This window comes from Citrobacter sp. Cb080 (assembly GCF_030334745.1).
GTDB lineage: Bacteria > Pseudomonadota > Gammaproteobacteria > Enterobacterales > Enterobacteriaceae > Citrobacter > Citrobacter braakii.
In genome coordinates this window covers 1-57089 of the sequence record NZ_JAOWDG010000082.1, presented here as the reverse complement: position 1 = coordinate 57089, position 57089 = coordinate 1, and the positions used below count along the sequence as shown (strand labels likewise).

Annotated in this window: 56 protein-coding genes, 1 tRNA gene and 5 pseudogenes (1 of these 62 running past the window's edge); 32 read left to right on the top strand and 30 right to left on the bottom strand. The window is 50.4% G+C overall.

Features of this window, described 5'->3' with window-relative positions; genetic code table 11:
* The 7 genes in view from hybA to hybG are tightly spaced (at most 30 nt apart) and all read left to right on the top strand, a layout consistent with a single transcriptional unit that may run on beyond the window.
* Positions 1 to 440, top strand: partial view of a hydrogenase 2 operon protein HybA gene (hybA, locus tag OGV38_RS21290; RefSeq protein WP_003828357.1) — the 3' end only. 547 nt of this gene lie to the left of the window's left edge; the window shows 440 of its 987 coding nt (coding positions 548-987); the start codon falls outside the window, past its left edge; it ends in the stop codon at positions 438 to 440.
* Positions 430 to 1608: a Ni/Fe-hydrogenase cytochrome b subunit gene (gene hybB / locus OGV38_RS21285; RefSeq protein ID WP_016154492.1), complete on the top strand. Its 1179-nt coding sequence runs from the start codon at positions 430 to 432 to the stop codon at positions 1606 to 1608. Before hybA ends, hybB begins: the two co-directional genes overlap by 11 nt.
* Positions 1605 to 3308, top strand: coding sequence for a hydrogenase 2 large subunit (gene hybC / locus OGV38_RS21280; RefSeq protein ID WP_003024476.1), 1704 nt, complete (start codon positions 1605 to 1607; stop codon positions 3306 to 3308). Before hybB ends, hybC begins: the two co-directional genes overlap by 4 nt.
* Complete coding sequence (locus tag OGV38_RS21275; RefSeq protein WP_016154491.1) at positions 3308 to 3802, top strand: HyaD/HybD family hydrogenase maturation endopeptidase; 495 nt, start codon at positions 3308 to 3310, stop codon at positions 3800 to 3802. Before hybC ends, OGV38_RS21275 begins: the two co-directional genes overlap by 1 nt.
* Positions 3795 to 4283 (top strand): hydrogenase-2 assembly chaperone, encoded by a 489-nt coding sequence (hybE, locus tag OGV38_RS21270; RefSeq protein ID WP_016154490.1) that lies wholly within the window; start codon positions 3795 to 3797, stop codon positions 4281 to 4283. Before OGV38_RS21275 ends, hybE begins: the two co-directional genes overlap by 8 nt.
* The gene (gene hypA / locus OGV38_RS21265) at positions 4276 to 4617 is read left to right on the top strand and encodes a hydrogenase maturation nickel metallochaperone HypA (RefSeq protein ID WP_016157467.1); all 342 of its coding nucleotides are present in this window, start codon (positions 4276 to 4278) and stop codon (positions 4615 to 4617) included. The genes hybE and hypA overlap by 8 nt, the downstream gene beginning before the upstream one ends.
* 30 nt (positions 4618 to 4647) lie before the next feature.
* On the top strand, positions 4648 to 4896 hold the full coding sequence (hybG, locus tag OGV38_RS21260; RefSeq protein WP_003024459.1) for a hydrogenase maturation factor HybG: 249 nt from the start codon (positions 4648 to 4650) through the stop codon (positions 4894 to 4896).
* Positions 4897 to 4946: 50 nt separating this feature from the next.
* Here the strand turns inward: hybG and yghU are convergent, their stop codons facing one another.
* Complete coding sequence (gene yghU / locus OGV38_RS21255; protein WP_016154488.1) at positions 4947 to 5813, bottom strand: glutathione-dependent disulfide-bond oxidoreductase; 867 nt, start codon at positions 5811 to 5813, stop codon at positions 4947 to 4949.
* Between the two features lie 218 nt (positions 5814 to 6031).
* Between yghU and OGV38_RS21250 the strand changes: the two are divergent.
* The 11 genes and pseudogenes from OGV38_RS21250 to OGV38_RS21195 all read left to right on the top strand — a co-directional run bounded on the left by OGV38_RS21250 (position 6032) and on the right by OGV38_RS21195 (position 20487).
* Positions 6032 to 8320: pseudogene (locus OGV38_RS21250) on the top strand (FdhF/YdeP family oxidoreductase).
* A gap of 153 nt (positions 8321 to 8473) precedes the next feature.
* On the top strand, positions 8474 to 10336 hold the full coding sequence (gene gss, locus OGV38_RS21245) for a bifunctional glutathionylspermidine amidase/synthase (protein ID WP_016154486.1): 1863 nt from the start codon (positions 8474 to 8476) through the stop codon (positions 10334 to 10336).
* A gap of 471 nt (positions 10337 to 10807) precedes the next feature.
* On the top strand, positions 10808 to 11305 hold the full coding sequence (gene tssB, locus OGV38_RS21240; protein ID WP_047414030.1) for a type VI secretion system contractile sheath small subunit: 498 nt from the start codon (positions 10808 to 10810) through the stop codon (positions 11303 to 11305).
* Positions 11306 to 11370: 65 nt separating this feature from the next.
* The gene (gene tssC, locus OGV38_RS21235) at positions 11371 to 12900 is read left to right on the top strand and encodes a type VI secretion system contractile sheath large subunit (RefSeq protein WP_216425299.1); all 1530 of its coding nucleotides are present in this window, start codon (positions 11371 to 11373) and stop codon (positions 12898 to 12900) included.
* Between the two features lie 23 nt (positions 12901 to 12923).
* Positions 12924 to 14261, top strand: a complete 1338-nt coding sequence (gene tssK, locus OGV38_RS21230) for a type VI secretion system baseplate subunit TssK (protein ID WP_286474841.1) — start codon at positions 12924 to 12926, stop codon at positions 14259 to 14261.
* Between the two features lie 156 nt (positions 14262 to 14417).
* Positions 14418 to 15356 (top strand): annotated as a pseudogene (locus OGV38_RS21220) (type VI secretion system domain-containing protein); the annotation flags it as partial.
* Between the two features lie 22 nt (positions 15357 to 15378).
* Positions 15379 to 17145, top strand: coding sequence for a type VI secretion system baseplate subunit TssF (tssF, locus tag OGV38_RS21215; RefSeq protein WP_047414985.1), 1767 nt, complete (start codon positions 15379 to 15381; stop codon positions 17143 to 17145).
* Positions 17106 to 18194, top strand: coding sequence for a type VI secretion system baseplate subunit TssG (gene tssG / locus OGV38_RS21210; protein WP_269518128.1), 1089 nt, complete (start codon positions 17106 to 17108; stop codon positions 18192 to 18194). The genes tssF and tssG overlap by 40 nt, the downstream gene beginning before the upstream one ends.
* The gene (gene tssJ, locus OGV38_RS21205) at positions 18169 to 18702 is read left to right on the top strand and encodes a type VI secretion system lipoprotein TssJ (RefSeq protein ID WP_159137213.1); all 534 of its coding nucleotides are present in this window, start codon (positions 18169 to 18171) and stop codon (positions 18700 to 18702) included. Before tssG ends, tssJ begins: the two co-directional genes overlap by 26 nt.
* On the top strand, positions 18702 to 19145 hold the full coding sequence (gene tssE, locus OGV38_RS21200) for a type VI secretion system baseplate subunit TssE (RefSeq protein ID WP_047414982.1): 444 nt from the start codon (positions 18702 to 18704) through the stop codon (positions 19143 to 19145). Before tssJ ends, tssE begins: the two co-directional genes overlap by 1 nt.
* 1 nt (position 19146) lies before the next feature.
* A complete protein-coding gene (locus tag OGV38_RS21195) occupies positions 19147 to 20487 on the top strand; it encodes a VasL domain-containing protein (RefSeq protein WP_269518121.1) in 1341 nt (446 codons plus the stop codon).
* A gap of 159 nt (positions 20488 to 20646) precedes the next feature.
* On the opposite strand, the gene OGV38_RS21190 is transcribed toward OGV38_RS21195, so the two are convergent.
* From OGV38_RS21190 to OGV38_RS21180, 3 genes are read right to left on the bottom strand one after another with little or no spacing between them, the layout of a single operon-like run.
* Positions 20647 to 21183: a redoxin domain-containing protein gene (locus OGV38_RS21190; RefSeq protein ID WP_049268885.1), complete on the bottom strand. Its 537-nt coding sequence runs from the start codon at positions 21181 to 21183 to the stop codon at positions 20647 to 20649.
* Positions 21184 to 21224: 41 nt separating this feature from the next.
* Positions 21225 to 21965 (bottom strand): hypothetical protein, encoded by a 741-nt coding sequence (locus OGV38_RS21185; protein ID WP_046276181.1) that lies wholly within the window; start codon positions 21963 to 21965, stop codon positions 21225 to 21227.
* A gap of 8 nt (positions 21966 to 21973) precedes the next feature.
* Positions 21974 to 22213, bottom strand: coding sequence for a thioredoxin domain-containing protein (locus tag OGV38_RS21180; RefSeq protein ID WP_016154483.1), 240 nt, complete (start codon positions 22211 to 22213; stop codon positions 21974 to 21976).
* Between the two features lie 181 nt (positions 22214 to 22394).
* Here OGV38_RS21180 and OGV38_RS21175 point away from each other — a divergent pair, with 181 nt between their 5' ends.
* From OGV38_RS21175 to OGV38_RS21165, 3 genes and pseudogenes are all read left to right on the top strand, one after another.
* Complete coding sequence (locus OGV38_RS21175; RefSeq protein WP_137367189.1) at positions 22395 to 22982, top strand: MarR family winged helix-turn-helix transcriptional regulator; 588 nt, start codon at positions 22395 to 22397, stop codon at positions 22980 to 22982.
* A 111-nt stretch (positions 22983 to 23093) separates the two neighbouring features.
* Positions 23094 to 23267, top strand: a pseudogene (locus OGV38_RS21170) (IS3 family transposase); the annotation flags it as partial.
* Positions 23268 to 23429: 162 nt separating this feature from the next.
* Positions 23430 to 23597, top strand: a complete 168-nt coding sequence (locus OGV38_RS21165; RefSeq protein ID WP_019077655.1) for a VasL domain-containing protein — start codon at positions 23430 to 23432, stop codon at positions 23595 to 23597.
* A 55-nt stretch (positions 23598 to 23652) separates the two neighbouring features.
* On the opposite strand, the gene OGV38_RS21160 is transcribed toward OGV38_RS21165, so the two are convergent.
* From OGV38_RS21160 to OGV38_RS21145, 4 genes are all read right to left on the bottom strand, one after another.
* The gene (locus tag OGV38_RS21160; protein ID WP_019077656.1) at positions 23653 to 24249 is read right to left on the bottom strand and encodes a dienelactone hydrolase family protein; all 597 of its coding nucleotides are present in this window, start codon (positions 24247 to 24249) and stop codon (positions 23653 to 23655) included.
* Positions 24250 to 24297: 48 nt separating this feature from the next.
* Complete coding sequence (locus OGV38_RS21155) at positions 24298 to 25374, bottom strand: methyl-accepting chemotaxis protein (protein WP_049270274.1); 1077 nt, start codon at positions 25372 to 25374, stop codon at positions 24298 to 24300.
* Positions 25375 to 25999: 625 nt separating this feature from the next.
* Positions 26000 to 26075, bottom strand: a tRNA-Phe gene (locus OGV38_RS21150).
* A 105-nt stretch (positions 26076 to 26180) separates the two neighbouring features.
* Positions 26181 to 26888, bottom strand: coding sequence for a DUF554 domain-containing protein (locus OGV38_RS21145; RefSeq protein ID WP_016157451.1), 708 nt, complete (start codon positions 26886 to 26888; stop codon positions 26181 to 26183).
* Positions 26889 to 27356: 468 nt separating this feature from the next.
* On the opposite strand from OGV38_RS21145, the gene OGV38_RS21140 reads away from it, so the two are divergent.
* Entirely contained in the window at positions 27357 to 29492 is a 2136-nt protein-coding gene (locus tag OGV38_RS21140) for an ornithine decarboxylase (protein ID WP_286474829.1), read from the top strand.
* A 55-nt stretch (positions 29493 to 29547) separates the two neighbouring features.
* Here OGV38_RS21140 and OGV38_RS21135 read toward each other — a convergent pair whose 3' ends face one another.
* From OGV38_RS21135 to mutY, 4 genes are all read right to left on the bottom strand, one after another.
* Positions 29548 to 30804 (bottom strand): nucleoside permease, encoded by a 1257-nt coding sequence (locus tag OGV38_RS21135; protein ID WP_016157449.1) that lies wholly within the window; start codon positions 30802 to 30804, stop codon positions 29548 to 29550.
* A 210-nt stretch (positions 30805 to 31014) separates the two neighbouring features.
* Positions 31015 to 32100 carry a membrane-bound lytic murein transglycosylase MltC gene (mltC, locus tag OGV38_RS21130; protein ID WP_016154410.1) on the bottom strand — a complete coding sequence of 362 codons (1086 nt, stop codon included), beginning with the start codon at positions 32098 to 32100 and terminating at the stop codon, positions 31015 to 31017.
* A 94-nt stretch (positions 32101 to 32194) separates the two neighbouring features.
* Complete coding sequence (locus OGV38_RS21125; protein WP_016154409.1) at positions 32195 to 32470, bottom strand: oxidative damage protection protein; 276 nt, start codon at positions 32468 to 32470, stop codon at positions 32195 to 32197.
* A gap of 27 nt (positions 32471 to 32497) precedes the next feature.
* Positions 32498 to 33550, bottom strand: a complete 1053-nt coding sequence (gene mutY / locus OGV38_RS21120) for an A/G-specific adenine glycosylase (RefSeq protein ID WP_137367012.1) — start codon at positions 33548 to 33550, stop codon at positions 32498 to 32500.
* 160 nt (positions 33551 to 33710) lie between these two features.
* Between mutY and trmB the strand changes: the two genes are divergently transcribed.
* From trmB to ansB, 4 genes are all read left to right on the top strand, one after another.
* The gene (trmB, locus tag OGV38_RS21115) at positions 33711 to 34430 is read left to right on the top strand and encodes a tRNA (guanosine(46)-N7)-methyltransferase TrmB (RefSeq protein ID WP_016154407.1); all 720 of its coding nucleotides are present in this window, start codon (positions 33711 to 33713) and stop codon (positions 34428 to 34430) included.
* Complete coding sequence (locus tag OGV38_RS21110; protein WP_137367014.1) at positions 34430 to 34756, top strand: YggL family protein; 327 nt, start codon at positions 34430 to 34432, stop codon at positions 34754 to 34756. The genes trmB and OGV38_RS21110 overlap by 1 nt, the downstream gene beginning before the upstream one ends.
* A 49-nt stretch (positions 34757 to 34805) precedes the next feature.
* Positions 34806 to 35525, top strand: coding sequence for a YggN family protein (locus tag OGV38_RS21105; RefSeq protein ID WP_016154405.1), 720 nt, complete (start codon positions 34806 to 34808; stop codon positions 35523 to 35525).
* A 188-nt stretch (positions 35526 to 35713) separates the two neighbouring features.
* Positions 35714 to 36760: an L-asparaginase 2 gene (ansB, locus tag OGV38_RS21100; RefSeq protein ID WP_016154404.1), complete on the top strand. Its 1047-nt coding sequence runs from the start codon at positions 35714 to 35716 to the stop codon at positions 36758 to 36760.
* 63 nt (positions 36761 to 36823) lie between these two features.
* On the opposite strand, the gene OGV38_RS21095 is transcribed toward ansB, so the two are convergent.
* The 8 genes from OGV38_RS21095 to OGV38_RS21060 all read right to left on the bottom strand — a co-directional run bounded on the left by OGV38_RS21095 (position 36824) and on the right by OGV38_RS21060 (position 43279).
* Positions 36824 to 38125 (bottom strand): TRAP transporter large permease, encoded by a 1302-nt coding sequence (locus tag OGV38_RS21095; protein ID WP_286474823.1) that lies wholly within the window; start codon positions 38123 to 38125, stop codon positions 36824 to 36826.
* Positions 38125 to 38628, bottom strand: coding sequence for a TRAP transporter small permease (locus OGV38_RS21090; protein WP_016157445.1), 504 nt, complete (start codon positions 38626 to 38628; stop codon positions 38125 to 38127). Before OGV38_RS21090 ends, OGV38_RS21095 begins: the two co-directional genes overlap by 1 nt.
* 44 nt (positions 38629 to 38672) lie before the next feature.
* Positions 38673 to 39659: a TRAP transporter substrate-binding protein gene (locus tag OGV38_RS21085; protein WP_286474821.1), complete on the bottom strand. Its 987-nt coding sequence runs from the start codon at positions 39657 to 39659 to the stop codon at positions 38673 to 38675.
* A 313-nt stretch (positions 39660 to 39972) separates the two neighbouring features.
* Positions 39973 to 41109: a radical SAM family heme chaperone HemW gene (hemW, locus tag OGV38_RS21080; RefSeq protein WP_046274952.1), complete on the bottom strand. Its 1137-nt coding sequence runs from the start codon at positions 41107 to 41109 to the stop codon at positions 39973 to 39975.
* The gene (locus OGV38_RS21075) at positions 41102 to 41695 is read right to left on the bottom strand and encodes an XTP/dITP diphosphatase (RefSeq protein ID WP_053389412.1); all 594 of its coding nucleotides are present in this window, start codon (positions 41693 to 41695) and stop codon (positions 41102 to 41104) included. Before OGV38_RS21075 ends, hemW begins: the two co-directional genes overlap by 8 nt.
* Positions 41696 to 41702: 7 nt before the next feature.
* On the bottom strand, positions 41703 to 41993 hold the full coding sequence (yggU, locus tag OGV38_RS21070) for a DUF167 family protein YggU (RefSeq protein WP_005123286.1): 291 nt from the start codon (positions 41991 to 41993) through the stop codon (positions 41703 to 41705).
* Positions 41990 to 42556, bottom strand: a complete 567-nt coding sequence (locus OGV38_RS21065) for a YggT family protein (protein ID WP_016154401.1) — start codon at positions 42554 to 42556, stop codon at positions 41990 to 41992. The genes yggU and OGV38_RS21065 overlap by 4 nt, the downstream gene beginning before the upstream one ends.
* A gap of 18 nt (positions 42557 to 42574) precedes the next feature.
* Positions 42575 to 43279 (bottom strand): YggS family pyridoxal phosphate-dependent enzyme, encoded by a 705-nt coding sequence (locus OGV38_RS21060; protein ID WP_269518097.1) that lies wholly within the window; start codon positions 43277 to 43279, stop codon positions 42575 to 42577.
* Positions 43280 to 43296: 17 nt separating this feature from the next.
* Here OGV38_RS21060 and OGV38_RS21055 point away from each other — a divergent pair.
* Both OGV38_RS21055 and OGV38_RS21050 read left to right on the top strand, forming a co-directional pair.
* Positions 43297 to 43422: pseudogene (locus OGV38_RS21055) on the top strand (type IV pili twitching motility protein PilT); the annotation flags it as partial.
* Between the two features lie 515 nt (positions 43423 to 43937).
* Positions 43938 to 44357, top strand: coding sequence for a DUF3828 domain-containing protein (locus OGV38_RS21050; protein WP_286474814.1), 420 nt, complete (start codon positions 43938 to 43940; stop codon positions 44355 to 44357).
* Positions 44358 to 44362: 5 nt separating this feature from the next.
* Here the strand turns inward: OGV38_RS21050 and OGV38_RS21045 are convergent.
* Positions 44363 to 44533: pseudogene (locus OGV38_RS21045) on the bottom strand (YggS family pyridoxal phosphate enzyme); the annotation flags it as partial.
* A 17-nt stretch (positions 44534 to 44550) separates the two neighbouring features.
* Here OGV38_RS21045 and OGV38_RS21040 point away from each other — a divergent pair.
* Positions 44551 to 45531 carry a type IV pilus twitching motility protein PilT gene (locus OGV38_RS21040; RefSeq protein WP_016154397.1) on the top strand — a complete coding sequence of 327 codons (981 nt, stop codon included), beginning with the start codon at positions 44551 to 44553 and terminating at the stop codon, positions 45529 to 45531.
* Here the strand turns inward: OGV38_RS21040 and ruvX are convergent.
* From ruvX to metK, 8 genes are all read right to left on the bottom strand, one after another.
* Positions 45528 to 45944: a Holliday junction resolvase RuvX gene (gene ruvX / locus OGV38_RS21035; protein WP_003825428.1), complete on the bottom strand. Its 417-nt coding sequence runs from the start codon at positions 45942 to 45944 to the stop codon at positions 45528 to 45530. The two genes, OGV38_RS21040 and ruvX, sit on opposite strands and share 4 nt — an antisense overlap.
* On the bottom strand, positions 45944 to 46507 hold the full coding sequence (locus OGV38_RS21030; protein ID WP_016154395.1) for a YqgE/AlgH family protein: 564 nt from the start codon (positions 46505 to 46507) through the stop codon (positions 45944 to 45946). The genes ruvX and OGV38_RS21030 overlap by 1 nt, the downstream gene beginning before the upstream one ends.
* A gap of 176 nt (positions 46508 to 46683) precedes the next feature.
* A complete protein-coding gene (gene gshB, locus OGV38_RS21025) occupies positions 46684 to 47631 on the bottom strand; it encodes a glutathione synthase (RefSeq protein WP_016154394.1) in 948 nt (315 codons plus the stop codon).
* A 12-nt stretch (positions 47632 to 47643) separates the two neighbouring features.
* The gene (rsmE, locus tag OGV38_RS21020; protein ID WP_016154393.1) at positions 47644 to 48375 is read right to left on the bottom strand and encodes a 16S rRNA (uracil(1498)-N(3))-methyltransferase; all 732 of its coding nucleotides are present in this window, start codon (positions 48373 to 48375) and stop codon (positions 47644 to 47646) included.
* Between the two features lie 75 nt (positions 48376 to 48450).
* Positions 48451 to 49158, bottom strand: a complete 708-nt coding sequence (endA, locus tag OGV38_RS21015; protein ID WP_269518093.1) for a deoxyribonuclease I — start codon at positions 49156 to 49158, stop codon at positions 48451 to 48453.
* A 94-nt stretch (positions 49159 to 49252) separates the two neighbouring features.
* The gene (locus OGV38_RS21010; RefSeq protein WP_286474810.1) at positions 49253 to 49750 is read right to left on the bottom strand and encodes a SprT family zinc-dependent metalloprotease; all 498 of its coding nucleotides are present in this window, start codon (positions 49748 to 49750) and stop codon (positions 49253 to 49255) included.
* A 77-nt stretch (positions 49751 to 49827) separates the two neighbouring features.
* A complete protein-coding gene (gene galP / locus OGV38_RS21005; RefSeq protein WP_286474807.1) occupies positions 49828 to 51222 on the bottom strand; it encodes a galactose/proton symporter in 1395 nt (464 codons plus the stop codon).
* 397 nt (positions 51223 to 51619) lie between these two features.
* A complete protein-coding gene (metK, locus tag OGV38_RS21000; RefSeq protein WP_003027071.1) occupies positions 51620 to 52774 on the bottom strand; it encodes a methionine adenosyltransferase in 1155 nt (384 codons plus the stop codon).
* A 539-nt stretch (positions 52775 to 53313) separates the two neighbouring features.
* On the opposite strand from metK, the gene yqgG reads away from it, so the two are divergent.
* The 3 genes from yqgG (at position 53314) to speA (ending at position 55659) form a co-directional block, all read left to right on the top strand.
* Positions 53314 to 53451 (top strand): small protein YqgG, encoded by a 138-nt coding sequence (gene yqgG, locus OGV38_RS20995; RefSeq protein WP_269149342.1) that lies wholly within the window; start codon positions 53314 to 53316, stop codon positions 53449 to 53451.
* A 91-nt stretch (positions 53452 to 53542) separates the two neighbouring features.
* Positions 53543 to 53674 carry an acid stress response protein YqgB gene (gene yqgB / locus OGV38_RS20990; RefSeq protein WP_049041971.1) on the top strand — a complete coding sequence of 44 codons (132 nt, stop codon included), beginning with the start codon at positions 53543 to 53545 and terminating at the stop codon, positions 53672 to 53674.
* Positions 53675 to 53682: 8 nt separating this feature from the next.
* Positions 53683 to 55659, top strand: coding sequence for a biosynthetic arginine decarboxylase (speA, locus tag OGV38_RS20985; RefSeq protein ID WP_016154389.1), 1977 nt, complete (start codon positions 53683 to 53685; stop codon positions 55657 to 55659).
* A 131-nt stretch (positions 55660 to 55790) separates the two neighbouring features.
* Here the strand turns inward: speA and OGV38_RS20980 are convergent.
* Positions 55791 to 56998 (bottom strand): IS3 family transposase gene (locus OGV38_RS20980; protein ID WP_117086587.1). Its coding sequence is split into 2 segments (ribosomal slippage): positions 55791 to 56677 and positions 56677 to 56998, totalling 1209 coding nucleotides; the frame shifts between segments, so codons are not numbered across the junction.
* Between the last annotated feature and the right edge of the window lie 91 nt (positions 56999 to 57089).

The window sequence follows — 57089 nt, the reverse complement described above, 5'->3', positions numbered from 1 at the left end:
AGCGTCTGGATAAAGGCGGTTTACCGGGTTGTGTTGAAGTGTGCCCTGCCGGTGCGGTGATTTTTGGTACGCGTGAAGAGCTGATGGCTGAGGCGAAAAAACGTCTCGCGCTGAAGCCTGGCAGCGAATACCACTATCCGCGTCAGACGGTGAAAGCAGGCGATACCTATCTGCATACGGTACCGAAGTATTACCCCCATCTGTACGGCGAGAAAGAGGGTGGTGGTACACAGGTTATGGTACTGACGGGCGTTCCTTACGAGGATTTGGATCTGCCGAAACTGGATGATCTTTCAACCGGTGCGCGTTCCGAACATGTTCAACATTCCTTGTACAAGGGCATGATATTACCCCTGGCTGCGCTGGCGGGCTTAACCGTGCTGGTTCGTCGTAACACGAAAAACGACCATCACGATGGAGGAGACGATCATGAGTCATGATCCTAAACCGCTGGGCGGAAAAATAATCAGCAAACCGGTCATTATTTTTGGGCCGCTTATCGTCCTGTGTATGCTCCTGATCGTGAAACGTCTGGTCTTCGGATTGGGCTCAGTCTCCGATCTGAACGGCGGTTTCCCATGGGGTGTATGGATCGCGTTTGACCTGCTGATTGGTACCGGCTTCGCGTGCGGTGGCTGGGCTCTGGCGTGGGCGGTGTATGTTTTCAACAGAGGACAATACCATCCACTGGTACGTCCGGCGCTGTTGGCGAGCCTGTTTGGCTACTCGCTGGGTGGTCTGTCGATCACCATTGACGTCGGTCGTTACTGGAACCTGCCGTATTTCTACATTCCGGGCCACTTCAACGTGAACTCGGTACTGTTCGAAACGGCGGTCTGTATGACCATCTATATCGGCATCATGGCGCTGGAATTTGCTCCGGCTCTGTTTGAACGTCTGGGGTGGAAAGTCTCTCTCAAACGTTTGAATAAAGTGATGTTCTTTATCATTGCCCTTGGCGCGCTGCTGCCAACTATGCACCAGTCTTCAATGGGTTCATTGATGATTTCTGCGGGCTATAAGGTGCATCCGCTATGGCAAGCTTATGAAATGTTGCCGCTTTTCTCCGTATTAACCGCTTTTATTATGGGCTTCTCGATCGTCATCTTCGAAGGCTCGTTGGTACAAGCCGGGCTGAAAGGTAATGGTCCGGACGAGAAAAGTTTGTTCATCAAGCTGACGAATACCATCAGTGTGCTGTTGGCGATTTTCGTGGTCCTGCGCTTTGGCGAACTGATCTATCGCGACAAGCTGTCCTATGCGTTCTCAGGCGATCTTTACTCCCTGATGTTCTGGATTGAAGTCGTGCTGATGGTCTTCCCGCTGGTGGTGCTGCGCGTCACTAAGCTGCGTAACGACTCGCGTATGCTGTATCTGTCTGCGCTGAGCGCATTGTTGGGTTGTGCGACATGGCGTCTGTCCTATTCGCTGGTGGCGTTCAATCCAGGTGGTGGCTACCACTACTTCCCGACCTGGGAAGAACTGTTGATTTCTATTGGTTTTGTGGCTATTGAGATTTGTGCATACATCGTACTCATTCGTCTACTGCCGATACTTCCTCCTTTAAAACAAAACGATCAAAATCGTCATGAGGCGAGCAAAGCATGAGCCAGAGAATTACTATTGATCCGGTAACCCGTATTGAGGGTCATTTACGCATCGACTGCGAAATCGAAAATGGCGTGGTATCTAAAGCATGGGCTTCCGGTACCATGTGGCGCGGCATGGAAGAGATCGTGAAAAACCGCGATCCGCGCGATGCCTGGATGATTGTGCAGCGTATCTGTGGCGTTTGTACTACCACTCACGCTATCTCTTCCGTTCGTGCAGCAGAAAGCGCGCTGAATATTGATGTTCCGGTGAACGCACAGTATATCCGTAACATCATTCTGGCCGCGCACACTACGCATGACCACATTGTTCACTTCTATCAGCTCTCTGCGCTGGACTGGGTGGATATCACCTCTGCACTGAAAGCAGATCCAGCGAAAGCGTCTGCCATGCTGAACGGCGTGTCCTCCTGGCACCTGAACAGCGCAGAAGAGTTCACTAAGGTTCAGAACAAGATCAAAGACCTTGTTGCCAGCGGTCAGTTAGGCATTTTTGCCAACGGTTGCTGGGGTCACCCGGCGATGCAGCTGCCGCCAGAAGTGAACCTGATTGCGGTCGCTCACTACCTGCAGGCGCTGGAATGCCAGCGTGATGCTAACCGTGTTGTGGCGCTGTTGGGCGGTAAAACGCCGCACATTCAGAACCTGGCGGTAGGCGGGGTTGCTAACCCAATTAACCTCGACGGCCTTGGCGTGCTGAACCTTGAGCGCCTGATGTATATCAAGTCCTTTATCGATAAGCTGAGCGACTTCGTTGAGCAGGTTTACAAGGTTGATACCGCAGTTATTGCTGCGTTCTACCCTGAGTGGCTGGAACGTGGTCAAGGTGCGGTTAACTATCTGAGCGCACCGGAATTCCCGACTGACGGTAAAAACGGCAGCTTCCTGTTCCCGGGTGGTTACATCACCAATGAAGATCTGTCGACCTATCGTCCGATCACCTCTCACTCCGATGAGTACCTGATCAAAGGGATTCAGGAGAGTGCGAAACACGCGTGGTACAAAGACGAAGCGCCGCAGGCTCCGTGGGAAGGCACAACGGTTCCTGATTACACCGGTTGGTCAGATGACGGCAAGTACTCCTGGGTTAAAGCACCGACCTTCTACGGTAAAACGGTTGAAGTGGGTCCGTTGGCCAACATGCTGTGTAAACTGGCGGCCAAACGCGAGTCTACCCATGCCAAGCTGAATGAAATCATCGCGATTTACACCAAGCTGACCGGTAAAACTATCGAAGTGTCACAACTGCACTCTACGTTGGGCCGTATTATTGGCCGTACCGTTCACTGCTGTGAATTGCAGAACGTTCTGCAGGATCAGTACAATGCGCTGATTGTGAACATCGGCAAAGGAGACCACACCACCTTCGTGAAACCGGATATCCCGGCAACGGGTGAATTTAAAGGTGTCGGTTTCCTCGAAGCGCCGCGCGGTATGCTGTCTCACTGGATGGTGATCAAAGATGGCATTATCAGCAACTACCAGGCGGTAGTACCGTCAACCTGGAACTCTGGCCCACGTAACTTTAATGATGAAGTGGGACCGTATGAGCGCTCGCTGGTAGGTACGCCGATTGCCGATCCAAACAAACCGCTGGAAGTGGTTCGTACCATTCACTCCTTCGACCCTTGTATGTCATGTGCGGTGCATGTGGTGGACGTTGATGGGAACGAAGTGGTCTCAGTTAAGGTTCTGTAATGCGGATATTAGTCTTAGGGGTCGGCAATATTTTGCTGACCGACGAAGCCATCGGGGTACGTATCGTTGAAACATTAGAACAACGGTACGTCCTGCCAGACTTTGTTGATGTTCTGGACGGTGGTACGGCTGGGATGGAGCTTCTCGGTGATATGGCGAACAGAGATCATCTGATCATTGCTGACGCCATTGTGTCGAAGAAAAACACGCCAGGAACGATGATGGTCCTGCGGGATGAAGAGATCCCGGCGCTGTTTACCAACAAAATCTCACCGCACCAGCTTGGTCTGGCCGACGTATTGTCGGCCCTGCGTTTCACCGGCGAGTTTCCGAAAAAGCTGACGTTAGTCGGTGTTATTCCGGAATCGCTGGAGCCGCATATCGGACTAACGCCAACGGTTGAAGCGATGATTGAACCTGCGCTTGAGCAGGTTCTTGCCGCGCTTCGCGAATCAGGTGTTGAAGCGATCCCGCGGGAGGCGGCTCATGTCTGAGGAGTTTGTCGGTTTTCAGACGGCCCCGAAGATGCAAATTCAGGCAGCGTTTGAAGAGGTTGCCCGGCGTTCAATGCACGATCTCTCTTTCCTGCATCCGAACATGCCGGTATATGTCTCTGAATTTACGCTGTTTGAAGGACAGTGGACGGGGTGTGTTATCACGCCCTGGATGCTCAGCGCACTGATTTTCCCCGGACCGGACCAGATCTGGCCGGTGCGTAAAGTCAGCGAAAAAATCGGACTGCGTCTGCCGTATGGCGAGATGACCTTTACCGTTGGTGAACTGGAGGGCGTATCGCAATACCTTTCCTGCTCACTGATGTCGCCGCTTTCGCACAGTATGTCGGCGCAAGAAGGCATGCGTCTGACTGACGATTGCGCGCGAATGCTGTTATCGCTGCCGGTTAGCGATCCGAATGCGCCGCAGCTTAATCGCCGCGCGTTGCTGCTGGGTCGTCGGAACTGCGAAAATGCATGAGCTGTCCCTTTGTCAGAGCGCGGTTGAGATTGTTCAACAGCAGGCAGAGCAGCACGGTGTCAAACGTGTAACCGGTGTTTGGCTGGAAATCGGGGCGCTCTCCTGCGTTGAAGAGAGCGCCGTTCGTTTCAGTTTCGACATCGTCTGTCAGGGGACGCTGGCTCAGGGGTGTGAGCTGCATATTGATTACAAGCCAGCCCAGGCATGGTGCTGGGATTGCAGTCAGGTTGTGGAAATCACCCAGCATGATGCGCAGTGTCCACAATGTCAGGGCGATCGCCTGCGGGTTGATGCTGGCGATTCACTGAAAGTGAAAAGTATTGAAGTCGAATAACCCATAGGTTGCTATGGGGCGGAGTCAGATATGTGTATTGGAGTCCCTGGTCAGGTTCTGGCCGTTGGTGAAGATATTCACCAGCTTGCGCAGGTTGAAGTGTGCGGCATCAAACGTGATGTCAATATTGCCCTGATTTGTGAAGGTGATACAGCTGAGCTGGTCGGGCAATGGGTGCTGGTGCACGTAGGGTTCGCCATGAGCATCATTGATGAAGATGAAGCTAAAGCCACGTTAGACGCACTTCGCCGCATGGAGTACGACGTCACCAGCGCGTGACAAATCCTGAATGAAATTGCCGGATAGCGGTTGCCATCCGGCAATTTATTTTAGTTCTGGCGCTTATCTTCGGTTTGGGTATCGAAGTCGCTGGCGTCATGGCGTTCATGAAGCTGCTCGTTCAGCGGTCCGTTAGTGCGGTTTACAATACGACCACGCTTAACCGCCGGACGCGCTGCAATCTCTTTTGCCCAGCGTTGTACGTGCTTGTAGCTTCCTGCGTCAAGGAACTCTGCTGCGTCGTAGACGTTGCCCAGAACCACATTGCCAAACCATGGCCAGACCGCCATATCGGCAATGGTGTATTCATCTCCGGCCACAAACTGATGTTGCGCCAATTGCTTATCCAGCACGTCGAGTAAGCGCTTGGCTTCCATGGTGAAGCGATTGATAGCGTACTCAATTTTTACCGGAGCATAGTTATAGAAGTGGCCAAAGCCTCCGCCGAGGAACGGTGCTGCGCCTTGTAACCAGAACAACCAGTTCAGCGTTTCGGTGCGTTTTGCCAAATCCTGCGGCAGGAAATAACCATATTTTTCCGCCAGATAGAGCAGGATTGCGCCAGATTCGAATACGCGAACCGGTGGGTTTTGCGAGTGATCGCGTAGCGCTGGGATCTTCGAGTTCGGATTCACCTCAACAAAGCCGCTGGAAAACTGATCGCCATCGCCAATGCGGATAATCCAGGCATCGTATTCCGCGCCCTTCACCCCCTGCGCCAGCAACTCCTCCAGCATAATCGTCACTTTCTGCCCGTTTGGCGTACCCAGCGAATAGAGCTGTAGCGGATGTTTGCCAACCGGCAGCGTTTTCTCGTGGGTGGCTCCGGAAACCGGGCGGTTGATATTGGCGAATGCGCCCCCGTTCGATTTTTCCCACGTCCAGACTTTCGCGGGCTGATAGGTATTGTCTGACATATTGACCTGCCTTCTGAGTGGTTGTGTTGATGCAGTGTAGCAGTTAGGTAGAACTCAATTTAACAGATTGGGACTTTATGTCGCTTTGTGCTGAAAGGGGAAGATAAATCTAACCCGTTCATTGTACTCGCTCCGTACTCCATGAAGAGGAAATCAATGTTGGACGGAAATTGCTACCGTATTCACCATTAAAAATTGGCGGTGAATAAGCAGTAATAATGAAAAATGGTGTTCCAGGAGTAAGCGGTTATCAGGGCCCGGCGGGTGGGTGGGGCGCGGTAAAAGCCGTCACTGCTTCGGTGTTTTCGCAAAAGGCTGTCGCCCGCGACATTATCGCGATGTTCAAAATGAACCAGGTGAAAGGGTTCGACTGTCCGGGCTGTGCGTGGCCGGACCCAGGGCACCGTGCGCCAATGGAGCTGTGCGAAAATGGCGTTAAGGCGGTCTCCTGGGAGACAACCAGTAAAAAAGCGTCACCGGAATTTTTCAGCCGTCACCCGGTTTCCACACTCTGGCACTACAGCGATTATGAGCTGGAAAATATCGGTCGTTTGACGCATCCGATGAAATACGATGCAGCATCAGATACCTGGCAGGCGGTGGATTGGGATATCGCCTTCCAGGAGATAGGCGAGCGTCTGCGCAGCTATGATTCACCCCAGCAGGTTGAGTTTTACACCTCCGGCAGAACGTCAAATGAAGCGGCGTTCCTGTATCAGCTTTTTGCCCGCGAATATGGCAGCAGCAACTTTCCTGATTGCTCAAACATGTGCCACGGACCGACCAGCGCAGGGCTAACGCCGGCCATTGGCCTTGGAAAAGGGACCGTTGAACTTGACGATTTTGACCATTGCGATCTGGTGATTTGTATCGGGCATAACCCTGGCACTAATCATCCACGTATGCTGACCACCTTACGCGACGTTGCCAAACGCGGGGCTAAAATAATCTCTATCAATCCGCTGAACGAAAGGGGGCTTGAGCGCTTTAGTTTCCCGCAAAGCCCGAAAGAGATGTTCACCGGCCAGTCGACGCAGCTGAGCAACGACTACTACCAGGTAAAAATGGGCGGTGACGCCTCGCTGCTCAAAGGCATCATGAAGGCGCTGATCGAAATGGATGAAGCGCGGATCTTACTGGATTAGCAACCGACACTCGATCATGCGTTTATCGATGAGCATACTGCTGGATATGCAGCGCTGTATGATGACTTACGTCAGCATAACTGGGCGGAGCTGGAACAGGACTCGGGCCTGACGCGCAGTCAGATGGAGGACCTGGCACACAGCTACAGTAAATCTCGTGCCACTATTATTTGTTATGGTCTGGGCATCACCCAGCATAAAAACGGTACTGAGAACGTCCAGCAACTGGTAAACCTGCTGCTGCTGAAAGGCAATATGGGTAAGCCTGGGGCGGGGATCTGCCCGTTGCGCGGTCATTCTAACGTGCAGGGCGACCGTTCCGTGGGGATCAACGAAGCGGCATCCGAAGACTTCCTGCAACGCCTTGAGACGCATTTTTCTATCCGTGTGCCGCGTACACATGGCCGCTCCAGCGTGGAGAGTATTCGGGCCATCGAACGGGGAGAGGCAAAAGCGCTCATTTGCATGGGTGGCAATCTGGCGGTGGCGATGCCGCAGCCGCAGCGTACCTTTGCGGCGATGAAAAATTTGGATCTGCAGGTCCATGTTGCGACCAAGCTGAACAGATCGCATTTGCTGCTGGCAAAGCATAATTATCTGCTGCCTGCATTAGGTCGAACGGAGCGCGACATTCAGGCGACGGGGATCCAGTCGGTGACCGTCGAAGACTCGATGTCGATGGTCCACGCTTCCTGCGGCGCGCTGAAGCCAGCTTCCCGCTGGTTAAAATCGGAACCCGCGATTGTGGCGGGCATGGCACACGCCACTCTGCCGCTTTCGCCGATCAACTGGGAAGCGTTAACCGGGGACTACGCGCTGATCCGTGACGCCATTGAAGCCGTGATCCCGGCGTTCCACGATTACAATGCCCGTATTGCCGAGCCGGGCGGATTTCGTATGGATACGCCCGCTTCGCGCCGTGAATGGCGAACGGCGAATGGTAAAGCCAACTTTATCGTCAGCCATCAGCGGGCGGTAGAGCGAGAAAATCAGCCTGCCGATGCACTGGTTCTGGCGACGCTGCGCAGCCACGATCAATACAACACCACTATTTATGGTATGAACGATCGCTACCGTGGCATTACCGGTCGTCGGGATGTGGTGTTTTTAAGCGCTGAAGAAGCGGCGACTCGCGATCTGAGCCAGGGAGATGTGGTCAACGTTCAGGCGCTGGACGACCGCGGCCAGCCCTGTGCGGATCGCATTATGTGCGGCTTGACGGTGGTGATTTACAACATGGCGGTGGGCTCAATAGGCGCTTATCTGCCAGAAGCGAATGTCCTGCTTTCGCTGGATGCGGTGGACACACAAAGTTTGACTCCGGCGTATAAAAGCGTACCGGTCACCGTGACAAAAGCGTAGTTCCTGCTGCGAATTTTTCGCCTCTGAGCGCCAGCCGCTGCGTTGAGGTGTATGATGATGTCGACCTCTGTCCGGTTAGTGTCGCAGAGCAGGCAATCAGAGCGAAAAATTCACGCCAACCTGCTCAGGCTGTATTGTTTTGAGGTAAGGTGCATGAGCAAAGGAACGACCAGTCAGGATGCCCCATTCGGGACATTATTGGGCTACGCCCCAGGCGGCGTAGCAATCTACTCTTCAGATTACAGCTCCCTCGACCCACGGGACTACGACGATGATGCGGCATTTCGCAGCTATATCGACGACGAATACATGGGCCACAAATGGCAGTGCGTAGAGTTCGCACGCCGCTTTCTCTTCCTTAATTATGGCGTGGTCTTCACCGATGTAGGCATGGCCTGGGAGATCTTTTCCTTACGCTTTCTACGCGAAGTGGTGAATGACAATATCCTGCCGTTACAGGCATTTCCGAATGGTTCACCCCGCGCGCCGGTAGCCGGTGCTCTGCTTATCTGGCAAAAAGGCGGTGAGTTTAACGATACCGGCCATGTGGCGGTCGTTACCCAGTTGCTGGAAAACAAAATCCGTATTGCCGAACAGAACGTGCTCCATACGCCGTTGCCTCCCGGACAGCAGTGGACCCGCGAACTGGAGATGGTGGTTGAAAACGGTTGTTACACCCTGCGTGATACCTTTGACGACACCACCATCCTTGGCTGGATGATCCAGACCGATGATACCCGTGACAGCCTGCCGCAGCCGGAGATCGCCAATGACTCGCTGAAAATTGGCGGCGCGCGACTGGAAGATAACGGGCAGTTTGACGGTAAATGGCTTGATGAACAGGATCCGCTGCAGAAAGCCTACGTGCTGGCGAACGGCCACGTGATTAATCAGGATCCGCATCAGTACTTCACCATTACCGAGAGTGCAGAGCAGGAGCTGATCAAAGCCACCAACGAGCTGCACCTGATGTATCTGCACGCGACCGACAAAGTGCTGAAAGATGACAACCTGTTGGCGCTGTTCGATATCCCGAAAATCCTCTGGCCGCGTCTGCGCCTTTCCTGGCAGCGTCGTCGGCATCATATGATTACAGGACGTATGGATTTCTGTATGGATGAACGCGGACTGAAGGTGTATGAGTACAACGCCGATTCCGCATCGTGCCATACCGAAGCTGGTTTGATCCTCGAAAGATGGGCCGAGCAGGGCTATACAGGACAGGGACACAACCCAGCTGAAGGATTGATCAACGAACTGGCGGGGGCCTGGAAGCACAGCCGCGCGCGTCCTTTTGTCCACATCATGCAGGATAAAGATATAGAGGAAAACTACCACGCTCAGTTTATGCAGCAGGCGCTACGTCAGGCCGGGTTTGACAGTAAAATTCTGCGTGGCCTCGATGAGCTACGTTGGGATGACGCTGGTCAGCTGATTGACGGGGACGGTCGTCTGGTGAACTGCGTCTGGAAAACCTGGGCGTGGGAAACCGCAATTGAGCAGGTGCGAGAGGTCAGTGAAACGGAGTACGCTGCGGTACCAATTCGTACCGGGCATACGAATCAGGAAGTGCGTTTAATCGACGTGTTGTTGCGCCCGGAAGTGCTGGTCTTTGAACCTCTGTGGACGGTGATCCCTGGTAATAAAGCGATTCTGCCGATCCTGTGGCAACTGTTCCCACACCACCGCTATCTGCTTGATACTGATTTCACTGTTAATGAAGAGCTGGCGCAAACCGGTTATGCAGTGAAACCTATTGCAGGACGTTGTGGCAGCAACATCGATCTGGTGAGCCATCAGGAAGAGTTACTGGATAAAACCAGCGGAAAGTTTGCCGAGCAGAAGAACATTTATCAGCAGCTTTGGTGTCTGCCAAAAATTGCCGGTAAATATATTCAGGTTTGTACCTTCACCGTAGGCGGTAACTATGGGGGGACCTGCCTGCGCGGCGATGAGTCGCTGGTGATTAAAAAAGAGAGCGATATCGAGCCGCTGATTGTGGTGAAGGAAGAGTAATATTTTTGCGTGTTCTTGATTGAAATGCGAAAAGCCGGAGTATATCTCCGGCTTTTTTCTGTTTGTAGTTAAATTGACGCTGATTATATATTTAAATAAGTTACATGGAATATAGATATAATGGTAATTATTACTTTAATTAATATTTTATAGCTCAAAAACATTCTTTTTATGAATGTTTTCAACGTTAATTAATTTCCTCCGTTTGTATTAGATAATATACTTTCTTGATTTTGTTTTTAGATGAATAATACTAATGTATTATTTGGTGTATTAGTGATATTGATCATATTTTATCTCAGGTAATATGTCGGATTACGTTAGCATACTAATTATAATCGTTAATTGTCATTAACAGTTGTTGTTGACTGCCCGCAGAAATGACGATGTAAGAAACACGTTGAGCGATTGGAAAATGCTCCGTTAGGAAATGTAAAATATCGGCAGGAACCGCCGGTCTGAGAGGGACGTATGGGTGACAGTTTTCAGAATGAAGTGCCGACGGCACGTGTTAATATTAAGTTAGATTTACATACCGGAGGCGTTCAGAAAAAGGTTGAATTGCCGTTAAAACTTTTGGCTGTAGGTGATTTCAGTAATGGTAGAGAACAACGACCATTATCCGAGCGCGAAAAGGTTGATATTAATAAAAATAATTTCAATGATGTGTTAGCTAAGTTCGCACCAGTAGTAAATATGAGTGTTAAAAATACGTTAGCTGGTGAAGACAGAACTGACGATATTAACCTTACCTTTAAAAATATCCGCGATTTTGAACCTGAACAGGTCGCACGAAATATCCCACAATTACGCGTTCTGTTGGCTATGCGTAACTTACTGCGCGACCTGAAATCTAACTTACTCGATAACGCTGCTTTTCGTCGCGAGCTGGAAATCATCCTCAAAAATCCAGCCCTGAGTCAGGAACTGCGTGATGAACTGGCAACCATGATGCCAGAAGAGATTTAACGTTATACAGGGTTTCCTCCGCTTAATTGGCAGGAATAGTAAAGGATCATAAAAGGAATATGTTGATGTCTGTTCAGGAACATACCTCTTCAGTCGCGACCACCACGACCAGTGAACGCAGCGTTTATCAATCCCTCTTTGACAAAATTAATCTTTCCCCGGTTTCGACATTAAAAAATGTAGATGCATGGCAGAGTGATGAAGCGCTTTCTGATGCCGCTCCGGCTGAACGCGTGACCGCCGCTATTCAGGTTCTGGTCTCTTGTCTGGCGGATGCTGCGCAGTCAGTAGAACGCCTGGATAAAACACTGCTCGATGAGCAGATTGCTCGTCTGGACAAGCAGATTAGCGACCAGGTTAATGAAGTTATGCACCATGCTGAATTTCAAAAACAAGAATCGCTCTGGCGTGGTGTGCACTCGATGATCACCGGTATCGATTTTCGCCAAAATGTCCGTGTAGAAATGATGGATATCAGCAAGGATGCGCTGCGTGATGATTTTGACGACGCGCCGGAACTTATCCAAAGTGGGTTATATCGCCATGTTTATATTGAAGAATATGATCAGCCAGGCGGCGAACCCATTGCGGCAATGATTTCAGCATACGAATTTGATAACAGCCCACAGGATATTGCACTGCTGCGCAATATTTCGGGTGTGTCGGCTGCCTGTCATATGCCGTTCATTGGTTCCGTTGGGCCGAAATTCTTCCTGAAGGAAAATATGGAAGAAGTCGCGGCCATAAAAGATATCAATGATTATTTCGAACGAGCTGAATACATCAAGTGGAAAGCATTCCGTGATAGCGACGATTCACGCTATATCGGATTAACTATGCCGCGTGTTCTGGGTCGCCTGCCGTATGGTCCTGATACCGTGCCGGTACGTAGTTTTAACTATGTTGAAGAAGTTAAGGGCCCGGATCATGAAAAATATCTGTGGACCAGCGCCTCTTTCTCTTTCGCTGTGAACATGGTGAAAAGTTTTATCAAGAATGGCTGGTGCGTCCAGATCCGTGGACCACAGGCGGGTGGTGCGGTTAAAGACTTGCCTATCCATCTGTACGATCTGGGGACAGGTAATCAGGTGAAGATCCCGTCTGAGGTGATGATTCCGGAAACCCGGGAGTTTGAATTCGCCAATCTCGGCTTTATTCCGCTTTCTTATTATAAGAATCGTGATTACGCCTGCTTCTTTTCTGCTAACTCGGCTCAAAAACCTGCGCTGTTTGATACAGCGGAAGCGACGGCTAACAGCCGGATTAACTCACGTCTACCGTATATCTTCCTGCTTTCTCGTATCGCTCACTACCTGAAAATCCTGCAGCGAGAAAATATAGGTACGACCAAAGATCGCCGTCTGCTTGAACTTGAACTGAACAACTGGCTGCGCAGTCTGGTAACCGAAATGACCGATCCTGGCGATGACTTGCAGGCTTCACACCCGCTTCGTGACGGGCGTGTTGTGGTGGAGGATATTGAGGATAACCCAGGCTTCTTCCGCGTGCGCCTGTATGCCATTCCGCATTTTCAGGTTGAAGGTATGGACGTCAGTTTGTCGTTAGTTTCACAAATGCCTAAGTCGAAATCTTAACGACACAATGCACAGGAGGTGCGATGAAGATCTATCGCCCGTTATGGAGCGAGGGGGCCTTTCTGGCTCCCCAGCAGTTTCAGCAACAGACACGTTGGGATGCCTATGTAGCCGACGTTGTGGCTCATATGTCACTTTCATCACCGTGGGGCGTCATCAGCGCGGAGTTTGATGAAAGTGCGCTAACGGTTTCCCGTTTGAATCCCGTTAATCTGGTTGTGCGTTTTCCTGACGGTACGTTAGTGGATACAGGTATTTCAGATAACCTGCCTCCGGCGTGTGATTTATCGCATCTTACTGGTTACAGCAGCGTTGATATCGTCCTGGCGTTGCCGCTGCTTTCGGCTAATGGCGGCAATCTTTCGTCAGGCAACGGCGTTAGCCGTCCGTGTCGCTGGCAGCAGGAATGGCTGCCAGTGCAGGATCTCTCTGGTCAGGAACGGACTGATATGGCAGTGCTGCGGCATGCTATCACCCTCCGGTATGCCCACGATGATAACAGCGCTTATCTGACCTGTCCGGTAGCTTGCCTGACTCGTAATGCTCAGGGGCAATGGGAGCTGGGACGCGATTTTTTACCGCCATCGCTTTCACTCTCAGCCAGCCCCTTATTAATCAATTCTCTCAGTGATTTGGTGCATCGCATCCAGGCCCGTTGTCGCCGTCTGATGGCCTTGCGTCGTGAAAGTAACGAACGAATGGCGGATTTTGCGGTAGCAGATGTTTCGTTGTTTTGGCTGCTAAATGCGCTTAATAGCTCAGAGCCTGTACTGAGAGAAATGCTGCAAAACCCAGGCCGTCATCCCGAACTTTTGTGGCGTGAACTGGCGCGGTTAGCGGGCAGCCTGCTGACCTTTTCATTAGAAAATGATGTCAGCGTTGTGCCGCCATACCAGCACGCAAATCCGCAGCAAGTATTCCCTCCATTGTTTGCATTGCTGGTGGAACTGCTGGAAGCCAGCCTGCCATCTCGTGTTGTCGCTATTGAGCTGACGCAGGAGAGACAGTTCTGGAATGGTGCACTGTCGGATGCTCGACTGCGTGAAGGCGCTGATTTTTACCTGTCCGTTCGTTCAGATCTCCCTGCGCATGTCCTACTGACGCAATTTCCACAGCTCTGTAAAGCGGGGAGCAGGGCAGACGTGTCTGATGTAGTCAATGTAGCACTCAGCGGAATTCCGTTAAAACCGCTGACGCATATACCCGCAGCCATCCCGTTACGACTGGAAAATCAATACTTTGCTCTTGAGATTAATCATCCAGCAGCTCAGGCCATGCTGGACGCTGGTAATTGCGCCTCCTATGTGCCGGGAACGCTGGGAGAGATCCAACTCGAGTTATTCGCCGTATTAAGGGATTGAAATAAATGAATAAGGATATTGATCAGGTGTTCTGGCCTACCTGGCTTGCTGTAAGCCAACTACGTGGCGGGTTGGAAGTCGACGATGGGGCTGCTTTCTATCGCCGGGCCTGCCAATGGGTTGATTCTGCGCGTAATGCATTGCGTGACCTGGGGTACTCCCGTCCTCAAAAGTATTGCCTCGGGCCGGGAGTTACTGGAGCAGGCACGGGTGTTGGCCAAATACCTGGCCGATCAGCCAGATGGCTGGCTGGCGGCGCATCATTTGATGAAAAGCGTGCGGCTCGATACGGTCAGCCAGATTCCTCCGCCAGATGGCGCCGGACGTACACGTCTGGAACCGCCCAAGAGTGATTACCGTGCGCAGCTTAAACGTCTTTATTTGCAGCAAAGCTGGACTGAATTGATTGAGTTAACTGACAGCTTATTTGTTGAGGGAGTGAATCATTTTTGGCTTGATGTGCAGTGGTACCTTCATCAGGCATTAATGAGGGCTGGGTCGCCATGGGATAAAAATGCCGGGATTATCATCAGCGATCTGAAAATGTTGCTGCATCGGATGCCGGGTCTGGAAACGCTGGCATTTAACGACGGAATGCCCTTTGCCGATGACGTCACGCGTGAGTGGATCGCCCGTGAGGTGCTGCAGGAAAGTGACTGGCAGACGGAAAAAGTCACTGCGGCTACCGCAGGGGCGGACGACGATATCCTGCTACTTGAAAGCGAGGCCTTGGCGCTGGCGGATAGCGAAGGCGTTGAAGCCGCGCTCGCCTGGCTTCAGGCTCGCCCCGGCGTGATTTCACGTCGACAACGCTGGTTACGCCAACTGTTGATGGCTCGCCTGACGGAACAATGTGGGCGCAACGATCTCGCGCTGCATTTGCTTGGCGAGTTGAATGCGACAGCACACTCTCTCACCCTCAAACAATGGGAGCCTGAACTGCTGTTTGAAGTAAAAGCGCGACGGCTGAAACTTCTGCGTTTAAAAGCCAATCGCAGTGAAAGTGACAAAGCGCGTCTGATGCCAGAGATGGACTTACTGTTGTCCGGACTGGTAGCCATTGATCCTGCCAGAGCTGCCGTCTTGTGTGGCTAAAACAAAATAAGCGAACTGTAAAATGGAAGACTTAACTCTGCGTTATTATGACGCGGAAATGCGTTATTTAAGGGAAGCGGCAAAAGAGTTTGCGCAGGCGCATCCGGATCGTGCAGCCATGCTGGATCTGGATAAAGCTGGTATTCCCGATCCCTATGTGGAGCGATTATTTGAAGGTTTTGCATTTTCGATGGGGCGATTGCGGGCCAAAATTGACGATCATCTTCCTGAATTTACCGAAGGTTTGATGAGTCTGCTGTGGCCTCATTATTTACGTACCATTCCTTCCTTAAGTATTGTCGAGCTTTTACCTGATATTGATGTGCTGAAAATGAGCGAGAGGATTAACGCGCGGTTTGGCGTATTGTCACAGCCCGTCGGTCCTAAAAAAACGGTATGTCAGTATCGTACTACACAGCCCGTCACGCTCAATCCGCTGTCTGTCACGGCGGTGAATATCGATGCGGAACCTGACGGACGCTCGGTCATCCGTATGCGAATAAAGTGCAATCCACAGATGGACTGGTCGCAAACTGATCTGACGCGCCTCAGTTTTTACCTGAGTGGTGATGCACCGGTGACCCATGCGCTGCACCTTGCTTTGACAAAGCGTCTGACCTCTCTTTATCTGAGGCTCCCCAAAAGCGTAGAGCGTATTCGACTGGATGGTTACTTTTCACCTGGCGGATTTGCCAGTGAAGACAGTTTATGGCCAAAAGGCGATACGGCGTTTGGCGGCTGGCAATTATTGCTTGAGTATTTTACGTTCCGCGAAAAATTTATGTTTGTCCATCTTAACGGTCTGGAAAAGATAACGTTTCCTGCTGGTATAGATTGCTTTGAAATAGAGGTGGTACTGACTCAACAGTGGAATTCTGAGCTTCCTCTGGGGAGTGAAAATATTCGTCTTCATTGCGTTCCGGTGATTAATCTCTTCACTATGGAGGCCGATCCGCTGGTGGTTAATGGACTAGAAAGCGAATATTTGCTGCGTCCGCGTAGGTTGCAGGATGGACATACGGAAATTTATGCAGTCGATGCAGTTTCTGGTTCACAGCGAACGCATAACGCTGTCTATGCTCCTTTCACCAGTTTTCGCCATAAGGGAGGCATGATGCGCCGTAACGCGCCAGAGCGTTATTACCATACTCGCGTCAGACGCGGCGTATCCGGATTATATGATACATGGTTGATCCTTGGAGGAGATGCCTGGGAGCGGGATCGTCTTGCTGAGCAGGAAACCTTGTCATTAAAAGTGACCGGAACAAACGGTCAACTACCCAGGCGAGCTTTGCAGAGTTCATTGCTCAATCGCTGCGAGCAGATCCTCCAGACGCCGATTGCCGTGCGCAATCTGTGTAAGCCGACACTACCTGCTTATCCTCCCGCAGAGGATCGTTTTCACTGGCGAGTGTTGAGCCACCTGGGATCCAGCTTTCTGAATATGATGGCCAGCGCAGAAGTGCTCAAAGGAACGTTGTCTCTCTATAACTGGCAGGACGATGAGCTTAATTATCGTCGTCTGGATGCGATCATGGATGTTCAGCAACATGAAATACAGCGCTTTGAAAAAGGATTTTTACTCCGTGGTGTGGATATCGAAATAACGCTTGATGAGAACGGATTTACCGGTGAGGGCGATATTCATCTGTTTGGTGAAATGCTTAACCGCTTTTTTGCGTTGTATGCGGATATTCACTTATTTAATCAGCTTACTTTAATCATACAGCCGGCAGGGAAAAGCTTGCGATGGAAAGAGAATCACAATCAGCGACTACCCGGCTGCTAAATAGCCTTGGTGAAAACCTACCCCGTACTAATTTTTATCGTTTCTGCCAGTTATTGGAACAGTGTAATCCACAAGCGCCAAGTCCTGGAAGCCAACAAAGTCCGCGCTTCGATACCATTCGTTTTCGTCCTCATCCCGGGATGGGGTTCCCGGCGGGGGAGCTAAAAAATGCAGAATATGATCCGCTACAACCCATACTTCCACCAACGGTTCGTGTCACTTTTATGGGATTGTATGGCGTGGAATCGCCGCTGCCGACAACCTATCAGGATGATATTGCCCAGCGTCAGGAAGGTTCGGACGTTGCTGCTGAGTTTCTGGATATTTTTAACCATCGCTTAATTACGCAGTTTTATCGAATCTGGCGTAAATACAGCTATCCGGCGACCTTCCGCCCAGGCGCTACAGATGAAACATCACAATATTTACTGGGGTTGACCGGGTTGGGCATTCGGGGATGCGCCACGCAAACCGAGGCTCCGTTATCGCGTTTTTTGGCGCTGTTGGGAATCATGAGAATGCCAACGCGTACGGCGGAAGGTATATCCGCGCTGGTATCTTTATTATCGCCAACAACAAATATCACCGTGACTCCTCATGATAAGCGCTTAATCCTGCAGGATAAGCCGTTAAAAATGAGAACGCGGCAACCCGTTAGCCTCCATTCTCGCCCGGTGATGGGACATAGCGCTGTAGATATTAACAGCCAGGTGCTTATTACTCTTACAACGGATGTTCCCGATGAGGTTCGCGACTGGTTACCGGGCGGCCAGCTTTATCATGATTTTCTCGCGCTGATGCACGTGTATTTAGGCGCCAGAGTCAATGCAAGGCTGCAATTACGCATTCCTCGCTCGGCACTTCCGGATGCTCAACTTACCAGTAACAAATGTGAACCGGCAGTACAGCTTGGCCGCACTGCCGTTTTGCGTCTGGATAACCCGGAAGCTAATAATCAATTTATAACAATTAAACTTGGGCTTTGGCAGAGCCTTAGTCAACATGATCAGCGGAGGGAAGCCGATGAGACTGGCGATTATCGCTATTAATTTTGCCGTAATAACCGTAATGACCAGTGTGGTCACTGGGTGTGGTCTGACACAAAAAGTATCGGAAGGCACGGTGTCATTAACGAAGTCTATTTTTTATAAGGAAATTAAAACGCTGCATTTGGATCTTTCCGCCAGAGAAGGCGCTAATAAAAATGCGCAGGGCATAGCGCTTTCTACGGTTGTGCGTATTTACCAACTCAAAGATCGTAAAGCGTTTGATTCGGCTAATTATCAGTCTTTATTTGAGCAAGATAGCACGGTGGTGAAAACAGATTTACTGGCTCAGAAAGATGTTTTGATACGTCCTGGTGAAAGTGTAACTGTCGATATTCCACTCGAAAAGGAAGCGCAATATGTTGCCGTGGCGGGGATGTTTATTTCTCCCGAACAGTCTGAAGATTCATGGCGCGTGGTATTACGCCGTGAAGATCTCGATCCTGATAAGGCGCGTGTGCTTGAATTAAATACCCGGACTCTGGCACTCCTTACGCAGGAGGATGAGTAATGGTCAAGCAGCCGTCTCTTTATGACATCTTACTGGGTAATTTTTCCGGTGGTTTCCCTTTGCACTCGGTCAGTGAAAACACGCAGGTCATCTTATCCGTCCTGGATAATATGCAGCGCATTTTGAATACTCGTGCCGGTAGCCTCAAACATTTACCCGATTACGGTCTGCCGGATATGACCAAAATCCTCCAGGGAATGCCAGGTACGGCACATCAGCTTATCAGCACGCTTTCTCAGGTTTTGTTGAAGTATGAACCGCGGCTAAAAGGTATTCAGGTAACGATGCAGGAGCAGGAAACGCCGGGGCATTTGCGTTATTCCATTGATGCTGAACTGCAAGACCTTGGCATTGTTCGCTATGGTACTGATTTTACCCCTGAGGGGCGGGTTCTTATCCGTCACCTTAAGAGGCAGGGTTGGCTTGAGACTGGAGTGTACTGACATGGATAAGTATCGCATCAGCACCGGTGGTGACCCGCGTGCTTTCACGGAGTTCGGATTGTTACGCGATGAAATCAGCAAGCTGACTCACCCCGCGCGCCCGGACGTTGACTGGCAAAAAGTTGAACAGTTAAGCCTGTCATTGTTTCGTCATAATGGCGTCGAACTGCAAACACTGGCCTGGTACACCGTAGCCAGAATACGTAATGCGGGACTGGAGGGACTTGCCGAAGGCACGGAACTTCTGGAGGCCTTACTGACGCACCACTGGAATGCAATATGGCCACAGCAAACCCATGCCCGCGTTGAGATCCTGGCATGGCTGTCTGTTCGCTTACAGCAAGAATTGCGTACGTTAACGCTGTCATATGCTGATTTATCAAAGGTGTATCGGGTTGAACAAAGTTTAAAACATGCCTGCGCAGTGCTGCAACGGCTTGAATTGAAAGCGCTTAGTAAACTGGAGGCTATCGTGACCTGGATGCACAATGCAGCTTTGCGTCTGGAGAAATCCGAACCCGATTCGGGATCGGCCGTAGTGATGATACCGGCTCCAGGTGCAACAAATAACGTTGCGACGTCTTTGCCACAGTTGGTCTTTGTGGTTAATGAGCCAGCGTCGTCCGGGCAATCGAGCACAGCGGTTTTAGCGACCAAAATCGATCATGGAACCCGACGCATGTGGCTGGGGGTTGCTATCGGTGTCATGGTTACAGCAGTGGTGAGTACAGGCGCTTTTCTTGCTATCAACCCTATGCGAGCCGACGGATATGAACTGGTTAAGCCATTGCCACAGGTACCGACGCCTGAACAATTGTCCACATTGAAGCAGTCCTCAGATTTGCAGGGGAAGAAGCAAGATATAATTGCTGCAACGCAAGGGCAATTGGACGTTTTACATCGCTTGTCACCTTTGTGGTCGCGGGAATACGCTGCATCATTAGCGCAGCAGTTAGTCACTCTGTGGCCGGAAGAATCGCAGACGACAGTAATCGCGAGCAGCTTACAGAAACAGTTAACTACGGAAGCGTTGCCGGAAAGTGCTCTGCAAAACTGGCATCATGCCCAGCAGGGGCTGGAAGCGTTAACCGCCCAGCTAAATGCGCTTGATGAACGCAAGGGTAAATATCTGACGGGGTCGGAGTTGAAATCAGCCATTTTCACTATCCGCCGCCAGCTTGACCAAACGCCGCCGACAGAAGAATTGTTGCGTCAAATCGATGAGGAATTAAAAAAACAGGGGAGTGTGTCACCCGCTTTGTATCAGCAACTCGATATACGGCTTAACCAGCTTCTTAATCGTTATACGCTGCTGAAACAAAATGCCATTCGAGGGCGGTAGCACTGGAAATAAGCCAGCCAAAGATCATCAACTGATTCAGTTGGTTATATAAAATTGGTTGATGATCTCCGCTATAAAATCATGAAAAATTAATAATATTTATCAGGAATTATCACTGAGTGCCCTAAAAGGTTAACGCCAGGATCTCTATCGGGACCTCTATAGTGCACACTGCCCATCACTGCACCCTGATGCCATAGACGCGTCCTCGGAAACAGACAACGACTCATTTAATAACGCCCCGATTTCTGCTCCCAGCGCGAGGTCGTCTACCTGACCAAAATATTGCTGGCGTAGGTATCCCTGCTGATCAATTAACGTCAACGTAGGTGTACCGCGCATAGCGTAGGACAGCATGGTCTGGGGGACATCATTGTCAGGAGACGGCATATCCACCCCGACGGGGAAAGGGATGCGGTATTCTGATAGAAAGGTTTCCAGTGCCTGTGCGGTCATTACCTCATGATGTTCAAAAACCGTATGTAGGCCAATAACGGCCACCTTATCCGGTGGAAAAGTGGCGTACACACGTGAAACCTGCGGCAGTCCATGGGAAACACAGCCAGGACACAGCATCTGAAATGATTCCATTACCACGACCTTGCCGCGTAATGATTCCAGGGTTATCGGCTGTGATGTATTAAACCAGCGTTCAATTGTCAAAGTTGGTGCTCGCGGATGGCGAATGATATTCATGTTAACTCCAGAACCCGCACTGTGGTGCGGGTTAATTTCCGTTACTGGTTTACTTTCCCCGGCAGCGTCAGCTTGCCAGAGGCCACTTTAAATACATCCTCGACGCAAAGTAGCGGCGCATGAACGGACGCATTAACTCGTAGCCCGGCAGTTACACCATCAAACTGGCTGGCAGTGACCACCCCAATATTATCGAACGGAACTTTCACTTCTACAGTTTCACCTGTCAGCGTAGGATTCCAGCCCGGACTGTCCAACAATACCGGCAAGCCAGGCCAGGTTTTTGGCAGCCGAGGTTTTTGTCCCTCAGGAATATCAACTACGGCCAGTGCGCCAGGCCCGCAGACCTCGTTAGGCTTCAGCACCACCCAGTGGGTATGCCACAGATCGCCATCATTGTTGCGGTTACCATCGCCATTTTCATCATACAGCGGCGTATCATCCAGATCAGGATGGGATGTTACCGCCAGCGCCAGGATACCGGCCTTATGTTCAAATCCCACTTCATACGGATCGATCGTTGTCGGCCAGACATAAGAGAAAATTTCCGTTCCCGCCAGCTTACCTGTTACTGCAGGCTTACTTTTACCTGCCTTGCCGGAAACTGCCATATGGAAGGTGGCAACATTCCCTTCGGTAGTGACTTTCGTGTGCACAATATCAAACTCAGCCAATACAGCCTTGTCGGTGCTGGTTTTAATACCGCCCTGATGAGGCTCATTGCCATGTGCACCGGCAGAGGTGGCTACAGCCATTGCTAATACAATCGCAATACGTTTCATTTTTATCCTTAAAGCAGATCTTTAATAAACGCACCAAAGTTGATGTGAAGCGGGATACCGCCATCCAGTACCAGGGCTGGAACAGATTGCACACCAGCTTCGATGGCCTCATTCAGTCGCGTTTTATCATTTCCGAGATGAACGATTTCTACCGTGTATTGAGCGGGATCGAGTGCCAGTGCGATTTGGTGTTCTGCATCTACGCATACCGGGCAACCTGCATGAAAGAAAACGGCTGTTTTACTCATGATGACTTTCCTTGTGTAATATCAAATGGTATCGAATCGATACCATTTGATATTACACACACTGAAAATATTGTCAATATGGTTTTGAATCGATACTATTGATGACAGTACAACCCTATCGTTAGAAAGTCTGGACGTTTGTTTATCCAGCACGTATCCCGGCAAGCAGAGGCAGGTTACTGTGACACTCTTTGATATTCTTGAACGCCTGGTGAGCCTGCAAATGGGCAGCTTTTATCGCCATCCGCAACTGAAAGGACTCCCCACAACATGGGTTCAGATTCTTTTCTATTTAACGCGATGCAATGGTTATTCCAATACGCCCGCTGCAACCACGGAATACCTCGGGCTGACTAAAGGCACGGTATCGCAGTCCCTGAATAAACTAGAGCGTGAAGGTTGGATTAGAAGAGAAAATGACGGCAAGGATAAACGGGTTGTCCATCTGGTTCTGACATCCAAAGCGAGTGAAGTGATGCATAGCATCATGCAGGAGACACTGCAGGAGTCGTGGGATTCATTAGCTTTTTCTGAGGAACAGCTGAAAACAGTTTTTCTGGCCCATCTGCGGAGTATGCAGAAAAATCAGGGGGCCAGAATGTTTGGTGAGTGCCGTTTTTGCCGGTTTCATCAGTCGATAAATGGGCATCCCTGGTGTGGTCTAACAGAAGAGCCAATTCCCATGGAAAGTATCACATTAATTTGTCGTGAATTTGAGGAACCGGAAAATAGTTGCAGCGTTAGCGCTCAGAATGAGAGAAAGGGCTAGATACTGGCTTTTGAACGGGTAAAGTGCGGACATAAAAAAATCCAGAAAATGGTATGCGCATTCTCTGGATTTTGTAGTGGAACACTGAATTTGGCCACCTGAACATAGGTGATATGCTCACTCTGCCACGTGTTCGGGGTTCATCGCAGCAGTTAACCCCCCTGAAAAACCAGACGGCAGACGGGCTGTATTACGCCGTCAGGTTCTGGCGTTGCATAACATCAACCATGTTTTGCTGGCGCAAGAAGTATCGTGACCATGGCAACGCTGAGAGGCTTCCGGATGAGGGCAAGCTGATTGCACCGATTGAATTTCTTGTGACTGGCGATTTGTCATCGTGTATGGCGCTTTCCTTACCCGTGCCAGACTCCCGGAGTCTGCTTCAGTGTTTAACACGCAGCAATTTACTAAGCAGAATAAATATGAATGATTTAACCCTGCATTATTATGACGCTGAAAACGCCGCCGACAGAAGAATTGTTGCGTCAAATCGATGAGGAATTAAAAAAACAGGGGAGTGTATCACCCGCTTTGTATCAGCAGCTCGATATGCGGCTTAACCAGCTTCTTAATCGTTATACGCTGCTGAAACAAAATGCCATTCGAGGGCGGTAGCACTGGAAATAAGCCAGCCAAAGACCATCAAATGAGTCAGACGTTTTATATTAACTTAGTTAATGATCTTCGTTATAAAATCATGCGAAAGAGTCAGCGCTTTCGCTGATTCAGGCGGATTGTATGCCTTATTATAAGGATCGCAAAATCCGTGACGGCTGTTGAGTATATGAAACGATACTAGTGGATACTGACGGAGTTTATGCTGGAGAAAGTAAGGATCATAGGCTTCTTCATATTTCGCCTGGATAACCAGTGTTGGGCTGTTGGGCATTATATCAGTATAATCACGTATACGGCTTCCGTAGAAACTGACGATACCATCGCAATGTGTATTCTCCGAACAAAGCCATGCTAATGTCCCTCCAACACTGAATCCGACGATTATTATTTTTTTATAATGATCACGTATTCTTATCAGTAAATCGAAGATCATTGATGTATCGAATCCGCAGAACTTCATGAAATAATCGTATGCCTGGCTATGTTGATCGTATGAGAAAGGTTCTTCGCGGTTCAAAAAATTGGGGCAATATACATCAAGTCCTGTATTGTGCAGTTCTTTACATACTTGCTTGATATGATTATTCAATCCATAAATTTCATGTAAAACTATCACAGCATTTTCATTTTTAGATAATAGAGTATACATCAACTGTCTCCCGTAGTTTTTAACTATCTATTCTAATAATAAAGTTTGTCAAGGGTTATCACCGGGCGTAAATTTTACAACCTCTCTGAAAATCTCGTTGCCAAGAATCTCGAGCTGATTCATTACCTCATCACTGGCCTGTTCCATTCTTTTTAACGCCAGGGACATATGCTCATGGTCGCCAGAAATCGAATACTCGATTGCAAGAACGCCGGAGTTATGTAACATCTGGTGAGGGTCCTCCAGATTTTTAAATCCCGTTAAATGAGCGAAACATCTTCCAGTATCACCGTAATACCATTTCCCCAATCTGCACTGACTATATGATGTCAACGTATCATCTAATTTATTCTCGGTAAGTTTTTTATATAGATCTATTTTCCAGATAACATGATCCATTTTAATGATACTTAAAAATAGTAAATTTGATATGTAGTCAATAATTGCCTTCATTGCGGCTGATTTTTCAATTACACTTTTAATAGAAAAAACAACTTCATTCATATGCTGAGTGATTTTCGTGATTATTGCTAGCTGTGCTTCGATGGATGTATCAACCGTAGAACCATTATTCTGGAGGATTTCCGTTTGCAAAAATATATGGTTAGTGCACATTTTAACATTTTCAGCCAGTTGTCTAACCTCTTTAGATATAACGCTAAATCCTCTTCCCGCCTCACCTACTCGGGCAGCTTCAATCGCTGAATTTATTGCGATTAGATTTGTATGATTGGCAATTTTTTGTATGTCTTTAATTGCATCATTAATTTCAGTCAGTGATAACTTCAGATGAGTCATTTGTTTTTGAATTTCTGCTGATTCTTTGCCTGCCTCATTGATCTCAATAACGAGTGATTCAAGGGAATGCATTGCTTTATTATTTTGTGCGTTTAGTTCTGTTATTTTATCTTTTTCTGTATTTAATTGTTCATGAGTTGAAATTAATGATGTTCTGATCAGGTTGAGTGTTGATATGCCAGAAGTGAAATGATGGCAGATGATTTTATTGTAGTTTTCTGCTTTTTGTTCAGCGATGGGGGTGTCAGCTTCGATGATGTCGGAAGAAGTGTTGTAATTATAGTTACTATTTCTTTTAACTATCTTAGCGATAATTTTCCTGATCATCTTATCAATCCTTTTTCGATAATAGGTTTAAGAAAATAATGGTTTAATAGTTTATCGCCTATGTTATAGATTACGTCAATATATTTTTAATTAGTATTATTTGATGTATTATAATTTCTTGATAATTGTTTTGTTGAATTATTTTACAGAAATGGCCTGGTGTTTTTTAAATGCGCGTGTTATCTATTAAGATAAGGATTATACTTCAGTTGAACACTACAGATAATGATATTTCAGAGTATTAAAATCTCCATCTGTTAGTTTTATATTTTAGCTTAACCTAAATATTCCTGTGATATCACTCTCCAGCCTGGATGTGTAGTTGGATTACATCATTTATGTGTGCATTGAAAAATTCAGAGAGTGGTTAGATGTATCACTATATATCGAGTACATGACCAAAATTGAGAGTGTGATAACCGCCGGTTAAAATGCAACATTATTAATGTATTTATAATAACAGCGGTGCCCGGACCCGGACTAACGCAGCAGGCGGTGAACAACGCGCTTGTCGCGCTGGCCCCGCAGGGGTGAGCCGCTGGAGACGAATAATCGAACGGAGCTTGATGGAGAGTCCGTTTCTCCAAAAGCAAAAACCCGCCTCTAGGGCGGGTTCTTTAAATAGTGGTGCCCGGACTCGGAATCGAACCAAGGACACGGGGATTTTCAATCCCCTGCTCTACCGACTGAGCTATCCGGGCAACGAGGCGCATTAAACCCGATTCACTTCGCTTCGTCAACGAAATTTCTTCAAATCAATGCAGACTGCACAATCTATCACCACATTGCTGCTAATGCACGCATTCTCAGCCAAAAAATGCCGTCCAGGCGGCGGAAAGCGGCATTGCCAGCAGCAGGGCAGGAAGCATATTCACAACCGCAAACATCTTGATGCCGCAAATACGCAAACCGGTTGCCAGCAGCAATAGACCGCCTACGGCGCTGAAATCGGCCATCATAGCTGGCGTCGTCAGGGGTAAAATCAGTGCTGCACAGGTGGCAAGCGTTAACTGGATTGCCAGCATCGGCATGCAAATGGCGGATACCGCGATTCCTAATGAGCAGGCAAAAATGATGGCCGTGAAGAAATCCAAAAATGACTTGGCGATTAAAATATTCGGGTCGCCTGTCATCCCTTCATGTATCGCACCGAAGATCCCGGTACCGCTGGCGCAAAACAGCACAATGATAGCCACATAGCTTTGAATAAAGGATTCGTGCGTTACGTTGGCGTCCGAGCGGGTGAAAAGCTGCTGCGCTTTGGCTACCGCAGCATTGATCCCTTTTTCCAGATGACAAAACTCGCCAATTAACGCGCCGACGAGCGTTGCCAGAACCATCACCGGTAGATTGGCGCATTTGATAACCAGCAAGATACCAATCCCTAACGAGGCCAGCCCGAAAATAGAGGTCATGGAGACCCGAATGCGTTCTGGTATATGCTGGCTGAGCAGCGCGCCGAGAATGCCACCAAATAAAATGGCGCTGGCATTAATAAAGGGTCCGATTACCACATTTGCTCCTGCATACCCATCATCGTCTTGATACTAAAGGCAATTAGCTGGGTGAAATTATGTTTCAGATTGCATTATTATGCCGCAACTTTCAGACGAAATGCTTGCTTATCTGTAAGGTTTTCGCACAGGATTTTATCTTGCGCCTGTAAGTGAAAGGTGCCATGATTGCGCGAATTTTCTTCTGTCTGAATGGGGCTGCCTGGGATGATATTACTCCCCCTACATCGCCTTCAACATCGCCTTTTTGCGCGACGTTTGCCCCTTCCCGCGACTTATCTTTACGCTCCCACCATGCGGTGAGGGCAGCGCACGCTCACTGCAGGATAACAGTAAAATCAGAGGCTATCTGCTTTTACTGATGTCTGGCGGGCGGGGCTGGTAACCAGTTTGACCTGTCATTTCGTGGGCAAAGCCATGCGGCGTTGTCCGGGACTTTTGATTTTCCCGAAACGGGTTATTGCGCTTATGAAATCAATGAAAATTGCCGCCAGTAGTGAACTGGTTTCTCGTCTGTCCAGCCATCGTCAGGTGGTGTCGCTGGACAGTACTGATTTTACTGACGTTGCGGCAGTCGTCATTACCGTTGCGGACAGCCGCAGTGGGATCCTGGCTTTGCTGAAACGCACCGGTTTTCATCTACCTGTGTTTCTGTTCGCAGAGTCTGATGTTGATGTGCCTGCGGGCGTTAATGCGGTAATTCGCGGTCGGGTTCAGGACTGGCTGGAGCTGGAATCTGCTGCCTGTCAGTATGAGGAAGAACTGCTGCCGCCGTTCTATGACACGCTTACCCAGTATGTCGAAATGGGGAACAGCACGTTTGCCTGCCCGGGACACCAACACGGTGAGTTTTTTAAGAAGCATCCTGCGGGCCGACATTTCTATGAGTTCTTTGGTGAGAATCTGTTTCGCGCGGATATGTGCAACGCTGACGTTAAGCTTGGCGATCTGTTGATTCATGAAGGATCAGCGAAACATGCGCAGAAATTTGCTGCGAAAGTTTTCCACGCGGATAAAACCTACTTTGTGCTGAATGGGACCTCTGCGGCCAATAAAGTGGTCACCAATGCGCTGCTGACGCGCGGCGATCTGGTGCTGTTTGACCGCAACAATCATAAATCGAACCACCACGGGGCGCTGATCCAGGCGGGTGCTACGCCGGTTTATCTGGAAGCGGCGCGTAATCCGTTTGGCTTTATTGGCGGCATTGATGAGCACTGCTTTGATGAGGGGTATCTGCGCCAGCAACTTCGAGAAGTTGCGCCGCAAAAGGCTGATCAACCGCGCCCGTTCCGTCTGGCGATCATTCAGTTGGGTACCTATGACGGTACGATCTACAACGCCCGGCAGGTGATCGACAAGATCGGTCACCTGTGCGATTACATCCTGTTTGATTCCGCATGGGTCGGTTACGAGCAATTTATTCCGATGATGGCCGATGGTTCACCGCTGCTGCTGGAGCTCAATGCTAACGATCCGGGGATTTTTGTCACTCAGTCGGTACACAAACAGCAGGCCGGATTCTCGCAAACCTCGCAGATCCATAAAAAGGATAACCATATTCGCGGCCAGGCGCGCTTCTGCCCGCATAAGCGTCTGAACAATGCGTTTATGCTGCATGCTTCCACCAGCCCGTTTTACCCGCTGTTTGCGGCGCTGGACGTTAACGCCAAAATCCATGAAGGCGAGAGCGGCCGTCGGCTATGGGCGGAATGTGTGACGCTGGGGATCGAGGCCCGCAAAGCGATTATTACCCGCTGTAAGCTGCTTCAACCGTTTATTCCTCCGGTAGTAGATGGCAAACCGTGGGAAAGCTATCCGACACAGGTGATTGCCAGCGAGCGTCGCTTCTTTAGCTTTGAACCTGGTGCTAAATGGCATGGTTTTTCTGGATATGCACGCGACCAGTATTTTGTCGATCCCTGCAAACTGCTGTTAACCACTCCGGGCATTGATGCGCAAACTGGGCAATATACTGAGTTTGGTATTCCGGCGACGATTTTGGCGCATTATCTGCGTGAAAACGGTATCGTGCCGGAGAAATGCGACCTTAACTCGATTCTGTTCCTGCTGACCCCGGCAGAAAGCGCTGAGAAACTGGCGCAACTGGTCGCGATGCTGGCGCAGTTTGAACAGCATATTGAAGACGATACGCCGCTGGCAAACGTACTGCCCACCATCTTCAACAAGTATCCGGTACGTTACCGGGATTACACGCTGCGTGAACTGTGTCAGGAGATGCACTCACTGTACGTCAGCTTTGATGTGAAAGATCTGCAAAAAGCGATGTTCCGTCAGGAGAGTTTACCTGCCGTGGCGATGAACCCACAGGATGCTAACAGCGCCTTTATCCGCGGTGATGTTGAACTGGTGCGTATTTGTGATGCCGCTGGTCGCATTGCGGCAGAAGGCGCGCTGCCTTATCCTCCGGGCGTACTGTGCGTGGTACCGGGCGAAGTATGGGGCGGGGCGGTGCAACGTTACTTCCTGGCATTGGAAGAGGGCATAAACCTGCTGCCGGGCTTCTCGCCGGAGCTGCAAGGGGTTTACAGTGAAACGGATGCAGACGGTATTAAACGTCTGTATGGATATGTTCTGAAGTAAGCGTCATCTGACCAAATAGGGCCACCATCAGGTGACCCTATTTAATCAATAAAGATTAGTGCGCGATAGTCTGGGCGCCTGCCGGAACGCGTACGTGTTTGTATTTAAACAGCGCAACGAAGGCAAAAGCCAGAACCAGCGAGTAACCTGCGAAGATCAGCCACACGGTCTGCCAATCGGTAATACCGTTCAGCGTATAGTGTTCAACTACTTTACCGCTCACCAGACCGCCCAGAATACAACCGAAGCCGTTGGTCATCATCAGGAACATGCCTTGTGCGCTGGCGCGGATTTCAGGGCGAACTTCTTTCTCTACAAACACGGAGCCAGAGATGTTGAAGAAGTCGAAGGCGCAGCCGTAAACAATCATCGACAGAACCAGCAGCACGGTACCAAACGGTGTTGGATCGCCGTAGGCAAACAGGCCAAAGCGCAGCATCCACGCCACGATACTGATAAGCATCACGTTCTTAATACCGTAACGGCTTAAGAAGAACGGGATGGTCAGGATAAACAGCGTCTCGGAGATCTGCGAAATCGACATCATCACTGACGCGTGTTCAACGATGAAGCTGCCGGAGAACAGCGGATTGTTATCGAAGCTGTGCAGGAAGGTATTACCGAACATATTGGTAATTTGCAGCTCTGCGCCCAGCATCATAGAGAAGATGAAGAAAATTGCCATACGCTTGTTTTTAAACAGCGCGAAGGCATCCAGGCCCAGCATGGAAGACCAGCTCTGGTTTTTCTGCTGATTGGCGACCGGGATATGCGGCAGCGTCAGGGTAAACAGCGCCAATACGACGGACAGCGTCGCGCCGATATACAGCTGCATATGGCTCAGTTCAAAGCCGGAGAAGCTTACCGCCCACATCGCCAGAATAAAGCCGATGGTGCCCCAGATACGGATTGGCGGGAAGTCTGTAACAATATCCATCCCGGCTGATTGCAGGCGATAGTAAGAGATGGTGTTGATTAACCCCAACGTTGGCATATAGGCCAGGGAGTTAAGCAAGATCACAAAGAACATGGCACCTGGCGTGGTGACTTCGGCTGCGGCGAACAGCGTTGCTGCGCCGACCAGGTGACAAATGGTGTACACCCATTTCGCACTGATCCATTTGTCAGCCACGATCCCTAACAGCGTAGGCATAAACACGGCGGCGATCCCCAGCGAGCTGTACACCGCGCCAATGGATGCACCATCAAATTTAAGGGTGACAAACATATAGGAGCCGAGGGTAGTGAGCCAACTACCCCATAAGCAGAACTGCAGAAACGAGAGAACTTTCAGCTGCAGCTTAAGATTCATGTTAATTTCCTCACACCGTAATGCGGATGAATGTTTTAAAAGGCACATTTGCCGTGGCTATATGATGTGATTCTATCAACGAGAGGCACTCTTTTTTTGTTACCTGTGACAAATATTTGCAAACAATTTCGGATTGCAAAGCAAAAGAGTGATGGAGTTAACGTTTTTCCCTCTTCAGGCCCCCGTTTTAGGGGGCAAGAGAGGGATACATTAGCGGCGACGATATGATTTTTGTGCGGAATTGACCTTGTAAAGATATCGGCGTGATTCAGCAGATGGGTGTCGGGTGGTCAGCGTTTGATAAACGTCCCCAGGGGACATGCTGTTAATGATGTTTGCGGCCTGAATTTTATCGTTCGAGAACACGCGCAGCACGCTGCCCGCACCGCCGTTATACGCGGTGATCACCGCATAGCGACGCGAGGTCGGATTATCAATGCCGCCCAAATAGACATTATTCAGCATTGCCAGATAGGCAGTACCGGTATCAATGTTGCTGGCCGGGTCAAACAAGAAGCTACGGCTTGGCGTGCCTGAGCGCCCCTGCGAACGGAACACATCTTTTCCGGCGCTGTGTTGTACCACCTGCATGAGTCCCAGCGCATCGGCATGGCTGACCGCATACGGGTTAAACGAGGATTCGGTTTGCATGATGGCCAGAATCAGTGACTCGTCGACGCCATACTTACGTGAAGCCTGACGTACCATGCCGACGTATTTATGCGCGCGCTTATCAAGGTGGTTCGGGACCAGATTGATCGTCACGCTATAGATGATACGCAAGCCATTGCTGCGCTTTTTCAGTCGCGTTTGTAGCAGGTAGTTGGCAAAGTTGGTTGCACGTCCCTCCCAACGAATAGGCTGGCCGGTATTATCGACTACCTGCCCGTACAGGAACGGCTCTTTGGAAATCTTAATGTCGTCGACATCGGAATAGAGGTCGATAGAACCCGGATCATCGCCCATCAGCAACGTCTTGATAATCGCTAGACGCAGATGTCCGGCTGGATCTGTCCCGGCAATGGTCTCGACGGTTATCGTACCGTCATCAAAATTGATATGGCTGCGGGTTTGATACTGATCGGTATACTTTACGTAGTCCTTCGGACCCGCAATCAGCACTTCCTTAAATCCCCACAGATTCTCAATGTTATGGGCAAATTGCCCCATCAGAATATCAAAACCGTTGGTATCCTTGACCCAGGCTTCGTTATAGGAATCGCCTTTTTTGGTCGAACTGGAACAGGAGATGAGCAACGGCGCGATAACGGCAAGCGCGAGAAATTTTTTCATCATTCCGGGAGTGCGTGTTGTGTTTGTTGTTGTATCGTTTTGCCGGATGGCAGTGCAAGCACCCTATCCGGCCTACGAGATTGCCAGCAAGCGATGCTTATTTTTTTTCTTCAGGCGTATAGCCTTCAATATGCACATCCTTACCTTCAAACAGGAAGTTAATCATCTCCTGTTCCAGTAACTTACGGTGTTCAACGTTCATCATATTGAGTTTCTTCTCGTTAATCAGCATGGTTTGTTTATGCTGCCATTGCGCCCATGCTTCTTTAGAAATCTCGTTATAGATGCGTTTTCCCAGATCGCCCGGGTACAGCTGAAAATCCTGTCCTTCTGCTTCGCGTTGCAGGAAAGTGCAAAAAATCGTTCTGCTCATAAAAAATCCTCTTTATCGACCGGTACGTTAAACCTGTGTGCCGACACGTAATTGCTGTAACAAACGCTCCACGGGGGCCGCCAGTCCGACCGACGGCGGTTGCGCTAAGTTATACCAGAGCGCGTTGCCTTCATCCATGCATGAGGTGAATGAGGACACGGGAAGCCACATAGGCACAATATCTAAGTGGAAATGGCTAAAGGTATGGCGAAACGCATTAAGTTGGGTCAGATTATCTGCGTTAATTTGCCGTTGCGCCAGCCAGTCGCGTAGCCCATCCTCATCATCAAACTGCGGAAAACAGTATAAGCCACCCCATAAGCCGCTGGGTGGTCGCTGCGCGAGCAACACCTCGTTTTCATGCTGCATCAGTAAAAAATAGCCCGTCCGTTCTGGTAATGTCTGTTTGGGTTTTTTACCTGGGTACAGCGCCCAGCTTGCATCGGCGCTCGCCACACAGCCATTTTCCAACGGACACAGGGAACATTTGGGTTTTGAGCGCGTACAGACCATGGCGCCTAAATCCATCATCGCCTGATTAAACCGCTCAACCCCATGGGCTGGCGTAACCTGCTCGCTCAACTCCCACAGTTTCTTTTCGACCTCTTTTTTACCCGGCCAGCCGTTTACAGCATAACAGCGAGCCAGCACTCGTTTGACGTTACCGTCAAGAATCGGAAAATGCTGACCCAGGGAGAGCGAAAGGATCGCGCCTGCAGTTGAACGTCCGACGCCTGGCAGGGCGGCCACTTCATCAAAGGTTTGCGGGAATGAGCCGCCGTGCAGCGTCACAACCTGTTGCGCGGCTTTATGCAGATTACGCGCTCTGGCGTAATAGCCCAGCCCGGTCCATAAATGCAGGACTTCATCCAGCGGCGCATGGGCTAAATCCGTTACCGTTGGGAAGCGCGCCATAAAGCGCTCAAAGTAGGGGATAACGGTCGCAACCTGAGTTTGTTGCAGCATCACCTCAGAGAGCCATACTTTGTAAGGCGTCTTATCAATTTGCCAGGGCAGCGTTTTCCGCCCGTATTTGTCGTACCAGCTCAAAACCTGAGCCGAGAATTGAGACGCTTGCATGATTACCGTTTCATTATTGCCGGGGGCAAGATTGCAGCACAGCGGCAACGGGGTGTAAACCGGAACTTTCCGCTGCTCACTTTCTTCCTTTACTTGCATCCGGCAACTAACTTTGGATAATGCCCGTTTTCAGAACTCAAACACAGCAGACTAAACTTTTATGAAGAACGACGTCATTTCACCGGAATTTGATGAAAACGGCCGCCCGCTGCGCCGGATTCGTAGTTTTGTTCGTCGCCAGGGGCGACTGACGAAAGGGCAGGAACACGCGCTGGAAAACTACTGGCCGGTGATGGGCGTTGAGTTCAGCGAAGAACCTGTGGATTTCGCTGCGCTGTTTGGTCGCGATGCGCCAGTCACGCTTGAAATTGGTTTTGGTATGGGGGCTTCGCTGGTGGCGATGGCGAAGGCGCGTCCGGAGCAAAATTTCCTCGGCATTGAGGTTCACTCACCGGGCGTTGGCGCGTGTCTGGCTTCAGCTCATGAAGAGGGCGTCGAGAACCTGCGTGTCATGTGCCATGATGCCGTCGAAGTCCTGCATAAAATGATTCCTGACAATTCTTTATCTATGGTTCAGCTGTTTTTCCCTGACCCGTGGCATAAAGCACGTCATAATAAACGCCGTATCGTTCAGGTACCGTTTGCTGAGCATATCTTAAGCAAGCTGAAGCTGGGCGGCGTGTTCCACATGGCAACCGACTGGGAAGCCTATGCAGAGCACATGCTTGAAGTGATGTCCTCGATTGACGGGTATAAAAACCAGTCAGAGAGTAACGATTACGTACCGCGCCCGGAATCGCGCCCGGTAACCAAATTTGAACAACGTGGTCATCGTCTTGGCCACGGCGTATGGGACTTAATGTTCGAGAGGGTGAAATAATGGCAAAGAACCGTAGCCGTCGTCTGCGTAAAAAAATGCACATCGACGAATTCCAGGAAGTAGGATTTTCGGTTGCATGGCGTTTCCCGGAAGGTACATCTGGAGAGCAGGTCGATCAAATCGTTGATGATTTTATCAATGAAGTTATCGAACCGAACAAGCTGGCCTTTGACGGCAGCGGCTATCTGGCCTGGGAAGGTCTGATCTGTATGCAGGAAATCGGCAAATGCACCGAAGAACATCAGGCTATCGTGCGTAAGTGGCTGGAAGAGCACAAACTCGAAGAAGTGCGCACCAGCGAACTTTTCGATATTTGGTGGGACTAAGTAGCAAAGGGTCGGCAAATGCCGGCCCAATTTGTATTGAGGGAAAGATATGATGCGCAAAACGCTGCTGGCGGCAGTCCTAACGTTCACGGCGATGGCCGCACATGCTGATTATCAGTGCAGCGTCACCCCGCGTGACGATGTGATTTTGAGTCCACAAACGGTACAGGTGAAGGGTGAGAACGGCAACCTGGTCATTACCCAGGCCGGTGATGTCACCTTTAACGGTAAACAGTACAACCTGAACGCCGCACAGCGTGAACAGGCCAAAGATTATCAGGCGGCGTTGCGTAGCAGCCTGCCGTGGATTGATGAAGGTGCCAGAGCGCGCGTGGAGAAAGGTCGCGTGGCGCTGGATAAAATCATCGCCAAAGAGGTCGGCGAAAGCAGCAACATGCGTGGCCGCTTAACTAAGCTGGATGCGCAATTGAAAGAGCAGATGAACCGCATTATTGAGCATCGCACTGACGGCCTGACCTTCCATTATAAGGCGATTGATCAGGTTCGCGCGGATGGACAACAGCTGGTCAATCAGGCGATGGGCGGTATTTTGCAGGACAGCATCAATGAGATGGGGGCGAAAGCCGTGCTCAAAGGCGGTGGTAATCCGCTGCAGGGCGTGCTCGGAAGCCTCGGAGGTTTGCAAACCTCAATTCAGAACGAATGGAAGAATCAGGAACAAGACTTCCAGCAGTTTGGCAAAGATGTCTGCGCCCGCGTCGTGACGCTGGAAAATGATCGTAAGACGCTGGTTAGCAATCTGAAATAATCTTCACCTCTTTTTAACGGCACAGAAACATTCTGTGCCGTTTTATTTTGTATTTTTCTGTTTTTTTGATATCCATCTCTAAGAATAACAATTTGATGCAGATATAAATCTGGTTAATTGGATGGCGTCACATTATTCATCTGTAAGATAGACATAATGCTGCAAATTCAAGTAACTGGAGAAATAACATGGAGTTTTTCAAGAGAACGGCACTTGCCGCACTGGTTATGGGTTTCAGCGGCGCGGCGCTTGCACTGCCAAACATCACTATTTTAGCTACCGGCGGGACGATTGCTGGCGGTGGTGACTCCGCAACAAAATCTAACTACACGGCAGGCAAAGTCGGCGTAGAAAATTTGGTTGATGCCGTACCTCAGTTGAAAGATATCGCCGTTGTGAAAGGCGAGCAGGTGGTAAACATCGGCTCCCAGGATATGAATGACGAAGTCTGGCTAACGCTGGCGAAAAAGATTAATACCGAGTGTGATAAAACTGACGGCTTCGTGGTAACACATGGTACGGATACCATGGAAGAAACCGCCTATTTCCTCGATCTCACCGTCAAGTGCAACAAGCCGGTGGTGCTGGTCGGCGCAATGCGTCCGTCTACGGGTATGAGCGCTGATGGCCCGTTCAACCTGTATAACGCCGTGGTAACCGCCGCAGACAAAGCCTCTGCCAACCGTGGTGTGCTGGTGGTCATGAACGACACCGTTATGGATGGTCGCGACGTGACCAAAACTAACACTACGGATGTCGCTACTTTCAAATCCGTTAACTATGGTCCGCTGGGTTATATCCATAACGGTAAAATCGACTACCAGCGTACGCCTGCGCGAAAACACACCACATCCACGCCGTTCGATGTATCTAAGCTGACCGAGCTGCCGAAAGTTGGGATTGTTTACAACTACGCTAACGCCTCCGATCTGCCAGCTAAAGCATTGGTAGACGCGGGTTACGCCGGGATCGTCAGTGCGGGTGTAGGTAACGGTAATCTGTATAAAACCATTTTCGATACGCTGGCCACTGCCGCGCATAAAGGTACCGTTGTGGTGCGTTCATCCCGTGTACCAACGGGCGCTACCACCCAGGATGCTGAAGTTGATGATGCGAAATACGGATTTGTGGCTTCAGGCTCTCTGAACCCGCAAAAAGCGCGTGTTCTGCTGCAACTGGCTCTGACCCAAACCAAGGATCCTAAGCAGATCCAGGAAATGTTTAATCAGTATTAATGGCATAAAAAATGCCCCTCCCGTAGCGTTGGGGCATTCTCCAGAGATAGTTACTCTTCGTATTTACATCAACCCCAGCATCTGTGGAATAAACAGAGAGATCTGTGGAATGTATACGATCATCATCAGTGCAACCAGCAATGCGGCGTAAAACGGCAGCAGGGGTTTGATCAATTGCTGGATCTTCACGCCAGAAATCGAACAGCCTACAAACAATGCACTTCCTACCGGCGGTGTCAGCAGACCAATGCACAGGTTGGCGACCATCATGATGCCGAAATGTACCGGATCCATACCTAACTCTTGAGCGATTGGCAAGAAAATGGGGGTAAAGATCAGGACTGCCGGTGTCATATCCATAAAGATCCCAACAACCAGTAGTACAATATTGATTAACAGTAGGATAATCAGTGGATTATCGGAAATACCCATTATGTGATCACTGATCATGTAGGGAATATCGGCATTGGTCATCGCCCAGGACATGCCGACAGAGAAGCCGATCAGTAACAGTACGATAGAGGTCATCACGACTGATTCCAGGATCAGCTTTGGTAAATCGCGCCATTTTACTTCCCGGTAAATCAGCACCGAGAGAATGAAGGTGTAGACGACCGCAATCGCTGAGGCTTCTGTTGCGGTAAAGATCCCACCTAAAATACCCCCCATCACAATGATGACCAGTAACAGACTCGGTAGCGCATCCAGAAGTGCTTTTACTGCCTGCGCGCAGGTTGGCCTTTCCGACAGGGGATAACCACGGCGTTTGGCGATAATGGCGCATACCACCATGATCGAAAGCCCCATCAGGATCCCTGGTAAATAACCTGCCATAAACAACGAAGCAACTGAAACACCGCCAGCAGTAAGAGAAAACACAATTAACACATTTGAGGGTGGAATTAACAGCCCGGTAATGCAGGAGGAAACGTTAACGGCTGTCGAGAAGGTTGGGTCGTATCCTTGCTTTGTCTGAATAGGATTAAGCGTACCGCCAACGGCTGCAGCTGCGGCAACGGCAGAGCCGGATATCGAACCAAACATCATGTTTGCCAGCACGTTGACATGACCAAGTGAGCCGGGAACTCGCCCAACCATCACCTGCGCCAGGTTAATTAGCCGGATGGCGATCCCACCGCTGTTCATCAGCGTACCTGCGAAAATGAAAAACGGGATCGCCAATAGGGCAAAATTATCTAATCCGTTTGCCAGACGTTGAGAGACAGTGATAACGGCAACATCCCAAGGAAACATCAGCAGCATTGAGGCTACAGTGGCGATACCGATAGAGAACGAAATAGGTACGCCAATGAACACCAGGACAAAGAAGCAGCCAAACAGGGTTAGTGCGATATAGCCTTCCATCAAATTACTCCCTGCGAAGATTGTTTCAGTTGCTGAATATTTTGGTGAATAAACCACAGGGCATAGAACATCATGACTGCGCCGCTTAGCGGCAGGATGATATACACGTAACCCATTGGAATTTGCATGGCCGCAGAAACTTGCACCGTTGCCAGCGTTTTATTAATCAGCTTGATACCGCCTGTAACGATGACTGAACCTGCAAAGCCAAAAATCAGCAGATTAATGAATAAGCTCAATAACGCCTGTTTACGTTTATTAATCGACATGAACAGTAGATCGATAGACAGGTGGCGCTGGGCGCCTACGGTATAGGCTGCACCTAATAATCCGACCCAGATCATTAAGAAGCGTGCCAGTTCGTCAGTTAAGGTGCTGGGCTGATTGAGCACGTAGCGGCTAAAAACTTGCCAGACTACGCACATGACCAGCGCAATCATTACGATGACCGAAAATGCGGCAATGACGCGGTCTACCGCAAGCTTAAGGCGGTTAAATATCATGGTGAGTTTCCTGGTGAAACAGGGCCAATCAATGGCCCAAAGGGTTATTGTACTGCGTCTTCAAACTTCGCCAGCAGGGCTGCATGTTTTGGGTCTTTTTTGAAGTCATCAAACAGCGGTTGAACAGCGGCGCGGAAAGGGGCTTTATCAACTTTGATAATCTCGCCACCCATAGCTTTTGCTTGAGCGCGGGTATCAGCATCGATTTTATCCCACAACTTTTGTTGATAAGCCTCGGAATTTTTAGCCGCTTGACGAAGGATCTGTTGTTGCTCCGGGGTCAGCTTATTCCATGTTTTGGTTGAGATAACGAGAAAATCTGGAATAGAGGCGTGCTCATCTTCGGAGAAGACTTTAGCTATTTCGATATGACGTGTTTGCACCCACGATGGAACGTTATTCTCTGCGCCATCCACTACACCTTGTTGCATAGCGGTATAAACCTCACCGAAGGGAATGGGGGTCGGCGATCCGCCCATCAGTTCAACCATTTTAATGGTTGTGGGGCTGGGTTGAACGCGGACTTTCAGACCTTTCAGATCCTCTGGTTTGGTAATAGGTTTTTTGGCATAAAAACTACGCGTGCCGGCAACGTAAGCAGATAACGCAAAGAATCCCTTTTCTTTTGTGGATTCCATAATGTCTTTACCTACCTCACCAAATACAACGTTATTGAAATGGTTTTGATCTTTAAATAAGAAAGGTAAATTATAAATGGCATAAATATTATCAAATGACTCTAAATCACTGGCAGAACCTTTTGTCATATCCAACGCGCCATTTTGTAACAACTCCATCGTTTCTCGGGCATCACCCATTTGGCTACTGGGATATATACGTACAATCATTTTACCGTCGGAGAGTTGTTTTACCTCTTTGGCCATTTCTTCGAAAGCCTGGTGAACCACATGGCTACGTTCAAGGTTGTGTGCCAGTTTGAGAGTCACTTTTTCAGCAGCATTTGCGCCAGTGCTAAGTAGCGCCAACAAGGACGCACAGACTAGCGAGCGGGAAAAGGTTTTGATTTTCATAAGTAAGCTCCGTGCTTTAAGGTACAGTAATTGGTTGACATCTGATGATGGTTCACCTTTTTCTGTATGATAAATTAATATAGTTGTCAGACATCTATCCACTATATAGATCACATACCTTTTGCATGGCAGCAGTTTGATCTTATTTTGTGCGCTGTGTTCAATATATTTATGTTGGTGAAGAGGTTATTTAAAATGAATAAAATAATTAATATGGGTATTGTCAATAAATGACGTGCATTGTACTCGGTTTTTCCGAGTACAATATTTAGAGGAATTTGTAGAAGAAAATGCGCCGACAGGCGCACAGAGATTACTCCGCCAGAAACAGCTCCAGCAGAGAATTCAAAAATAGCTTACCGTGTTGGGTAATCTGCCAGTATTCATCGCATTCACTCAGATAGCCCTGGGCAATGGCCTCATCGATCTGTCGACGAATAACGTCTTCGGTAAGCCCGGTATATTGCGTGAACTCCGCGCGAGGCGCGGCTTCCAGCAGCCGGAAACGGTTCATAAAGAACTCAAACGGCTTATCGGCCTCGGCGACATCTCGCTGGCTTTCCAGATAACGTCCTTGCATGTATCCGCGCGGATGTCGCGTTTTGGTAGTGCGCAGGATGCGACCGTCTGGGAAAGTGACTTTGCCGTGCGCGCCGCAACCAATGCCTAAGTAGTCGCCAAAACGCCAGTAATTTAGGTTGTGCTGACACTGATAACCCGGTCTGGCGTAGGCTGAGGTTTCGTACTGCTGATACCCCGCGGCGGTCAGCAACTGGTGGCCTTGCTCAAAAATATCCCACAGCGCGTCGTCGTCCGGTAATAGCGGTGGTCGGGACCCGAACAGCGTATTCGGCTCGATGGTCAACTGATACCAGGAAAGATGCGGCGGGTTGAGCGCGATGGCCTGCTGTAAATCGCTCAGCGCCTCTTCCAGCGTCTGATCCGGTAAACCGTGCATCAGGTCGAGGTTAAAGCTGCGTAGTCCCAGACCGCTCGCCAGGTGCGCTGCACGTTTGGCTTCTTCCGGTCCGTGAATACGTCCCAGACGTTCGAGTTTGGCGGAGCTAAAGCTCTGTACACCAATGGAGATACGGTTTACGCCAGCACGTTGATAATCCACAAAGCGATCGGCTTCCACCGTACCGGGATTCGCCTCCATCGTGATTTCTGCATCTGCGGCGAGATTCAGCCGTGCGCGCACGCCGTCGAGCAGCGTTTGCATTGCCGGGCCAGAAAGCAGGCTCGGCGTACCACCACCGATAAAAATCGTCTTTACCTCGCGGCCCTGGGCGTGGGCCACCTCAGAATCCAGATCGCTCAGCAGATGCTGCACATAGTCGTCATGAGGGACTTCGCCTTTAAGCGCATGCGAGTTGAAGTCGCAGTACGGGCATTTCTGCACGCACCACGGGATGTGTATGTAAAGACTTAACGGCGGAAGCTTAACCATTACGCAGGGCATCCAACAGCAGCTTCAGTGCTTGTCCGCGGTGAGAAATCGCACTCTTTTCTTCGCGGGTCAGTTCGGCGGCGGTTTTCCCTTCAGACGGCACAAAGAAGATTGGGTCGTAGCCAAAACCACCGCTTCCGGCAGGTTCACGGGCAATAACGCCCGGCCAGCGTCCGTGGCAAACCACAGGTGTTGGATCGTCTGCATGGCGCATATATACCAGCACGCAGTGGAATTGTGCCTGGCGCTTGTCATCAGGAACATCCTGCAGGGTGTGGAGCAGTTTTTCCAGGTTCTGCTGATCGGTTGCATCTTCGCCGGAATAGCGGGCTGAATAGATGCCCGGCGCGCCGCCAAGGGCATTTACCGCCAGACCAGAGTCATCAGCAATGGCGGGTAAACCGGTAATTTGCGCGGCATGACGTGCCTTCAGAATGGCGTTCTCAATAAACGTCAGCCCGGTCTCTTCTGCAGAATCAACACCCAGATCCGTTTGAGCGACAACATCAAGACCGAAATCACTCAGAAGAGAGGCGAGTTCACGCACTTTACCGGCGTTGCCGGTCGCGAGGACAACTTTTTGCATGGGATACCTAATCAGTTAGCGCCGCAATTTCGGGCGGGATCTGTTGCGGATGAATGATTTTAACCTGTTTGTGACGACCAAGCTCGCCCTTCTCAATGACGACCTGGCTTTTTGCCACGCGGAACTGTTTGCCGAGAAACTTCACCAGATGGCTATTGGCTTGCCCATCAACCGGTGGGGCGGTAATGGCGACTTTTAGTTCGTCGCCATGTAAACCTACAATACTGTCACGGCTGGCTTTAGGCTGAATGTAGAGCCGTAAAACCAGACCGTCATCGCAGGGGGTAACGGCACTCATAGCGCCATCCACAGCCCCGGCAGCAGCATGTTACCTGTCGCCTGTAATACTTCTGCGATGCCCATATTAATGACATACAGCAGCAGAACCAGGATCATTGGCGAGAAATCGATCCCGCCCATGCCTGGAAGTAAGCGACGAATAGGACGCAGCAGCGGATCCGCCAGTTGAATCAGCACGTACTCCACAGGGCTGCGGCCCTGGCTGACCCAGCTCATAATCGCCATCACCAGCAGAACCCAGAAGATCAGCAGTCCGATAGTCTTCAGGACAATCAGCACGGCGGCGATCCAGATGATCGGCTGGAACGTAACCACCTTAAACAGCACGATGGCCTTGATAAAGCTCAGAACGAGCGCAACTAATGCCGATGCGCTGTCAATTGGCCCCATCGGGGGAATGATACGGCGTAACGGCCCAATAATGGGCTGAGTGATTTTCACAATAAACTGCGAGAACGGGTTGTAGAAATCGCAGCGAGACCATTGCATCCACACGCGCAGCAGCAGCGCCATGGTATACAGCTCAATTACCGTTGAGAGCAGGAAGGTCAACGTATTCATGGTGTTCCTTAGTTTTCCTTATTTTTTAGTGTAATCACGAGCACCAAAAATGGCAGTGCCGATGCGCACCATCGTGCTACCCGCCGCAATGGCGGCATCCATATCATCAGACATCCCCAGTGAGAGCATGTCGATACTTGGGTAACGTGTTTTCAACCCGGCAAATGCTACCGCCATTTGCTGTGCAACTTCAAACTGCCTTACATAATCTGACTCTGGCGCCGGAATCGCCATCAAACCACGCAGGGTAATGCGTGGCAGCGCGGCGACTTCAGCGGCCAGTGCGTCAAGCTCTGCAAGCGGAATACCTGACTTACTGTTCTCATCGCTGATATTAATCTGAATCAACACATTGAGCGGCGGCAGTTCCGCAGGGCGCTGTTCGCTCAGACGGGCAGCGATACGCAGACGATCAATCGTATGGCACCAGTCAAAATGTTCAGCGACCAGACGACTTTTGTTCGACTGCAGCGGGCCGATAAAGTGCCACTGCAGATCGTTAACGCCTTTTTCCTGAAAGTAGCGGATCTTATCCACCCCTTCCTGGACATAGTTTTCACCGAAGGCACGCTGCCCTGCGGTCATGGCTTCTTCGATGGCGCTCGCAGGTTTGGTTTTGCTGACTGCAAGCAACATAACTTCTTCTGAAGACCGCCCGCAACGCGTCGCGGCGGCTGAGATTTTGTCCCGGACATGTGCCAGGTTATGCGCGATATCGTTCATTTTCCGAGGATGTTCATATGAATATGGAAGAAATAGTGGCCCTTAGTGTAAAGCATAACGTGTCGGATCTACACCTGTGCAATGCATGGCCTGCGCGCTGGCGCATAGGTGGAAAAGTCGAAACCGCACCATTTACTACGCCTGGTAAGGCTGCAGATAGGCTGAGTATAAAAATGTGAGTCTGTAGGAGGACGTAAACAGATTTAACTGACAGGATTTTCAATTCGTTTTATTCAGCTCCAGTTTGCCCCAGTGTAAATATTCTACAGTTATAAAATTTGGGATGATATTTATTTCTAATAAAGCAAAAAATTAGATAATTGGTAAGGTAAATATTATGACTTCATTTATTATTAAGTAGCAATACACATCGAAAATACAGATTGCGGGCATATTTGTGATGTCAATAAATAGAGTTGGAAGCATTTAATGTTCAAGGTGATGGTTCGCTTTGTGATATTTCATACTCTTCGTTTATAAATGAGATTTTGCAAATGTGGAATAAAGAAGTCGCTATAAATTTTGTTAAGAATAATGCTCATGCGCACGCTGCAGGTTATTGTGCCAGGGCAGTAACAGCAGCAATCGAACATGGTGTGTATCCCGGACCTGGTTATCGTAAAAATCAGCCCTCGTATAAACTCTATAGGCATAACTGATGAAACGATTGATATTATTTACTTTTCTATTCTCATCGTTTGCTATGGCAGGAATAATACCTGCTGATACTCAGGCATTAAAATTCAATGCTTGGTATATCAAGCAGATTGCTCATAATATCATCCCAGTTGCAGATGATCCGACGGCATTAGAGCCTTATGTTATTATTGATACATTGAATAAATTAAAGCAAGCTTATAGAAGCAATGAGCTTGAAGAGGATTGTTTTCTAAAAGTTCAGGATTTTGCCGATGAAGACTGGAGTAAGCATATTAGTATTGATCTAATTATAGCTGATCCTATTTGTACCAATGTCTATTTGACATTTGGAACAGGTGAGTCATCTCAAAAAGTTATTGACTGCATGGTAGAAGAAAAAGGTGTATGGAAAATCAAGAGCGTGACTACTCGCTATTAGTCGTTGTTTTCACCAATTGAAAATAATCCTGCGACGATGGCTTCTTCGATGGCGCTCGCAGGTTTGGTTTTGCTGACTGCAAGCAATATAACTTCTTCTGAAGACCGCCCGCAACGCGTCGCGGCGGCTGAGATTTTGTCCCGGACATGTGCCAGGTTATGCGCGATATCGTTCATTTTCCGAGGATGTTCATATGAATATGGAAGAAATAGTGGCCCTTAGTGTAAAGCATAACGTGTCGGATCTACACCTGTGCAATGCATGGCCGGCGCGCTGGCGCATACGTGGAAAAGTCGAAATAGCACCATTTACTCCCCCTGACGTGGAGAATCTGCTGATGTGCTGGCTCAGTGAGCAACAACAGGTACAGTGGCGGGAACAGGGGCAGATTGATTTTGCCCTTACGCTGGCGGACTCCCGGCGTCTACGCGCCAGCGCATTTGCTCATCAGCAGGGCACCTCGCTGGCGCTAAGATTGCTACCGCTTGAATGTCCTCGTTTAGACGATCTTCAGACTCCGGAGGCCATACCTGAACTGCTGCACGGTGAAAATGGATTAGTTCTGGTCACTGGAGCCACCGGCAGCGGTAAATCAACCACCCTGGCGGCGATGGTGGAGTACCTTAATCAACATATTGCGGGGCATATTCTGACGCTGGAAGATCCGATTGAATATCGCTACACCAGCCAGCGTTGTCTTATTCAACAGCGGGAGGTGGGCGTACACTGCGCTTCTTTTGCTGCCGGTTTGCGCGGCGCGTTACGCGAAGATCCCGACGTCATTTTGCTGGGCGAGCTGCGCGACGTGGAAACTATTCGTTTGGCCTTAACGGCAGCGGAGACCGGGCATCTGGTGTTGGCAACCTTACATACGCGAGGGGCGGCGCAGGCCATCGCGCGGCTGGTGGACACCTTTCCCGCACAGGAGAAAGATCCGGTGCGTAACCAGCTGGCAGACAGCCTGCGGGCGGTACTTTCGCAAAAGCTGGAGGAAGATAAGCAGGGAGGACGCGTGGCGCTATTCGAACTGCTCGTCAACACTCCCGCCGTGGGCAATTTGATCCGCGAAGGGAAAACGCATCAGCTACCCGGTGTGATTCAAACCGGGCAGCAGACAGGTATGCAGACGTTTGCACAAAGTCAGCAGCAGCGCCAGGCGCAGGGGCGACTTTAGTAGCCCTGCTCGAAATAGCTTTCAAGGATAATAACGGCAGAAGCGGAATCTACTTTGCCTTTATTCAACGCCCGGTATCCGCCTTGCTCAAACAGGCCTGAGCGGGCTTCGACGGTGCTCAAACGTTCATCGTGCAGCGTTACGGTTACGCCAAAGCGACCGTGAATGCGGTTAGCGAATTTGCGCGCGCGCGCAGTAAGGGGTTGTTCGGTGCCATCCATGTTGAGCGGCAGGCCGACAATGATTTCGTCCGGCTGCCACTCTTTTAGCAGACGTTCAATCAAACTCCAGTCTGGCGTACCGTCCTGTGCTTTGATGGCGGGCAAAGGTCTCGCCGTACCGGTAATGCGTTGACCAACCGCGACGCCGATACTTTTCGTACCAAAATCAAAAGAGAGTAATGTTCCGCTCATCAGGCGTGTCCCGCCACGCCAGGCATGGTCTGAATATCAATCCCGATAAGCTTCGCCGCATCGCGCCAGCGGTCGGCAATCGGCGTTTTAAATAAGATGTTCAGGTCTGCGGGAGCAGTGAGCCAGGCGTTATCCAGTAGCTCTTGTTCCAGTTGACCTTTTTCCCATGATGAATAGCCCAGCGCAACCAGCACTTCGGATGGCTGCTCCTGTGTACCCAGGGTTTCAAGTACATCGCGGGAGGTGGTGATGATAGTGTTATCTGAAATGCGAATACTGGAGGCAAAGCGTGACGGCGGGGTGTGTAGAATAAATCCACGGTCTTCCGCCAGCGGGCCGCCGAGCATCACCGGTTTGTCCAGACGAATGGCAGGATCGCGTGCTTCTGGAGTAATCTTCAGCTTTTCCAGAATCCCTTCAATTTGTAAGTTTTCCAGAGGCTTATTGACGATAATCCCCATTGCTCCGTTCTCATTGTGTTCACAGATATACACCACGGAACGGCGGAAAATCGGATCCTGGAGAGCAGGCATGGCAATTAGAAAGTGATGCTGTAAATTCATTGTCAGAGGTTCTGTTTCCTGGTTCAAAAAAGCAACAGAGCCCAGTATGTGGGCAAAGCGCGAAGATGTCACCCTCTGAAGATAGCTTTGCCGGATGGCGGCTTTGCCTTATCCGGCCTACGGGGTGCGAATGTAGGCCGGATAAGACGCGAAGGCATCGCCATCCGGCAACTTATTTATTTCTGCAAACGTGCCTCGATGGCGTCCATCAGCATACCGGTAATCGAAACTGGGAACTCCGCTTCAATTTCACGAATACAGGTTGGGCTGGTGACGTTAATTTCCGTCAGACGGTCGCCAATGATATCCAGACCGACAAAAATCAAACCTTTTGCTTTCAGCGTTGGCCCAATGCGACGTGCAATTTCCCAGTCGCTGTCGGTTAATGGACGCGGCTCGCCACGACCGCCGGCTGCCAGGTTGCCACGGGTTTCGCCGCCTTGTGGAATACGCGCCAGGCAGTACGGAACGGGTTCGCCATCGACCACCAGCACGCGTTTATCACCGTCTTTAATTGCCGGCAGATAGTTCTGCGCCATGCAATAACGGGTACCGTGCTCGGTCAGTGTTTCGGCAATAACGCCAAGGTTCGGATCGCCTTCCTTGACGCGGAAAATAGATGCGCCGCCCATGCCGTCCAGCGGTTTGAGAATGATGTCGCTGTGTTTTTGCCAGAAGGCTTTCAGCTGCGCTTTGTTACGCGTGACGAGCGTTTCCGGTGTCAGGTCGGCAAACCATGCGGTGAACAGCTTCTCGTTACAATCGCGCAGGCTCTGCGGTTTGTTAACGATTAGCGTCCCTTTCTCCTCTGCACGTTCCAGAATATAGGTTGCGTAGATGAACTCGGTATCAAACGGCGGATCCTTACGCATCAGAATGACGTCCAGATCTGCCAGCGGGAGATCTTGCTCGCTATTGAACTCATACCATTTGTCGTAGTTCTGCTCTACGCTCAGGGTACGCGTACGGGCGCGGGCTTCACCGTTGATCAGATAGAGATCGGCCATTTCCATATAATGAATTTCGTAACCGCGACGTTGCGCTTCCAGCAGCATAGCGAAGCTGGAATCTTTCTTGATATTGATGCTTGCGATGGGATCCATCACGATGCCGAGCTTGATCATTGTTCTTCTCCGTTAGCCCAGATCGCCAAAACGCACCTGTAGCGCGGTGATGGCGGTGAGCGCAGTTGTCTCAGTACGCAGAACGCGAGGCCCTAACAGAATATCAGTAAATTGATATCGTGCGGTCATGGCAATTTCATCTGCCGACAGCCCACCTTCGGGGCCAATCAGCAAGCGGATGCGTTCCACCGGGAGCGGCAGCGTATTGATGCTGGCGCTGGCGCGGGGATGCAGGTTCAGTTTCAGACCTTCATCCTGTTCGGCGCACCACGCTTCCAGATCCATCGCCGGGCGAATTTCAGGCACCCGATTACGACCGCACTGTTCGCAGGCGGCAATGGCGATTTTCTGCCACTGCTGGAGCTTCTTGTTCAGGCGTTCGCTGTCCAGTTTAACGCCGCAGCGCTCAGAAAAAAGTGGCGTAATGAGGCTTACACCCAGTTCAATCGATTTTTGGATAGTAAATTCCATTTTTTCACCCCGCGACATCACCTGGCCCAGGTGGATGTGCAGCGGCGATTCTCGATCGTCGAGTTCAGCGTTAAGCACCTTCACGTCCACGCTTTTCTTACTGGCGTGGGTGATTTCGGCGTCGAATACCTGATTGCTGCCATCAAACAGCTGTAGCGCCTGGCCTGGCCCCATACGCAGTACGCGGCCGATATGGTTGGCTGCATCTTCACACAGTGAAATTTGGCTGCCGGAAGTGAGTGGCTCAGGGTGATAAATGCGAGGAATGCGCATAGTTAAACATCCGCGTCATGGCCCTGGGCTGCAAAAGGCCAGGGCATGGTTAAAAAATATTGCTGCTAGTGTAGGTTAGCTCTTTTGCGCCTGGCAAGCGCGTTGCACATAGGGGTTATGGTTCCCCTGTACCTTCGCAATGCGTTCGTCGCGCTCACACTCCCAATCGGTGACCGGATACTGCTTATTCCAGGCATTAAAAAGCTGAGTTTGCTGGCGGGAGAGCGTCAGGTTGTATTGGTCGTGCATGTAAAAATAGGTACGCGCGATGGCGCCACGGGCGCGGGCTGGTGGCTCGGCAACTTTCTCTTTGAAGTCAACCTTCATGGTGCATTGTCCATATTGGCCTTCGCCACCGTTCCACTGGCTGTACATAAAGTTTGCGCGATCGCCATTGACCTCACCCACCGCGGGCTGCAGGTTATGCATATCGCTTTCCATTTTGCGATAGACCGGATCTTTAGCGCAGTTTTTACGCCCTCCGTCCTGCCAGCACTGGCGCTGATGACCAAATTGCCACGCGGGGACAACGTGTTCCCATTCAATTCGACTGGCGCGGTTTTCATTTTTTCGCACTTTATAGCCGCAGGATTCGAGGTCAACGACCCCTTTTTTTCCTTGCCAGTTAATTTTACATCCGCAATAGAAATCGCCTGGCGCATCGGCGTTAATTTTAACGCCTGCTGCTTTTGCCTGAGAAAAACTGTTGATGCCTTCGGCTAAAACCGAGCCTGAAAACGCAGCGGCTAACAGGGCCGCAGCAAAAGAAAGATTACGGTACATCACGAACTCCGTGTCAAAACGAGCCCGCAACGTAGCGAAAGTCATTCCTGTATGCAATCAGTTAGATCAGAAAAGTTCCTGATAATTCTGAAGATTATTCTGCAACCAGCGGTTCACCGCAGTGAACGCAGCGGTAGGTGGCTTCGCCGCGTACAACGCGGTTATGGCGGCGGACGGTCAGTTGGTGCTCCTGACACTTACAGCGGCATGTAAAGGTCTTACGCTGCACGGATTGCAGCTCAAACTGATGCGTGCGCCGGGCCGGTACGCCCAGCACGCTCTCCATCATCCATTTCCACTCTTTCCCGTGCGGCGGTACGCGGCCAAAGTGTTTCCACACCAGTAGATGCGCCAGTTCATGGGGCACCACTTCGTTAACGAACGCGTCAACATTCTCCATCAGCAAAACTGGATTAAGACGAATTTCGTAGGTTTGTAGCCACGCGGTACCCGCGGCGGTTCCGCGCTGTTGGTAAACCAGCTTTGGTTCCGGGTATTGGCGTTCGAGCTTGAGATTGGCCTGTGCGAGTTTTTCCCGCAGGCTGCGCATAACGGCTTGCTGGATGGCGATCGGGAGACGGGAGGTTTTCATAACGCCAGAGGATAGTGCGACAGGGAAGGGACTGCAAGAGGAAGGCTCCCTCCCACGGGGGAGGAAGCCTAACGAGATTAGTTGTGTGCGCCAATTTCGCGCAGTTTACGACCTTTCATCAGGTTACGTTCAATGTGTTCCAGAGAGACGTTTTTAGTTTCAGGGATCAGCCACAGGGTCAGGAAGATGAACAGTACGTTCAGGCCACCGTAGACCCAGAAGGTGTTGGCGCTGCCCAGCAAGTTCAGCATCGTCAGGAAGGTTGCGCCGACAATCATGTTGGCAATCCAGTTAGTTGCGGTAGAGCAGGTGATGCCGAAATCGCGGCCTTTCAGCGGCTGGATTTCAGAGCACAGTACCCAAATCAGCGGACCGGCGCTCATCGCAAAGCCAACGATAAACATTAGCAGCATCAGCACTGCGAAGTATTGTGCGGCTGGCGAGTGAATACCCACGTGCATCATGGTACCCAGCACGCCCATACCGACGGCCATGACGATAAAGCCGAGGATCAGCGTAGGTTTACGGCCCCAGCGGTCAACCAGGCCAATGGCGATAAAGGTTGCCAGCACGTTGGTCAGACCGACAATAACGGTCCCCCACATCTGTTCGGTGGTGTTGGTGTAACCCGCCAGCTCAAAGATTTTTGGCGCGTAATACATAATGACGTTCATCCCGGTGAACTGCTGCATCACCTGTAATAGAACGCCAAGGAAAACTGCGCGGCGGAAGTTGCTGTTTTCTTTAAACAGCGCCCAGCCGCTCTGCTTCACTTGCAGGCTTTCACGAATTTCATCCAGCTCGCGTTTGGCTTCAGCGCTGGTGTCACGCAGACGCAACAGAACGCGTTCGGCATCGACAAAACGACGTTTAGCCGCAAACCAACGCGGGCTGTCCGGCAGGAAGATGACGCCAACCAGCAGTAACAGGGCAGGGATGATGATCACGCCCAGCATCCAGCGCCATGCGCCGCTGTAGCTAAATGCCGTATCGGAAAGATACGCACCTAAAATACCGATGGTGATCATTAACTGATACATAGAAATCATGCTGCCGCGAATTTTTTCCGGGGCGATTTCGGACAAGTACAACGGTGCGGTATAAGACGCAACGCCGACTGCCAGGCCGAGCAGCACGCGGGAAACCAGCAGCACTTCAACGTTTGGCGCTGCGGCGGAGAACAGCGAACCGGCAACAAACAGGATTGCGCCGATCATCAGGCTTTTTTTACGCCCCAGCTTAAAGGAGAGCCAACCGCTGCCGACGGCGCCCACTGCCGCACCAAGCATCATGGAACTCACCACCCATTCCTGAGTGTGTGGGGTAATTTGGAACTCGTCGGTGATGAATGGTAAAGCACCGGCAATAACACCGATATCCAGGCCAAAAAGTAATCCAGCCAGGGCTGCCAGGAAGCAGACAAAAAATGTCATGGCTTTGTTGGAATGCCCCGTTTTTTTATTGTCAGGCATGATGCCCTCCGTTGGGTAGCTAGTTTTGTTGATGTTAAGGGTAGGTGAGTACGGGGTAAAAAAATGCGAATCACATCACATTAGTGTAATCGGTTACACTGGCATTCATGTGGATTATTGTTTAATGAGTTGAAAGTTAACATTATTTATTATTATAGAATAAAGTTGATTGGCTGATTTTAAGACAATGCTGAAATATGATGTAACAGTGATGCAATGCTGGTAACGAAGAGATGTGAATTCAAGGTAGATAGAAATACTGTGCTATGTAATCGCTTTCATTTGTTATTGAAGCAAATGAAATTAGCGTGGTTATAGCGATGGGGGATGGGAGAGCAAATGACATAAAAAAGACCAGCATGAGGCTGGTCTTCATAAGCATTGAGCCGTCGGGGAATTACTTCAGACCGGCAGCTTCACGCAGCAGGGCGGCTTTGTCGGTTTTTTCCCATGGGAAATGTTCGCGACCAAAGTGACCGTAAGCGGCGGTTTCTTTGTAAATCGGGTGCAGCAGATCCAGCATCTGAATCAGGCCATACGGGCGCAGGTCGAAGAACTCACGCACCAGCAGGGTCAGCTGTTCTGAAGGCACTTTTTCAGTACCGAACGTTTCCACCATGATAGAGGTCGGTTCAGCCACGCCGATTGCGTAGGAAACCTGAATCTCACAACGGTCAGCCAGGCCAGCGGCAACGATGTTTTTCGCTACGTAGCGGGCTGCATAAGCTGCGGAACGGTCAACTTTAGACGGATCCTTACCAGAGAATGCGCCGCCGCCGTGACGGGCCATGCCGCCGTAGGTATCAACGATGATTTTACGACCCGTCAGACCGCAGTCACCCATTGGACCGCCGATAACGAAACGACCGGTTGGGTTGATGAAGAACTTGGTTGAAGCTGTCAGCCATTCAGTCGGCAGTACCGGCTTGATGATCTCTTCCATAACGGCTTCTTGCAGCGATTTCTGATCGATATCTTCAGAGTGCTGAGTCGACAGAACAACCGCATCAATACCGACGATTTTACCGTCGTCATACTGGAAGGTTACCTGGCTTTTTGCATCCGGGCGCAGCCAGGATAAGGTGCCGTTTTTACGCACTTCAGCCTGACGCTGCACCAGACGGTGAGCATAGGTAATCGGGGCTGGCATCAGAACGTCGGTTTCGTTGGTTGCATAACCAAACATCAGACCCTGGTCGCCTGCGCCCTGTTCCAGCGGATCCGCACGGTCAACACCCTGGTTGATGTCCGGAGACTGTTTACCAATCGCGCTCAGTACCGCACAAGAGTTGGCATCAAAGCCCATGTCGGAATGCACATAGCCAATTTCGCGAACCGTGTTACGGGTGATCTCTTCGATATCAACCCATGCGCTGGTGGTGATCTCACCGCCAACTAAAACCATGCCGGTTTTGACGTAGGTTTCGCAGGCAACGCGTGCTTTCGGATCCTGCTCCAGGATTGCATCCAGCACGGCATCAGAGATTTGGTCAGCGATTTTGTCAGGATGCCCTTCTGATACGGACTCGGACGTAAAAAGGTGTTTTGCCATATTTAATTTCACCTAAGGAGAATGTAGTTAGCTCAAACTGTCGAGTGGAATAGCCATGTGTAGAAGATTCTACCATGAGTCTGCAGATGACGGACACTGGCAGTCTGAGTGTTAATCGGTATAGATGGATTAACATCTGGACGGCTATTTTAAGTCGGTTCTGCGCCTGATTTCCAGCTTTTTTTGATTGAGCTCGCATTGTATTGAAAATGTAACTGGAAATTTTTCCTGACGGTGCTGGCAATGCGCGTATTTATCTTTTGCTTTTTCGTACTGTTGTCGGTATAAAACGCGGCGCGCGGCTCATATCCGTCATACTTCAAGTTGCATGTGCGTTGGCAATACTCGGCCCAGTCACTTACTCCTGTAAGCGCCCGGGGATTCACTGCGTTGCCGCCTTCCCGCAACTCGATTTATTGAGGATAGACAAAAAAGCACACGACGTTTTCATCGTGTTGCCACTTCCAGCCGGGTTAAAACTTTAGCTTTGGCTTGTGGGTTCGTTCCGTCAGGAGCAACCGTGGAGGTGATACGAGATAATGAACCGTTGTATTCTGCTGAATCTGTCGCACCGTTCTGGTGTACATATGTCCCCCGCAATCTGCATCTTGCATACCTGCCGATGTTATACCCATCTCGGCGCTTCTCAGGACTCCAGGGCCGGCAACGGTCACTAAGAACTGAACAAGGGCGCTCTTGGTAAACAAGAGTTTTCTCGTGGTTTCGCCGAACCGTCAGCATTAAGTTCGGTTACGTGTTTACATTGATATGAAAAAGAAACCGGTCGCACAGTCGGAGCGTCAGCACTATCTGCTGGAAATTCTGCCTGTATTTGGGTTGTTATCGCGTCTTCGGATTGCGATAGTAGTCAACTGTTTTACACTTGTTAATAAAATTTGAGGTTCGCTATGTCTGACGACATTTCTTTGGGTTCGCCTTCGTCAGCAGGCGAACACGGTGTACTACGCTCCATGCAGGAGGTTGCAATGAGTTCCCAGGAAGCCAGCAAGATGCTGCGTACTTACAATATTGCCTGGTGGGGTAATAACTACTATGACGTCAATGAACTGGGCCACATCAGCGTGTGCCCGGATCCCGACGTACCAGAAGCGCGCGTTGACCTTGCTGAGTTGGTGAAAGCCCGTGAAGCGCAGGGCCAGCGTTTGCCTGCATTGTTCTGCTTCCCGCAGATCCTGCAACACCGTCTGCGTTCGATTAACGCCGCGTTTAAGCGCGCCCGTGAGTCTTACGGCTACAACGGTGACTATTTCCTCGTTTACCCGATCAAGGTCAACCAGCACCGTCGCGTGATTGAATCGCTGATCCACTCCGGCGAACCGCTGGGGCTGGAAGCCGGTTCTAAAGCTGAACTGATGGCCGTTCTGGCTCATGCTGGAATGACCCGCAGCGTGATCGTGTGTAACGGCTATAAAGACCGCGAATACATCCGCCTGGCGCTAATTGGCGAAAAGATGGGCCATAAGATCTATCTGGTCATCGAGAAGATGTCTGAAATCGCTATCGTGCTGGATGAAGCTGAACGACTGAATGTTGTTCCGCGTCTGGGCGTGCGTGCGCGTCTGGCGTCGCAGGGTTCCGGCAAATGGCAGTCCTCCGGCGGAGAGAAATCGAAATTTGGCCTGGCGGCAAACCAGGTGCTGCAACTGGTAGAAATGCTGCGCGAGCGCGGTCGTCTGGACAGTATTCAGTTGCTGCACTTCCACCTCGGCTCACAGATGGCGAACATTCGTGATATTGCCACCGGCGTACGTGAGTCGGCGCGTTTCTACGTTGAGCTGCACAAGCTTGGCGTAAATATCCAGTGCTTCGACGTGGGCGGTGGCCTGGGCGTGGACTACGAAGGTACCCGTTCGCAGTCTGACTGCTCCGTAAACTACGGCCTGAACGAATACGCGAACAACATCATCTGGGCCATTGGCGACGCCTGTGAAGAGCACGGTCTGCCGCACCCGACGGTAATTACCGAATCCGGTCGCGCTGTTACCGCGCATCATACCGTGCTGGTGTCTAATATTATCGGCGTTGAGCGTAGCGAGCATACCGAAGCAACGCCTCCGGCTGACGATGCGCCGCGTGCCCTGCAAAGCATGTGGGAAACCTGGCAAGAGATGCATGAGCCGGGAACCCGTCGTTCGCTGCGTGAATGGCTGCACGACAGCCAGATGGATCTGCACGATATTCACGTTGGGTACTCTTCAGGCACCTTTAGCCTGCAGGAACGCGCGTGGGCAGAACAGCTCTATCTGAACATGTGTCACGATGTGCAAAAACAACTCGACCCGAGCAACCGCGCGCACCGTCCGATTATCGACGAGTTGCAGGAGCGTATGGCGGATAAGATTTACGTCAACTTCTCGCTGTTCCAGTCGATGCCGGATGCGTGGGGGATCGATCAGCTGTTCCCGGTGATGCCGCTGGAAGGGCTGAACAAGGCTCCTGAGCGCCGTGCGGTGCTGCTGGATATCACCTGTGACTCTGATGGCGCTATCGACCACTATGTTGATGGTGACGGCATTGCGACCACCATGCCGATGCCGGAATACGACCCGGAGAACCCGCCGATGCTGGGCTTCTTTATGGTGGGTGCGTACCAGGAGATCCTTGGTAACATGCACAACCTGTTCGGTGATACCGAAGCGGTTGACGTGTTCGTCTTCCCTGACGGCAGCGTGGAAGTTGAGCTGTCTGACGAAGGGGATACCGTGGCGGATATGCTGCAATACGTGCAGTTGGATCCGAACACCCTGCTAACTCAGTTCCGTGACCAGGTGAAAAACACCGATCTGGATACCGAGTTGCAGCAGCAGTTCCTCGAAGAGTTTGAGGCAGGACTGTACGGATATACCTATCTCGAAGACGAGTAATTAAGATATATCTGCTTGAGAGCCGGCTTATTTATATAAACCGGCTCTTTTTTTATTAATGAAATCTGAAATATGGTGGCAACTCTTTCTTTTATGATCTTGACCCTCCATCTCCGAACAGCTTTTGTATCTTAAGTTAACGATGTCCGCTGCCGCCGGTATTCCCTCGGGGAGTGATATCCCAGCGCGCTGTGCGGGTGGTTTTCATTGTAATGCGTGAACGCTACTGCAAGGTTTCGCAGTGCTGTTCTCACATCCGGTTTTGGCATGAACGCGATATAGTCTTCTTTCATCGTTTTCACGAACCGTTCGGCCATGCCATTACTCTGCGGGCTGCTCACCGCTGTTGTGCAGGGCTCCAGATTCAGCTCTCTCGCGAACCTCCGCGTTTCATACGCGGTATACGCTGAACCGTTATCCGTCAGCCACTGCACCGCTGTGTCGGGCAACCTGTCGCCGAAGCGCTTTTCCACCGACCTCAGCATCACATCCTGCACGGTCGAACTGTCATAGCCTCCCGTGCTTGCTGCCCAGTCTATGGCCTCACGGTCGCAGCAGTCCAGCGCGAACGTTACCCGCAGTTTTTCGCCGTTGTCGCAGCCGAACTCGAAGCCATCTGAACACCAGCGCATATCGCTTTCTGCCACCGCTATCTTGCCCTTATGTTCACGCTTCGGTCGCTCTGGTTTGTGATGCAACAACAACAGGTTATGCTCACGCATTATCCTGTAAAGCCGTTTGGCATTCACAGGTAGCTGTCCCTCTGTGCGACGTTGCTTGCGCAGGATGCCCCACACGCGTCGATAACCATAACTCGGCATATCGCTGATAATGTTGAGGATAGCCGACAGTATTTCTGCGTCTGCTTCTTCATTACGCCGGTTACAGCGCCTGTCCTGCCAGTCGGCAGAACGGTTAATCCGCAGTGACAGTTGCGCACGCGACACGCCCATGGTCCGGCAGACCATGGCTATTCCCCGTCCTTTGGCAACAAGGGCGCGTGCGCTATCCATTTTCGCGACTGACCGTACTCCACGGCTTCTTTCAGGATCTCAACTTCCATCGTCTTCTTGCCCAGAAGGCGCTGAAGCTCCCGGACCTGCTTCAGAGCAGCAGTAAGCTCAGAAGCAGGAACGACTTCCTCTCCAGCCGCAACGGCGGTGAGGCTGCCTTCCTGATATTGCTTCTTCCACTTAAACAGCAGGCTGGGCTGGATACCATGCAGGCGGGCGACATGGGAGACATTCATACCCGGCTCCATCGTCTGCTGGATAATGGCGATCTTCTCCTGAGGAGTTTTACGTTTACGGACTTCTTGCCCTAACAGGATCCCGGTCATCTCAAAATTGGCGTTAGTGTTAGACATATATTCAAGCCTATCTCTTATCTGGAGATACAGCTACTGTCCGGTGTTTCAGGGGGCTACATCA

Coding starts and splice junctions, on each gene's coding strand:
- hybB (WP_016154492.1), top strand. CDS start 430: ATGAGTCATGATCCTAAACCGCTGGGCGGAAAAATAATCAGCAAACCG.
- trmB (WP_016154407.1), top strand. CDS start 33,711: ATGAAGAACGACGTCATTTCACCGGAATTTGATGAAAACGGCCGCCCG.
- OGV38_RS21090 (WP_016157445.1), bottom strand. CDS start 38,628: ATGATATTTAACCGCCTTAAGCTTGCGGTAGACCGCGTCATTGCCGCA.
- tssJ (WP_159137213.1), top strand. CDS start 18,169: ATGAGACTGGCGATTATCGCTATTAATTTTGCCGTAATAACCGTAATG.
- OGV38_RS21160 (WP_019077656.1), bottom strand. CDS start 24,249: ATGTATACTCTATTATCTAAAAATGAAAATGCTGTGATAGTTTTACAT.
- tssB (WP_047414030.1), top strand. CDS start 10,808: ATGGGTGACAGTTTTCAGAATGAAGTGCCGACGGCACGTGTTAATATT.
- OGV38_RS21085 (WP_286474821.1), bottom strand. CDS start 39,659: ATGAAAATCAAAACCTTTTCCCGCTCGCTAGTCTGTGCGTCCTTGTTG.
- tssC (WP_216425299.1), top strand. CDS start 11,371: ATGTCTGTTCAGGAACATACCTCTTCAGTCGCGACCACCACGACCAGT.
- OGV38_RS21065 (WP_016154401.1), bottom strand. CDS start 42,556: ATGAATACGTTGACCTTCCTGCTCTCAACGGTAATTGAGCTGTATACC.
- gss (WP_016154486.1), top strand. CDS start 8,474: ATGAGCAAAGGAACGACCAGTCAGGATGCCCCATTCGGGACATTATTG.
- tssG (WP_269518128.1), top strand. CDS start 17,106: ATGGAAAGAGAATCACAATCAGCGACTACCCGGCTGCTAAATAGCCTT.
- OGV38_RS21125 (WP_016154409.1), bottom strand. CDS start 32,470: ATGAGCAGAACGATTTTTTGCACTTTCCTGCAACGCGAAGCAGAAGGA.
- OGV38_RS21185 (WP_046276181.1), bottom strand. CDS start 21,965: ATGAAACGTATTGCGATTGTATTAGCAATGGCTGTAGCCACCTCTGCC.
- OGV38_RS21105 (WP_016154405.1), top strand. CDS start 34,806: ATGATGCGCAAAACGCTGCTGGCGGCAGTCCTAACGTTCACGGCGATG.
- gshB (WP_016154394.1), bottom strand. CDS start 47,631: ATGATCAAGCTCGGCATCGTGATGGATCCCATCGCAAGCATCAATATC.
- hybC (WP_003024476.1), top strand. CDS start 1,605: ATGAGCCAGAGAATTACTATTGATCCGGTAACCCGTATTGAGGGTCAT.
- tssE (WP_047414982.1), top strand. CDS start 18,702: ATGGTCAAGCAGCCGTCTCTTTATGACATCTTACTGGGTAATTTTTCC.
- OGV38_RS21180 (WP_016154483.1), bottom strand. CDS start 22,213: ATGAGTAAAACAGCCGTTTTCTTTCATGCAGGTTGCCCGGTATGCGTA.
- OGV38_RS21195 (WP_269518121.1), top strand. CDS start 19,147: ATGGATAAGTATCGCATCAGCACCGGTGGTGACCCGCGTGCTTTCACG.
- metK (WP_003027071.1), bottom strand. CDS start 52,774: ATGGCAAAACACCTTTTTACGTCCGAGTCCGTATCAGAAGGGCATCCT.
- OGV38_RS21155 (WP_049270274.1), bottom strand. CDS start 25,374: ATGATCAGGAAAATTATCGCTAAGATAGTTAAAAGAAATAGTAACTAT.
- OGV38_RS21060 (WP_269518097.1), bottom strand. CDS start 43,279: ATGAACGATATCGCGCATAACCTGGCACATGTCCGGGACAAAATCTCA.
- mutY (WP_137367012.1), bottom strand. CDS start 33,550: ATGCAAGCGTCTCAATTCTCGGCTCAGGTTTTGAGCTGGTACGACAAA.
- OGV38_RS21040 (WP_016154397.1), top strand. CDS start 44,551: ATGAATATGGAAGAAATAGTGGCCCTTAGTGTAAAGCATAACGTGTCG.
- hybE (WP_016154490.1), top strand. CDS start 3,795: ATGTCTGAGGAGTTTGTCGGTTTTCAGACGGCCCCGAAGATGCAAATT.
- galP (WP_286474807.1), bottom strand. CDS start 51,222: ATGCCTGACAATAAAAAAACGGGGCATTCCAACAAAGCCATGACATTT.
- mltC (WP_016154410.1), bottom strand. CDS start 32,100: ATGATGAAAAAATTTCTCGCGCTTGCCGTTATCGCGCCGTTGCTCATC.
- hypA (WP_016157467.1), top strand. CDS start 4,276: ATGCATGAGCTGTCCCTTTGTCAGAGCGCGGTTGAGATTGTTCAACAG.
- OGV38_RS21075 (WP_053389412.1), bottom strand. CDS start 41,695: ATGCAAAAAGTTGTCCTCGCGACCGGCAACGCCGGTAAAGTGCGTGAA.
- OGV38_RS21110 (WP_137367014.1), top strand. CDS start 34,430: ATGGCAAAGAACCGTAGCCGTCGTCTGCGTAAAAAAATGCACATCGAC.
- hybG (WP_003024459.1), top strand. CDS start 4,648: ATGTGTATTGGAGTCCCTGGTCAGGTTCTGGCCGTTGGTGAAGATATT.
- OGV38_RS21030 (WP_016154395.1), bottom strand. CDS start 46,507: ATGAATTTACAGCATCACTTTCTAATTGCCATGCCTGCTCTCCAGGAT.
- yqgG (WP_269149342.1), top strand. CDS start 53,314: ATGAACCGTTGTATTCTGCTGAATCTGTCGCACCGTTCTGGTGTACAT.
- endA (WP_269518093.1), bottom strand. CDS start 49,158: ATGTACCGTAATCTTTCTTTTGCTGCGGCCCTGTTAGCCGCTGCGTTT.
- hemW (WP_046274952.1), bottom strand. CDS start 41,109: ATGGTTAAGCTTCCGCCGTTAAGTCTTTACATACACATCCCGTGGTGC.
- OGV38_RS21165 (WP_019077655.1), top strand. CDS start 23,430: ATGACGCTGAAAACGCCGCCGACAGAAGAATTGTTGCGTCAAATCGAT.
- speA (WP_016154389.1), top strand. CDS start 53,683: ATGTCTGACGACATTTCTTTGGGTTCGCCTTCGTCAGCAGGCGAACAC.
- ansB (WP_016154404.1), top strand. CDS start 35,714: ATGGAGTTTTTCAAGAGAACGGCACTTGCCGCACTGGTTATGGGTTTC.
- OGV38_RS21275 (WP_016154491.1), top strand. CDS start 3,308: ATGCGGATATTAGTCTTAGGGGTCGGCAATATTTTGCTGACCGACGAA.
- OGV38_RS21135 (WP_016157449.1), bottom strand. CDS start 30,804: ATGAATCTTAAGCTGCAGCTGAAAGTTCTCTCGTTTCTGCAGTTCTGC.
- yghU (WP_016154488.1), bottom strand. CDS start 5,813: ATGTCAGACAATACCTATCAGCCCGCGAAAGTCTGGACGTGGGAAAAA.
- yqgB (WP_049041971.1), top strand. CDS start 53,543: ATGAAAAAGAAACCGGTCGCACAGTCGGAGCGTCAGCACTATCTGCTG.
- OGV38_RS21190 (WP_049268885.1), bottom strand. CDS start 21,183: ATGAATATCATTCGCCATCCGCGAGCACCAACTTTGACAATTGAACGC.
- yggU (WP_005123286.1), bottom strand. CDS start 41,993: ATGAGTGCCGTTACCCCCTGCGATGACGGTCTGGTTTTACGGCTCTAC.
- tssF (WP_047414985.1), top strand. CDS start 15,379: ATGGAAGACTTAACTCTGCGTTATTATGACGCGGAAATGCGTTATTTA.
- ruvX (WP_003825428.1), bottom strand. CDS start 45,944: ATGAGCGGAACATTACTCTCTTTTGATTTTGGTACGAAAAGTATCGGC.
- tssK (WP_286474841.1), top strand. CDS start 12,924: ATGAAGATCTATCGCCCGTTATGGAGCGAGGGGGCCTTTCTGGCTCCC.
- OGV38_RS21140 (WP_286474829.1), top strand. CDS start 27,357: ATGAAATCAATGAAAATTGCCGCCAGTAGTGAACTGGTTTCTCGTCTG.
- OGV38_RS21010 (WP_286474810.1), bottom strand. CDS start 49,750: ATGAAAACCTCCCGTCTCCCGATCGCCATCCAGCAAGCCGTTATGCGC.
- OGV38_RS21050 (WP_286474814.1), top strand. CDS start 43,938: ATGAAACGATTGATATTATTTACTTTTCTATTCTCATCGTTTGCTATG.
- rsmE (WP_016154393.1), bottom strand. CDS start 48,375: ATGCGCATTCCTCGCATTTATCACCCTGAGCCACTCACTTCCGGCAGC.
- OGV38_RS21095 (WP_286474823.1), bottom strand. CDS start 38,125: ATGGAAGGCTATATCGCACTAACCCTGTTTGGCTGCTTCTTTGTCCTG.